This window comes from Lentzea sp. NPDC058450 (assembly GCF_042721395.1).
In the GTDB taxonomy this organism is placed as follows: Bacteria; Actinomycetota; Actinomycetes; order Mycobacteriales; family Pseudonocardiaceae; genus Lentzea.
The window spans coordinates 767,992-825,662 of the sequence record NZ_JBHXLO010000001.1; the positions used below are offsets into that span (position 1 = coordinate 767,992).

Here is a 57,671-nt window from a genome sequence, read left to right on the forward strand (position 1 = left end):
GACGCGGTGGTCGGGGTTTTTTAGCTCCACTCCTGTGGCGGGGGGGGGGGGGCGGGTGACGCCCCCCCCCCCCCCGCCACCGGACATCACAACCGAAACGACCTGCGCCGCTTCAGGAGCAGCGGTCTCAGCTCAGGGCGAACTGCCAGCCCTGGGCCCGGAAGACCTGACCTTCGGAACCGGCGGCCGCCCCGCTCGGCGCGGAGGCCGGGGCAGCGCCGCCGAACGACGTGAGGACGATGCCCGCCGAGCGCGGGTCGCCGTCGTGCACCAGGGACTCCTGGGCCTGCACGTCGTCGAACGCGAACCCGTAAGCCTTGCCGTCCACCATGTTCTGGTGCACGAGCTTCGAGTAGTGGTTGGTGATCGCGCCCTGGTAGAAGTCCGCCGCGCCGCCACCGGGCTGCACGTCGATGCGGTCCAGCGTCGTGCGGTGCAACGCCGCGCACAGGGTGCGGGCGATCGGGCCGACGATCTGGTCGTTGGGCGCGTGCAGCGCGCCGTCGCAACCCCACACGTCCGCTGTGGACGGCTTCGCGAACGACGCCACCTGCTGGCCGCCGCCGTCCGTGAAGTTCATGGTGTTGCCCGACGTGCGGCCGAAGTACTTCACCTCGGGCCGGTCGCCGAACGGCTGCACGGTCAGGTTCTTGCCCGTGTAGGCGTTCCACGCCTGCGTGATGTACGGGTCCAGGTAGTTGCGGTCGAAGTTGCCGACGTCGGCCGCCTTGCCCGGCGCCAGCACGCGCAACACGGTGCCGTCCGAACGCGACATGACCGACCCGCCCCAGCCCTCCTGGCCGCGAACACCGTTGATGACGGCGTCACGCCCACCGGGCTTGAGCTCACCGGTCTTCTTCGTCTCGCCCGACGCACCCGTCACCGTCACGGCGTGCGGCACGGCGAACATGTCCACCTGCGAGCTGTTGAGCCACAGACCCGCGTCGTTGTAGGTGAACTCGCTCCAGTCGAAGAGGATCCCGCTGTTCGCGTCTCCCCCCGCCCACGGCGCCGGTTGCACCAGGCCGTCGGGCGTCAGGAAGAACTTCAGCTTCTCCCCGAACGACATGTACACGCGGCCGGAGATGAACCGGGGCACGTTGAGGGTGGTGCTACCGCCCTGACCCGGTCCGTCGATCGAGACGTCCGGCGCGGGCGTCGGCGGGTTGCCACCCGGCGACCACGGCGTGAACGCGCCCGCCTGGTTGACGTACCCGAGCTTGCCGCTGCGGATGTCCGTACCCAGGACGTACAGGTGCACGGCCTCGGAGCGGCCGCTGTTGTTCGTGACGTTGAAGGGCAGCAGGTCAGGGCCTACCGCCTGAGCCGGAACGACCGCGACGGCCGCTGACGCGGTCGCCGTCAGGACAGCCAGCGCACTCAACATCTTTGTTCGAAGGCGCATGTGACTCCTTGTGCAGGGGTGCTCTGCGGGAAGGTCATCCGACCTGGACAGGGCTGTCGGCGACCTCCGGCGGAAACTGGTCCACACCGGTTATGAGAGCGCTTCCATGCTCATTGCCGATGCAATCGATGTCAAGACCAGCACCCGGCGGACACCACTGGAGAAAAACCGGAACAGCACGCGGAGCAGGGAATATGTGTTGAAGAACAAGGAGAAAACTCGTACTTGACGGCAGTCAAGAAGCAGGACCGGGATTCGCACTCGCCGTGACGAGGTTCAGATCCCTTCCTCACCTGAACTTCACACCTGAAGTCCTTTTAGGACGGACACGAAACACCCCGCCGAACACGTCGATCCACAGTGGACAAGACGGGGTCCGCACCGCCTTGGTTTGAACCGGCCGCTCCCGGGGTATCGACGAGGACCATTTCTGTCGCGTTCCGGAGGGTGCTCATGCAGATCCAGGTCAACACCGACCACAACATCCACGGTGGCGAACGACTGGCCACCTATGTGACCACCGACCTGGAGAACAGCCTGTCGCGGTTCAGCGGATGGCTGACCCGCGTGGAAGTCCACCTCAGCGAGGACGGGGGCGGCAAGCCGGAGGACAAGAAGTGCGTCATCGAGGCACGGCCGGGCGGTAAGCAGCCGGTCGCGGTCACCCACCACGCGGCCACCGTGGACGACGCGTACGCCGGGGCGGCGCACAAGATCGGAAGGGTGCTGGACTCCCGCTACGACCGCGCCCACGACCACAAGGGCAGTGACAGCATCCGGCACATGCCCGCTCCCGAGGACCCGGAGCAGGCCGAGGACGAGCCTCGGGGCTGATCAGGGCGCCACGGCGACCCGCCTCCTCCCGGCCGGACCACCGGTCACCGGGAGCCGAGGCGGGTCGCCGGGCGACTTCCCGCGATGCCCGCTCCGAGGGCGGCGGGAACGCGAAGGGCTCCGACGTCGTCCGAGGGACGAACACCCGAGCATGTCCTGGGGAGCGGAGGAGCCATCAGCGGGGTGAGCGTGCGGGTGCTGGGGCCCCTGCAGGTCTGGCGGGACGGCCGGAAGGAGAGTCTCGGCGGTGTCAAGCAGCGGTCCCTGCTCGCGCACCTCGCGCTGCACGCGAACACCGACGTCTCGCTCGACCAGCTGATCGAGGCCCTGTGGCCGGCCGCCCGGCCGCGGTCGGTGGTGCAGAACGTCCGGACCTACGTCTGGCGGCTGCGGCAGCTGCTCGACGAGCAGTTGCGCACCCACGGCACCGGTTACGTGCTCGAACTCGATGCCGACGAACTCGACGTGCTCATGTTCGGCGAGCTCGTCGTGGAGGCCCGCCGGCGGCCCGACGCGGCGCTGGGGTTGTTGCGGCGGGCGGAGTCCCTCTGGCGCGGGCGTCCGCTCGAGGACCTGCCGGACCACGACGCGTGGACGCCCGTCCTCGCCCGCCTCGACGGGGCCCGGCTCGCGGCGACCGAGCAACGGCTCGCGTTGCAGGTGGCCTCGGGTGAGTGCGCCGAGGCGATCCCGGAGCTCCGGGCGCTGCTGGCGGAGCACCCCTACCGCGAGAGCGTGTGCGGGCAGCTCGTGCTCGCCCTGCACCAGGACAACCGGCGTGCCGAGGCGTTGCAGGTCTACGCGGACATGCGCGTGCGGCTCGCCGGCGAGCTCGGCCTGGAGCCCGGATCCGCGCTGCGGGACGCCCAGCTCGCGGTGCTGCGCGACGAACCGGCGGCCGCTCCCCTCCGTCAGCTGCCGCCGACGGTGTTCGACTTCCGCGGCCGCGCCGGCGAGGTCGCGGCGCTGACGACGGCCCTGCGACAGGGTCCCGCACCGGCCGCGGTGACCGGGCCGCCCGGTGTCGGCAAGTCGGCACTCGCGATCCGGGTGGCGCACCAGGTCGGTGACCACTTCCCGGACGGCCAGCTCTACGTCGACCTCGGCGGCACCTCCGACCACCCCCGCGAACCGAGTGAGGTGCTCACGGAGCTGTTGCACGCCCTCGGGATCACGGGCGCCGGACTGCCCGCCCAGGTCGCCGCGCGCGCCGCGCTGTTCCGTTCCAAGCTCGCCGGTCGGCGGATGCTGGTGGTCCTCGACGACGCCGCCTCGGTGAGCCAGCTCGTGCCCCTGCTCCCGGCCGACGCGGGCTGCGCCGTCCTGGTGACCAGCAGACGCAGGCTGTCCGAGCTGCCCGGAGCACTCCAGGTGGAGCTGTCCCCGTTCTCCCCGGAGGAGGCGGCGGAACTGCTCGCCGCCATCGCCGGCGAGGACCGGGTCCGCGCCCAGCCCGGCGAAGCGGCGGCGATCGCGGCGGCGTGCGGGCACCTGCCGCTGGCGATCCGGGTGGCGGGCGCACGGCTGGCCGGGCGCGGCAGGTGGTCGATGCAGGTGCTGCGCGAACGGCTCGTCGACGAGTCGACGCGGTTGCGCGAGCTCACGTCGGGTGAGCTGGCCGTGCGGGCGAGCTTCGACCTGAGCATCCGGCAGCTGTCCCCGCACGAACTCCAGGCGTTCGTGCGGCTGGCGTTGCTCGGACCGCACGACTTCCCGAGCTGGGTGGTCGAGACCCTGCTCGGCGAACCCGGCACCGAGCACCTCGTGGACGGGCTCGTCGACGCTCATCTGCTCGAGACCTTCGGCGCGGACGGCATCGGCCAGCCGCGCTACCGGCTGCACGACCTGTTGCGGTGCCACGCTCTGAACCACTCGCTGCCCGACGGCCCGGCCGCACTCGAACGGACGCTGCGCGCGTGGCTGTGGCTCGCGGTCACGGCCGCACGGCGGTTGCCCGTCACGTTCGGCACCACCATCGCCGACGTCGCCCCGGTCGCGGCGCCGGAACACCTGCTCGCCGAGCCCGTCGCGTGGTTCGAGGCGGAACGGCGCACGTTGTGCGGCGCGGTCGACCTCGCGGCGGACGCGGGCCTGCACGAGGTGGCGTGGCAGCTCGCGGCGGCCTGCGTGCCGTTCTTCGACCTGCACAGCCACTACGAGGACTGGGCGCGCACCCACGCGCGGGCGTTGCGGAGTGTGCGCGCGGCCGGCGACGGGGCGGGCGAGGCGGCGTTGCTGCGCGGCATCTCCCAGGTGCACATCTACCGCAGCGAGTTCGCGGAGGCCGAGCAGTGACTGCTCGCGGCACAGGGGCTCTACCGCTCGCTGGGCGACGACCGCGGCCAGGGCATCTCGCTAGCGGGCATCGGCGTGGTGTACCGGCTGCGGGCGGAGTACGAGCGCTCGATGGAGTTCTACGCCGAAGGCCTGCGGCTGCTGGAGTTCGCCGGCGACCTGCACTCAGTGGCCCACGTGCGGGCGTCGATCGGCGGGGTCCACGGCTCGCTCGGCCGGCCCGAGGAGGCGCGGACGTGGCTCACGAACGCCCGGCGGCTCGCCTCGGACCTCGGCGACGCGCACCGCGAAGCGCTGGTGCTGGTGCGGCTGTCCGCGCTCTACCGCAGCACGGGTGAGCACGAGCAGGAGTTGGTCAGCGCACGCCGGGCCGTGACGATCCTGACGGACCTCACCGACGAGCGGTGCACGGCGTTCGCCCAGGTCGAGCTGGCCGAGGCGCTGATCTCGAACGGCCGCCCGAAGGAGGCGGACGACCTGGTGCGGCAGGCACTGGAGACCTACCGCCGCACCGGGAACCGGGAGGGCGAACCCGCCGCGCTGCGCACACTCGCGCGCGCGGCGGGTGCACTGGATCAGTTGCTGTTGCCGGGCTTCCAGCCGAGGTAGTTGCTGAAGTAGCCGGTCGAACCGGCGTGGCCGATCTTGCCGCCGATGCTGGTCGACCAGAAGCCGCCGTTGCCGTCCGCGATGCCGACGTGGCCCCACTGGCTGATGTTCCAGAAGACGAACGCGCCCTTGGGCGGCGTGCCGGTGGTGTGGCGGGCGCCGTCGGAGGACCGCCAGTGGTCGATCGCCGACGCGTGGTGCGTCGAGCGGTTCCACGCCAGGCGGACGGCACGCTCGCAGTAGCCCTCGTACGCCGTGCTGCCGCGACGGTCGGACATCCACTTGATGGCGCCGGCCGCCGTCTGCTGGATGCTGACGTCGCCTTCGACGGCGGACGTGGTGGCCGTGTCTTCGAGCCACGGCTGCGCGACCGCGACGTCCGGGCTGAACGCCTCCCCGCTCGCCGCGCCGGCCGGAGCCGCCGTGCCGATCAGCGCCGCGCCGAGCAGGCCGATGGCCGCGACCGTGACTTTGGTGAACCGCATGAGATCCCCTTTTCGCATGTCTGCACTGCTCACACAGCGTGTGGGGGTCGCATACACGGCCGATACATCGCCGATACACGGCGGCGGCGACGTGGTGGGCCGGCCCGGATCGTCGTGCGCCGAACTAGGCTGCCGTCGTGGCACGAGGACGAGCGGGGCGGTCGAAGGCGCAGCGGCGACGCGCCGGCGCGAGCCGCGTGTCCGCAGGTCAGGCCAGGAAGGCGCGAGTGGGCGCCGCCGCCCGCGCCCAGGCGGAGCGCACCTGGTGGGAGCGCCGGACGCTGGGCACCCAGACCTGGCTCGCCATCGCGGCGATCGTCGCGGTCACCGGCGGGCACTTCCTGATGTGGGAACTGCTGCTGCCGGCGCTCGGTGACCTGGTGGGCCCTGTGCCGGTCGTCTCGACGGTGGTGGGCTGGCTGTTCTGCGGTGGCGCCCTCACGGCGACCGGGGTGACGATGCTGAACTGGCGCACCTTCTCGGCCGGCGCACGGTCGCGCTGGACGACCGTGTCGGTCGTCTGGGGTGTCGTGGCGTTCATGGTCGGCGTGCCGAGCGGCATCGCCTTCGACGTGTCGCTGCCCCTCGACTACTGGGCCGGTCTGTTCGCGGGGGCCCGGGGTGTGCTGGCGCTCCCTCTGGTGGCAGGGCTGGTGGCCCTGGTCTGGATCGGGACCGCCCGGCTGCTGCGCCGCAAGGCCCGTTGCTCCCGCACGACGGCAGGCTGGCTGTTCGTGGCCTACGCCGTCGTCCTGCTGTTCTGGGGAGCGACCTTCCTGCGCATGGTGTGAGGCGAGAACCTCACCCGGTCAGCGCGACCGCCGTGCCGGACGTGGCGAACAGGTCGTCGAACACCCGGACGCGGTCGAACGACAGGGCGTGCTCACGTGCCCGGTCCGCCATGAGCCGCCGTTCCTCGGCTGACAGGTCGAGCACCGCGCGGTCGATCGCGGCGGCGATGTGGGCGGTGTTCCCCGCCTCGACGACGATGGCCGTGCCGCCCACCGCCTCGCCGACGCCGCCGGTGGTGGTCGTGATCACCGGCCCGCCGCCCGCGAGCATCTTCTCGGTCAGCGCGATGCCGAAGGTCTCGACGAAGTCCGGCTCCGGCTTGGTCGGCAGCGCGTACGCGGCGCAGCCGTTCATCAGCAGCGGCTTCTCCTCGTCCTCCACGTCGGTGAGGAAGAGGACCCGGTCGTCGTCCCGGGTGAGCGCCCGCAGGTGCTCCAGTTCGGGGCCGTTGCCGGCGATCACGAGCTTGAGCCGTGACCGCGCCCGGCACCGGGCGAACGCCTCCACCAGGTCGTAGACGCCCTTGGCCCGGGTCACCCTGGACAGGAACAGCACGTAGCCGTCGCGCTCCAGGCCTCGTCGCTTCAGGGCGGCGTCGACGAGCGCCGGGTCGAGGTCGAGGTAGGCGGAGGTGTCGATCGGCGGGTAGCTGACCGAGATCCGGCGGACGCACTGGCGGGCGAACCGGGTGCCGCAGTGCGCGTCGACGGCCTCGGCGCAGGCGATGATCTCCTGCTTGGTGTACTCCGACACCGCGATCACCTCGTCGTTGGCGAGGAACCGGGTGAACAGGACCACGGCCGCGCCGAACCGCCCTTCGCGCAGGCACGAGCGGATCACGTTGGTGACGTCCGAGCCGACCGCCTTCGCGATGGTGTGGACGTCCGGTGCGTAGCCGGCCGCGCGGGCCGCGTCGACGGCGTCGCGCACCACGGCGTCGTGCGGAGCGAGGTACATCGACACGCAGGTGGTCGGGACCGGCTCGGCGAGCAGTTCGACGAGGCGTCCGGTCAGCCCGGCCAGGTGCCGGCCGTCGGGTACCCGGTAGTCGCCGACCGGGTCGGGCCGTTCCACCGTGATGCCGGCGCTGTAGGGCAGGATCCGGTCCAGCGGCTTGAGCGGCAGGCCCGCCGCCTGGAGCACGGGGATCGGCCACGTCAGCAGCCGGACGTCGTCGAAGCCGCGGGTGAGCGCGACCTCGGCCAGGTTGCGGGCCTCTCCGGAGTGACCGCAGATGACCGGGTCTGCCCGGACCACGATGACGAGACGGCGGCGTGGCCTGCTCATGTGCGAGCCTCCTTTCCGAGCGGGTCGGACGTCGATGGCGGCAGGATCTTGCGGCCCCATTCCGAGGGCTGCGGGCCGAGTTCGAGGACCAGCCGGCCGCCGGCGTGCACGTCGGTCGCACGCAGGTGGGCCGCGTCCAGCGGTCTGCCGTTCAGCCGGGCGGACTGCACGTACTGCGGTGGCGGGTTCTCGTCCACCCCGTCGGAGCTGATGGACGTCTCGCGGTGTCCCCGCGTCTCGATGACGAAGTCGCGGTCCCCGACGTGCAGGGTGGCGTGGCTGAAGGCCGGCGCGTTGACGAGGAAGAGGTTCTGGCCGGCGACCGGGAACAGCCCGAGCGAGGCCCAGACGTACCAGGAGCTCAGCCCGCCCGAGTCGTCGTTGCCCGGCAGGCCGCCGCGCCCGGTGCCGAACTGCCAGGTCAGCGCCGCGTGCACGATCTCGGCGGTGCGGTCGGGCCGGGCCGCGTAGTGGTAGGACCAGGGCGCTTCCATGTCCGGTTCGTTGTTGAGGCCCTCGAACCGGTTCAGCAGGTAGCCCGCCGCCATCTCCGCCGCGCCGGGCCGCCTGCCGGGCTGCGCCACGCGGGGTGCGCCGTAGCCGAAGAACGCGTCGAGCGTGCTGACGAAGGCCTCGTGCCCGCCGACCATGGCGATGCGCGCGGCCATGTCGTGCAGCAGCCGGAACGAGTAGTTCCACTTGCCGCCCTCGTAGAACGACGAGTCGAGGAGCAGGCCGGTGTCCGGGTCGAACGCGTTGGACCACAGGCGGCTGCGCGCGTCGAGGTCGTCGGCGAGCTGCGCGTCGTTCAGGCTCCGGGCGACTCCGGCCGTGCAGTAGCTCGCGTACGCCAGGTCGAGCGTGTGCGAGATCGGGTGCACGACGCCGTGCTCGTAGAAGTCCTCGCCGTACATCCGGCGCAGGTCGTCGTACATGTGCACCAGCGCCCAGGTCCAGTCCAGGTCGCCGAGGCCGAGCGCGTGCACGTCGGCGAGCGCGGTGTGGACCAGCGCGCTCGCCTGCCGGAAGAACCGGTCCGCGCCGCGCGCCATCCGGTACCCGACGGGGAAGTTGCCCTCCTCCTCGCAGACCCGGATCAGCGACTCCAGCAGGTCGACCGCCCGGTCCGGGCAGAGCGCGGTGAGCAACGGGAGCTGGGTCTTGTAGATGTCCCACATCGTGCAGATGTCGAACGCGAAGGGCCCCGACGAGGGCCAGAACGGGCTCTCGTCGTCGGCGAAGCAGGGCTTGACCAGGGAGTGGTACAGCGCCGTCGCGAACACCTGCCGCCGCGCGGGCGACCCGCCCTCGACCTCGACCCGGCCCACGTGGTCGCGCCACCGCGCCTTGGTCCGCGCCCGGACGAAGTCGAACGCCCGCGGCCCGTCACCGCGTTCGCGGTACAGGTTCTCCCTGGCCTGGTCACAGCCGCGCAGCGAGAACCCGATCTGGATCTCGACGCTCTGCCCGGCGGTGGTGGGGCCCATGTAGAGCAGCCCGAACGGGCGCAGCGTGGTCTGCCTGATGCGGTCGAAGTCGAGCCGGGTGCCGCCCTCGATCAGCCGGCGGTCGTGCCAGAGCATCTGCCGCCAGCCCGGAACGTCGACCTCGATGTAGACCGACAGCGGCACGCCCTCGACCACCACCGTGCCCTGGGCGCGGCCGTTGCCGAGGCTCTCCACGTGCGCCCGCAGCGGCACCGTGCGGCCGAGATCGATGGCCAGCCCGCCGCAGGACAGGTCGACGACCACCCGCGCGCTGCGGTGCTCGGGGAAGACGTACCGGTGGACGGCGATCTTGGCGCCGACCGTGACCTCGCACCGGATGCCGGTGTCGAGAGCGGCCGCGTAGTACCCGGCCTCGGCGGTCTCGTCGTGCAGCGGCCAGGCCTGACCGAGGACGTCCAGCGGCTGCACCATCGGGGTCACCCGCACGTAGTTGTAGTACTTGCGGATCGCGCCCGTGCCGGACTGCTGGAAGTGGGTGAACCCGGACGCCTGCAGCCGGTCGAACATCTCCTCGGGCTGCCCCTCGGTGTTCTTCGCGTACAGGCCGTACCCGGTCGGATAAGCGCCGGAGTAGGCGCAGGCGGACACCATGCCGAGCGGTGACGTCGCGCCGGGGTGGGTGTTGCCGACCTGCGCTTTCGGCCACCACCAGGTGGCCGCCAGACCCTGCGCCGCGGGCAGGGAGGTGGCAGCCGTTCCGATGAATGGATCTATCTCGTCGAGGATGACGCGACGCTAGGTCAGCCGGAGCACCGCGGTGGTTTCAGCGACGTGAACATCGTGTTGTCCGGTGCGTGGGACGGGCGCGCCTACGTCGGAGAGTGCGCGTACCCCTGAGAGTGGACGGACACCCACCCGTCCCAGGTGCACTCCTTTGCGTTCGAACTGCTTTCGGAGTGCAGAAACAACGTGGGTGCTTCCGGTACATGGCGCGAGTCGCCGACCCTGGTCAAGCCTGTGATCGTGTGTGCGCGGTCAACACCGCCGGAGGTGACCGCGCGCTGTAGACCACCGAGCAGCTCTGCCGCCGGATCACCAACGCGACGACGAAGGGCTAAACCAACCGCTTCTTGGTCGAAGGGCCACCCGTCTGTCTGGATCACCACCGGCCGTGACTGCAGCCTGTGGTTCCTCCCTGCACCAGCGCGGTTCCGTCGGACAGCTGGTGTTCTGTTCGGTCTTCCATGCTCCCCAAGCGATGTCTGAACGGAGCGCGGGCGGAAGGTCGGGACCAGGCAGGCCATCTGTGGCGGATTGTGTGTCGAGACCTCGCTCCTTCTCGCGGAGTGGCTGTCTTACAGGAGCGGGCTCGCAGCGACGCCGAGACGCGTACTCGAACTCACCTGGGTCGTGGTCACTCGGAGCAGGCCTGAAGTCTCTCCAAACCAGCAGAACAGCCCACGCGCATCGTCCGCTTCGAATGCGTTCCCGGCGCCCCCCTTCGCAACGGGACCTTGTGCCCTACGGGTCGCTCACTCCCCACAGCGCAAGGTGGTACGGCCCAAGGGATGCATGTGGCACGCCACACCCACGAGAGATGCATGCCGATCTCGATCACCCACGACTCCGACAGTCAAGTCGACACGTCGTCCCGTCCGCGCCAGGTGATCACCGGTCGTGGCCGGGTGCTGCGTGGGCACGAGGAACCCGATGGAAGCAACGGCTAGAGGAGCGACCGCGGCGAGCCCGGCCGCTGGTAGGAACGCGGCGATCAGCAGCAAGCAGACCTCGGGTTCCTCATCGATGCTGGCCTGGATCACCTGCAGCCTCAGGTACCCATCGCTTGGCGCCGGCGCGCAGGAACGCCACGGCCGGCCCGGTGACCGCAAACCACTGGGATCAGCCCCCGTTGCAAGCCCTAGCACGAACCCCCAGAACCACGCCCTAGAAACACCCGCGCCCGAACCCCACATGCTCACGCCGAGCCCTTCGACCAGGATCGAACGGGCATCACCAGTCATCATCGAGCGCTCGACGCAACCTACGACATCACGCTCGACGCCGCAGCTACGTCTACGCCTTCGAACCACCGGGCTAACCACGTTCCTGTCCTGGAGGCAGCGCCGCACCCGTTCTCAAGCCTGCATCGGCCGCCGCCTGCATCGCTTCCTGAAGCACCAGCCGCTCTGGCCTGTTCACCCGTCGAGCCAGCGCTACAACCTCTTCGAACTCCGGCATGACCTGGACGATGACGCCACAAGCGTGGCCGATCTTGAGAGAGACCTTCCCGCCAGGGACGTCAACGGCAATGAAACTCCGACGCAACGAGGTCTTCCGGAGATGGCCCTCCCTAACCCCTAAAGTGCCCGTGTCCCGAAACATTCGGGCACGTAGTTTTTCCACGTGTTCAGGCTCAGACAGAACGCAGAGCGTGTAGGCGGGACGCCCTTTCTTCATCACGATCGGCACCAGCCAGGCGTCAGATGCCCCGTCCTCGAGCAGCCGCGCAATTGTTCCTGGCCACAAACGCGGGTCCAGATCGTCGACATTGGTCTCCAGCAGCACCGCGTGTTCGGTGATCGCGCCGAGATCTTGGCTCAAGCCACCTATCTCGCCGATGACCACGCGGACTATGTTGGCTCGGTCATGGGGGTCTCGGGAGCCAGCTCCCACACCGATCGCTTCGACCGTCATGGTGGGCAACTCCTCGCACGTCCCGGCAAGCGTGCGGAGGAGAGCCAGACCTGTCGGCGTCGCAAGTTCTCCGGTCCAACCCGCCCGAATCCGCCATCCTCGTGCGAGTTCAACCACAGCCGGTCCAGGAATCGGCAAATCGCCGTGAAAAGCCGACAACCTTCCTGATCCGACAGAGACCTCGCCGGCGCTCGCCGAGATGATTCCGAGGTCATCGAAGGCTGCACAAGTACCGACGACGTCCGCGATCGAGTCGATCGCGCCGACCTCGTGGAAGTGCACCTCCTCGCTGGGAATACCGTGGGCCCGGGCCTCCGCTTCAGCCAGCCGCTGAAAGACGCGGGACGCTTTTCCGCGCGTCGTTTCGCGGAGTGCAGCAGTTGCCAGGAGGACACGCAGATCCCGCCACGTGCGCCGCGGAGGGTCGTCGGCAATCACGTCAATCCGCACCGCGAGAGCCCGCAACCCTGCGCGTGTCGTCAGGGCGGCGGACAAGGACGCAGCGCCAGGAACAACGGCTTCAACCGCCTCACAGACCACATCAAGCCTTGCTCCAGCGTCCAAGAACGCTGCGAGAAGCATGTCACCCGCCACGCCAGCGGAAGCGTCAATCCATGCATGCCGTGCCGGCTTCATGTCGAGTTCCGGAGGGGCGCGGCGATCTGAGCCGCGATGTGACCGGCTCCGTACCCGTTGTCGATGTTGACCACGGCGACGCCGGGCGAGCACGCGTTCAGCATGGCGAGAAGTGCTGCCAGCCCCTCGAACGCGGCTCCGTAACCCACCGAGGTGGGGACAGCAATCACCGGGGCGGACACGAGGCCCGCGATCACACTAGGAAGGGCACCGTCCATCCCGGCGGCGACTACGACGACCCGCGCTTGACGCAACAAATCGAGCTTTGCCATCAATCGATGCAGCCCAGCAACCCCGATGTCCGCAAGGAGCTCAACCGGACGACCGAGATACCGGGCCGTGAGTTCTGCTTCGCGAGCCACGGACAGATCGGATGTACCCGCAGTGACTACGGCGATCAGACCACCAGTTGGTGGGGAAGGCGTCGGCGGCCAGGCCAGCAGCGAAGCTTCCGCGTCATGATAGGCGTCGGGCAATTCGCGGAGCACAGCCTCCACGTGTGCCGCGCTAGCACGGGTGAACAACGTGACTACGCTGGGGTGGGCGCGCATCGTGGCGGCGATTCCCGCCACCTGATCAGGAGACTTGCCGGCACAGTAGATCGCTTCGGGGTATCCCCGCCGAGCTGAGCGGTCGACATCGAGTTGGGCGAACGACGAAACATCAGGCGTGTGGTTCACTGGCGACCCCGATCAAGGACATGGTGAACGCACCAGACTGCATTCCCGCCAGGTCGACGGCGACGAAGCAGAAACCCGCCGCCATCAAGGCGTCGTTGACCTGTCCGCGAAGCGGCTCGCTGACGACACGCACCAGGTCGTTCAGGTTGAGCTCTATCCGGGCGACATCGCCGTGATGACGCACTCGAGAATCCTTGAAACCCAACGAACGCAGTGCTGCCTCAGCGCGCTCGACTTGACCGAGCTTCAGAGCGTTCACCTCGTCGAAGTGCGGAATACGGGAGGCAAGGCATGGAGAGGCGGGCTTGTCTGCGGCGGTGAGTCCCAGACTGCGCGCGAGCCGGCGAACGTCTCCCTTGCGAAGGCCGAGATCCACCAACGGACGTAGCACCTTGTGGCGCGACGCGGCCAGGCTGCCGGGCCGGTCATGTCGAGCTGCATCGTCCAGGTTCTCCCCGTACGCGACCGCATCGAGACCGTAGGCGACGGCCACCGTCCTCTCAATCACTGCGAACAGTTCGTCCTTGCAGTGAAAGCACCGGTCTGGGCCATTCGCTCGGTAAGCAGGACTGTCACCTTCTCGGGTCTCCACTTCCACCAGCTCGACACCGATCTGGCGTGCTGTGCCGTGAGCTGCGTGTCGCTCGGACGCAGCGAGGCTCGGCGATACCCCCAGAACGGCTAAGACATTCCCTCGTCCGAGGGTATGTACGGCGAGTGCGACGAGAAGAGATGAATCCACCCCTCCGGAAAATGCCACACCAAGCCGACTTACACCGGAGAAGATTTCACTCAATCGGGCCGTGAGCTCACCGGAAATTCCCTCTGTCATGGAAAACCTCCTCGATTGGATGATCAATCTACCCCCGTCGTGCGACCGAGAGCAACGAGTCACCCAGGTGAATGAGTCCATTCCGGGCTTGCTCGGCTTGTGATCACATTGCTACGATCAAAATTATTTCTCCCACCTGACGCGGACCCCACAGTGACCATCAGGGGTACCCCGATCGTTCTGGGGAGGTCGAATGAAGGTTGCGCTGGTCGCCGCACCGTACGACACGGCGACGTTTCGCATCGGCGAGAACCTCGGTGTCAAGTATTTGTCCGCTTCGCTGAACCGGGCCGGGGTACCGAACGACGTGTTCGAACCGGCCCTGCTCGGCATTGACGACCATGCCCTGGTGTCCGACTTGATGGCCGGCCACTACGACGTCATCGGATTCTCGGTGATGTTTGACAGCGCGCTCCCGCGGACGACCTCACTCATCGCGGCGTTGAGAAGGTCAGGCTGCTCCGCGCACATAACCATGGGGGGCCATGTACCGACATTCAACGATGTCGGTATCCTTCAGCAGTCAACTGGGCTTGACTCTGTTGTTCGGTTCGAAGGAGAAGAAACCCTGGTCGAGCTCGTGTCCTGCTTGGATCGCAACGTGGCGTGGACAGCCATCAAGGGCCTTTCTTTCCGATCAGGCGAGCAGGTGGCCGCGAACCCTCCGCGCCCCCTCATCGCAGACCTGGACAGCATTCCCTTTCCGGTACGTGACGAGACGTCACGACACCTGGGCGATCCACATTTCTTCGTCATCACTACTCGCGGCTGTCCGTTCACGTGCACCTTCTGTTCCATTCCAGCTTTTTACAAGACGCCATCCGGGCTGGCTTGGCGTGCGCGATCTGTCGCAAACGTGCTTGAAGAGCTGAACCACCTGCGATCAGCATGGGGCGCGCGCACCATCTCGTTCCTAGACGACGAGTTCCTCGTGGGCCGCAACGGCAAGAAGAGAGCGGTTGAACTCGCCGACGAAATGCGCCTTCGCGACATGCAAATGACCTGGGCATTCGAGTGCCGAGCAGACGACGTCAGCTCGACACTGTTCGCGCGACTGAGAGACGGTGGCTTGCGACATGTCTTCATCGGCGTAGAGTCCGGCGTTCAGCGAGTGCTAGACATGTTCGACAAGCGCACGACAGTCACACAAAATGAAGCGGCAATTGAAATTGTACGCGAGCTGAAAATAAGCCTCTCCGTCGGCTTCATCATGTTTGATCCTTTTGTCACATGCGCCGAGCTGATGGAGAACATCGAGTTCTTGGCAAGGTTCGAAATTGGATCGTACAAGTCCGTCACGAATCGAGTTCTCGTATATCGAGGCACCCGTCTGGAGGAACAGCTCGACAGCGAGGGAATATTGCTGCGCGATGGCCTCTCACTAGACTACTGCTTCACGGACCAGAAGATCGACTTCGTCTATCGCACAGCACTGGCTGAACTGAAGCCTTTTTACCGGCTGAATGTGGAGCAACTGCGCGCCGAGTACCGAGCAGACAACGCGGTCGCCCGCGAACCAGCTAACGACGAGAGAACGGCAGTAGCGCAGACGGGCCGCGAAGTGAACTCATCCCTGTTGCAGGAGTTCCGGGAGATCGTGAGGTTCGCCGAATCTGCGGAATCGGGAGACGCGGTAGCGACACGGAAATTCACCCTCAACCTGCGCGAGAGGATCAACGACTGCGTCTCCTTCTGGCTGGTCCGCTATTCAGAGCTAAGCGGACAGAGTGAACGGAGGTGATTTCAATGTGGGGTGACGGAAATGGAGGAAGCTGAGCGGAATCGATGATTTTACGTGGGACCTGCAGTCCGATGCAGGTCCCTGCTCGTTATGTTCTAAACTCCCGCCCTGCTTGGGCCGATCTGGAGACATGGTGGACGGATTCCATTATCTGATGGGAGGCGTGTACTGCACGCCTTGCGGCTTTGCGAGCATCAAAGGTTTCGAAGACTTCGTGAGGCCTCGGTTCTCTGACCTTCCTTTTGATTGTGATCCGGTCGTCGAACGCATCGATTCACTTGTTTGCGAGCTCGAGAAGAGCGCAGGCGAGGTGGACGATGAAGGCGCCCTCAACCTGCTTGTCGCCGCAGACCTCCGCCGTATCCAAGGCGCATTGCGCGCACACTCGATCAATGACCCAAACCAGAGCATGAAGGCAAACCTGGACCGATACGAGGTAGTTCTACGAGACCTGGGTATGCAGTTCGGGCGCCCACGACTGTTCATTGTCGACACATTCCCGAAGCCGTATGACAAGATGGACTGGACGGCTACTTCTCCCGACAAGGCCGACGAGAAGGATTATGGGATAACCCCCGGAAACTATTTCAAGAGATCCCACCTAATTCCAATTCGCTCCGACTTCCTGCTTGCACATGAGATGACTCACCAGATTATCGGCGAGGTGAATCCCAATCTTTTGGGCAGAGGCCTGGAGGAGGGAATCGCCGTCATCTTCGGCGAGCTCTTCGTCGGCGCCCAGGTGCTCGGCGCGGAGCTCGCAGGTTTGTACGCCGACTATCATTGGCATGATCGTCGTGCGTCTCGCGGCAACAAACTCTATGCCCAGTACTCCCGAATGGCGGCGACAGTCTATCAAAATCACGGCCTCGACGGAATCATGGCGGCTATCAGAGGCGGTCGCGACACAATCAAGGCCGTTGAGCGTTCTTATCTCCTAGGAAACTTCGATGTGGACCTCCCATCCGGAAACTGGATTGACTGGTACACGAAAGTCTTGCAGAAATTCACGACGACTGTGATGGAAGATCTGGTAGTGAGTCCTCTTTCGCGATACATCGCTACTCATGCCGCAGCAGGAAGGACCGTCGCCGAGATAGCCGCACTTGCCAACGTTTCGCCCCACAAAGTCTCTTCTTCCCTGTCCGAGCTGGAGCAGGACACAGTGACGGTGATGCTGGACGGCGATCGCGTCGCCTATTCTGACATTAATCTATTGCTGCCCGGCCATTCACTGCGTTACGAGATCTGAGGCGATGGGAAGGTGGACGAGTCGAACCCGGCATCTCTCGAACAGGGACAGCGCAAGCTCCTCGTCAGCTTGTCCAACGCCAAGCTGGGATTTCTGCTGAGCATCCTAATCATCCTTGCGGCTATTGCCTTCGCCGTCAGCTTCCTTCTGAGCAGACAGTCAGGCGCGTGGTTCTCCTTCAGCAGCGGCCTGGTAAAACTGGTCGCAGACGCGTCGTTGAGTGCCGCGGTTGTCGGGTTCGCTTACGAGTGGCTGGTGCGCCGCGAGGCCGCAGACAACCTCCGGCTCATGTACAAGACAAGCCTTCAACAGCACCAGAAGGCGGTTGTGAACACCGTGATGCGCGAGATACCACGGGCGCTACTGCTGGACAAGAAGGTGCAGAATTCTGTCTTCTTCGGCGGCACGAAGATCGAGGAGATAATCCAAGGTGCACTGAATGCGAAGCTCGGAGACGAGGAGATGGGTGGCTCGATCTACGAAGGTCTACTACAGAAGACATTCAGTTACACCGAGCGCTACATCGGCCTTCGCGTCGAGGTGATGCTGAGCAATGTCGACGAGAGCGAGCCAGTCAACGTCCAGGAGAAGTTCTATGACGCGGTCGTGACGTTGAGGTACAAGACGAAGCTGAAGTCGTCGCGCTTCATCTTTGCCAGGGCACTCGATCACGACCAGTTTAATCTGCGGGTCAACCACAACGACTACATATTTACGTGGCGACTTGAGGAAACTCCTGGTCTACCAAAGGACAGCAATCGGGCACTGGACCTATATCGCTTCGCCATCGACAACGTCGAGCTCGCCAAGGTTCCTCGGGTGACCGAGGACGGCGCATACGAGATCGTGTGCGAAGATCCTTCATTGGAGTCCAAGATCGGCACAGAGGTCACAATTCACTACGCAATCATGACCAAACTCGCTCGACTGGACCACGTTTTCTTCTACACCGCGGTCCGCCCGACCCGTGGGGTCACGGTCATCTTCAACTACGCGAGGACTGATATCGAAAACGTGCTGACTTACGACTTCTTCGTTTCAGCCAAGTCACCAGTCGTCTACCAGTTGCCACGCGAACGCCCTCACACCGTTGTGGTGGAGCTCGACGAATGGGTATTCCCGAAGGGAGGAGTAGCTTTCGTCTGGCGCCTCAAAGGAGAGAGCACAGAAGAAGATAGGCCTGGTCCTACCAATGCGAAAGAATCGACCACCTCGAAAGTCGATAATCCTGACTCCTCTCCGACATCCTCAAATCGGAAATTGCCGTGACGGCGGCAACGCGCTTTCTGCTGGAGCAGCAGAACGAGGATGGCGGCTGGGGATATTCGGTCATCAACCGGACCAGCTTCACGGAACCAACGGCGTGGGCTTTGGCAGCACTGCAGCGTGGTGACCGTGTCCTTGAGAGCTCATTGGAACGCGGTCGCGACTTCCTCAGTGCGACGCAGAATGAGGACGGCGGCTGGGCGAACGTGCCCGGCATGCAAAGCGACATGATGACCGCTCGCGCCATACTTGCTCTGAGCGCTGCGCCAGCTGGATCTCGTGCTGTGGCTCGTGGCGCTGACTGGATTCTCGACAACGAGTTGCCAAGTGGAGGTTGGGGATGGTGTGCCGGCACTACCGGGTTCGTCGAAACAGCCGCGTACGGAGTTGTCGCCCTGGCAGCCGCACAACGCTTGAACGACCGCGCCCGGCGAGTTGGCTACGTGCAGGATCTCGCATGTCGGGACGGAGGATGGTGCAGCCATGTGCCGACCAAGATGGGTATTCCGCAGCACAGCCAACAGAGCGTAACGCCTCTCGGCGTCATCGCGATCGCCACGGCTGCAGAAAATGATCAGCTGAGCCCGACGCTGGCTAGACCGTTAGCGCTCATCGAGCGCTGGCTGTCAGGGGGCTTGGTGAACACTGCGTACACCCAGGCAACAACCCTGTGGGCACTCGCCCGCGCCGGAGCTTGGCGATCCGCCCTTCAGCTCGCCGAGGCGGCCAGAAGCTCGGTATCGAGTGACGGTAGCTGGTCGGGCAGTGTCCTGCATTCGGCGATGATGCTCTACGCGCTACGGGAACTGGAGCTGGTCACAAATGAGAAGAGAGTTTCGGAACTTTGACGAGGTGCTTGCCCTGAGCGAGCAAGAATTGGCCGCGCGCACGGTGGGGATCGACTATCCGGGATCAATCGATGATCTGCGTCCACTGCTGGACTGGAACATCGATGGCCAGAGAGCTGCGGTCTCGATGACGGCTTGCGCCGGTTACAACCCCACGACATTACGTGAGGCGTTGAAACGTGGTTTCGACCTACTCGGTGTAGGTGACAACCTCGCGAATGCCCGAAAGATCGTTGTTAAGGTGGGCCTGATCGAGGCAAGCAGGCCGGAAGAGCACGTGACGGCCCACCCTCTTCTGATGCGAGAGCTGGTGCTTTTGCTCCGGGAGACCGCCCCGAGCGGCGCGTCGATCTGCATTGCTGACGGGTCCGGTCATGAGCGCGACACCGCACACTTGCTGAACCTTGCAGGAGTCCAAGCCGTACTGGACGAATTGCGCATTCCATTTGTCGATCTGAACACTGATGACCTACGCGTGGTCGAGACACCACAACCGATGGCGTTCCGAGAATTCGTGTTGCCCCGCACGATCACTGATGCGGATTTCGTGATCTCGCTGGCGAAGATCAAGACTCATCACCGGGCAGGCGTGACTTTGGGTATGAAGAACCTGTTCGGATGCGTTCCTGGTTCCGTGTACGGGTTTCCGAAGACTCGCCTGCACTACGCCGGTGTAGCCAGGGTGATCGCCGACCTCCAGTCTGTGGTGAAGCCGCAACTCACCGTGCTGGACGGAGTTGTAGCTATGGAGGGAACAGGCCCGCTCGACGGTTCGCCCGTCGATCTCGGCGCCATCGTCATCAGCAAGAACACTGCAGCTGCCGACGCCGTAACAGCACGGCATCTCGGCTTCGCCATCTCGCTGCTCCCTCAGTTTTGGTATTGCCTGGACAAAGGGCTGCTACCGCGACCAACGGTCGTCGGTGACGAACAGCAGGTGCTGACGCGGCCGTTCGAGCCGCCCAACAACATCGGCTGGCTTCGAGACACCGCGAACCAGAGCATCGAGCAACAGACAGCTCTACTGGCCCGCCTTCTGTCCAGTGCTCATCCGAGTTGAGAGGCGATCTAGGAGCAGAGCATGACTGCACCCGCGCTCCCGGCGTTCTCTCGATTAGCAATTTCCCTACGATCGAACGCCAAACGGTAGCGATTGCGGAACACTCAGGCTCATTCGAGTCAATAGGATCCATACTGGACCGCTGAACCACTCAAACAGTCATCGATACTATACCGCCTGCCACTTGCGCGCCGAAACCTTATCCGTGCAAGTTGATCTATGTGACGTTGCTTGTGGACGACTCCGCCGAGATATGCACTGGTGGTCTGCGATGAGGCGTTCAACTGGTCAGATTCAAGCAACTCAGCACATGCGGCGCAACCGCACGCAGCTCAGCGCACCGTCGCGATTCCCACGATGCAAGGACCCTGTCGATCAAGAGAAGTCCTTGGCGTCGATGTCACGAACAAGAATCTGACCTTCAATAATGACGGCAGCGAAGACATCTGCAAGGAAACGCTGCAGTGATGCCGAGAGTGAGATCGCCCGCAACTCACGCGGCCTCGTCGAGGCCATCGGCGACGATCGCTACCCTCCCCAGTGGCATTAGGTGCGGCGGGGCACGGACTTAGTCAAACCAGCCAGACGGCGTTGGCCTTCCATTTCGAACACGAGGCGGGCGACGACCACCCCGACAGCGGACGAACGGCCGCACTGCAATGAACTGGCGTTTCCCAGCGGACCAAGAACCATCGCACCAGGGGTCGGCCTCGATGCCTCCACGGTACTCGCCCGCAGCCGCGTCTACGACGACCCGATCTCCGCTCTCAGCAAAGTCGGTCAACCAGACCTGACGAGTGGAAGCGCGCGGGTGGGCTTCTTCCGAAGACTGCGCACACGAGGCCGCGTCGCCCAGGCCGCTGGAGCCGGCTGTTGGAGCCGGGCTGTTGGATCACCGCAGTTCAGCTCGGGTCATGTGTCCGAGCAGCAGGCGACGCTCTCTCGCGTTCCTGGAACTCGCGGGGCGAGAGGCCGTGGAGCCCGGTGAAGGCCGTGCTGAAGGCCGGCAGGTGGGCGTAGCCGACGCGGCGGGCCACGGCGCTGGGCCTGGCGCCTCCGGCGAGCAGGTCGCGGGCGACGCGCATGCGGGCGGCGTAGCGCCAGCGGGCGAAGGTCATGCCGGTCTCGTCGCGGAACGCACGGTGGACCTCGGCGGGGACGTCGTACCCGGCGGATTCGCGGGAGATGTCTATGTGGCGCAGGTAGTCCATCGCGGCGGCGCGCGCGCTCGGATCGGTGGGCATCGGTACCGACAACGCTCGTTGCGCGGCCACCTGTTCGGCGAACAGGTCGAGGATGTGCGCGGGGTCGTAGTCGTCGGGATGCAGGCCGGACCGGGCGCTGATGGAGCAGTGCATCAGGTAGTCGTCCCAGCCCGGTGGGAACTGGACCTGGAGCGGCTCGGCCAGCTGGAGGTCGGCCGTGGTGGCGCTGCCCAGGGGCAGGGAGATGGAGTTCGCGCGGAGGCCGGTGACGTGCTTCAGGCCCGCGGGGATCCAGGTGGCCACGCCGCGCCGGCGTTCGTGCCGGGTTTCGCCGATGTCGAGGTAGCCGCTGCCGCGGTAGATCCAGCTCAGGACGTGCATGTCGTTGGCGTGCGCGGGGGTGCGGGCGGCGGGGAGCAACTCGGAGGCGGAGGAGGCGTCACCCCGCACCACGGCCATCAGCTCTTCGGTCTGCCGTGCGAGGGTGGCACGCGGTGTCAGGTCGACGTGCGCGGAACTGGCGGCGAGCCTCCTGCCGAAGTCGTGCGGCGTCGGTCCGTACCGCAGTTTGAACGCGCGGGTGAAGCCGTTGCGGCTCGCGAAGCCGACCCGTGCGGCCACCTGGTCCACGTCGAATCCCGCGGCCAGGAACTCGACGGCCGCGATCAGCCGGTTGTGCAGTCGCCACTGCTCGAAGGTGAGGCCGGTGCCGGCCAGGAAGTCCCGGCGCAGGGTCCGCGGGCTGGAGAGCGCCCTGGTCGCCCACTGCTCGACGGTCAGGTCGATCGCGGGGTCGCGGATCAGCTCCTCGGCGACCGCTCTGGCACCGGCGGCCCTGGGCAGTTCGGGCGGGGTGAACGGCGCCAACGGGTCCGGATCCTCGCTCGGCGCGGGCGGGTGAGCCCGGTGGCGTCCGAGCAGATCGGTGATCGCGTCCTGGAGGCCGTGCCCGATCAACGGGGTGACCTGCAGGTTGAAGTGCTGGATCAGCCAGTCCCGCCAGCCTTCGGGGACCTCGAACCGGGTCGTCTCCGACGGGCCGTCGGCGCCTGGCTGGAGCCACAGGGGGAACGCGACCGTGCCCGGCTCGGTGTCGATCGCGCGGTGGTGCCACCCGTCCGCGGGGATCCACGTGCCCTGGCCGGCGGTGAGGTGGAACACCGGGTCGCCGTCGATCCGCACGTGCGCGGTGCCCGTCCGGACCCAGACGAGCAGCGGGCGGCGGGGGTGCCCGGTCGAGTCCGATCGCGCCGCCGGAATCGGCGGGGCCTCGCTCACGTCGACGGGGAACAGCGCCACGCCCATAAACGATACGGCAGTCTGCGCACACTGTTTAAGGTAAGGATTACCTAATCTACCGGGGCGCGCTGCTCCGGCGCGACGCCGACCCTCCGCCGAACGACCAGGAAGGCTGCTCCATGCCGAAGACCTCACGCCGGCTCACCGTGCACCCAGTGACCCTGCGCGAGGTCGAGGTGCTCCGGGTGGTGGACCTGACGCCGGGGATGCGGCGGGTCACGCTGGGCGGAGCGCAGCTCCGCGCGTTCACCTCGGCCACCGGGTTCGCGCAGCCCGCCTTCGAGTCGCACGGTTTCGACGACGACGTCCGGCTGGTGTTCCGCTCCCCCGGCCACGCCGAGCCGGTGCTGCCGGTGCAGCAGGAAAGGGGCGTGCACCTGCCGAGGAACCCCCGACCCCTGGCGAAGGCCTACACGGTCCGCCGCTGGGACGCCGAGGCCGGCGAGGTGGACGTGGACTTCGTCAAGCACGGCATCGGTGTGGGCACGACGTGGGCCTACCGCGCGCAGCCGGGCGATCGCGTCCACTTCTACGGACCGGGCTCGTCCCGTGCGCTGCCGGGCGACGCCGACTGGCTCCTGGCCGCCGGGGACGAGACCGCCGTTCCCGCCATCGCCCGGTTGCTGGACGAGCTGCCCGAGGACGCGCGGGCACGGGTCTTCGTCGAGGTCGCCGAGGACTCGCACCGTCTCGAACTGCGCGAGCTGCCGCACGTCGAGGTGACCTGGCTGGTGCGCGACGGCGCCGAGGCGGGCACGGGCACGCTTCTCGTGGACGCGGTCCGCACCGGCGGCTGGTGGGAGGGGCGGCCGTTCGCCTGGCTCGCCGGCGAGCACACGACCGTGCGGGACCTGCGCCGCCACCTGGTCGAGGACCGGGGCGTGCCGAAGGAGGACGTCGACTTCGCCGGGTACTGGCGGCGCGGCGAGGTCGTCGCCCTGGAGAGCGACGCGGCGGTACCCGACGCCGAGAGGACGAAGACCCCGTTCGAACGGCTCCACGAGCTGACCGAACTGATGGCGCCGACCGCGATCCGCACCGCCGTCGAGCTGGGCGTCCCCGACCTGATCTCGCGTGGCGTCACCGCCGTCGCGGACCTGGCGATCAAGGCGGACGCCGACGAGCGGGCGCTCGGCAAGCTCCTGCGGTACCTGCGCTCCCTGGACGTGCTGACCGAGACCGCGCCGGGCCACTACGGACTCGCCCCGGTGGGCGAGGTGCTCACCAACGACTTCCTGGTCGACGCCCTGCACCCGGCCGGGGTCGTCGGCCGCGAGATGCTCGGCGTGCACGGGCTGACCGAGTCGATCCGCACCGGACGGGCGTCGTACGCCTCGGTCACCGGGCAGACCTACGCCGAGGCACGCGCCGAGCAGGACTACGAGGATCGCTACCTGGAGCGCCTCGCGAAGTTCCAGCCCGCGCTGGCCGCGCCCGTCGCCGCGTCGGACGTCCTCACCGGCGTCGAGCACCTGGTGCTGCACTCCGGCGGGGCCGGTGCCCAGGCCCGCGAGTTCGTCGCCGCCCATCCCGGTCTGCGCGTGACGATCTGCGCGTTGCCCGCCCAGGCGGACTGGCTGCGCCGCGACCTGCCCGCCACCATCCCCGACGAGGCGCAGCGCGCGCGGGTGACGGTGGTGGAGCAGTCCGTCTTCGAGCCCGGCCCGCCGGCGGACGCCGTGTTCGTCATCCGCGCCTTCAAGGCCCTGGCCGCCGCCGACGCCGCCCACGCCCTGCGCCGGGCAGCGGAGAACCTCCTTCCCGGCGGGCGGGTGCTGCTGATCGAGGAGACCCTCGACCCGGACCACCCCGACGGCAGAGCCGACCTGCTCGCCCTCGCCGTGCACGGCTCCGGTCTGCGCACCGCGAGCGAACTCGACGCCGTCATCGCCCGAGCCGGACTCGTCCGCGCGACGACGCACACCGTCGGCTGGGGCACCACCATCCACGCCCTCGTACCCGCCGGCACCCACTGACCGTCCGCACGGCCCCCTCGCACGGCAAGAAGAGAAAGAGCACCTCCATGACCATGACACCCTTCAGACGACGGGCCTCGGCCCTGACCGCCCTGCTGAGTGCCGCGCTCGTCCTGTCCGCCTGCGGTGGCAGCGGCGCCGACTCCCCCGCTCCGGCCGCGCAGACGCGCACCGTCAAGGCGGGCAACGGCAGCGTCGACGTTCCCGCCGAGCCGAAGCGGGTCGTGACGATCGGCAACACGACGCTGCCGTTCATCGACATGGGTGGCAGCCCGGTGGGCGTCACCGAGGTGACCGCCTCCGAGCTCGGCCTCATCCCCGCCGACCAGAAGGCCAAGTTCCAGGCGGCCACGAACCTCGGCGCCAGCGGTGACCAGGTCGACATGGAGAAGCTCGCCGGCCTCAAGCCGGACCTCATCCTCGCCCAGCTCCCCGACAGCGAGTTCCAGCAGATCGAGAAGCAGCTGAAGTCGGTCGCCCCGACGCTCTACTGGGGGCTCGACACCGAGTGGAAGACCCTCGCCGGCGGCATCGCGGAGGCCGGCAACGTCACGGCCGCGCTCGGCGCGCAGCAGGAGGAGTTCAAGAAGAAGGTCGCCAAGATCCAGGAGACCTACCGCGAGATCGTCGGCGGCACGTCGTTCGTCAACGTCGACCGCTGGGAGAGCTCCGATCCCGGGACGTTCTCCGTCGCGGACTTCGGGTGCGTCGAGATCGCCCAGGACGACATCGGCATGAAGTTCCCCAAGGCGGCCGAGGGCCAGGACCCGCTGGGCTGGACGTCCCTGCCGTTCGAGCAGATCGCGGAACTGGCCAAGTACGACGTGATCACCTACCCCGTCGACGCCGACGGCAAGCCGAAACCGGCCTTCGCGCCCGTGGTCGAGACCAACACCTGGAAGGCGCTGCCCGCCGTGAGCTCGGGCCGCGCGCTCGGGCTCTTCTGCCCCGGCAACAACTCCTACCAGCCCGTCCTGCGCTACCTCGACTCGCTCGACCGGGCGCTGGCGACCCTGCCCGCCAAGAAGTGACCACTCTCGCCCCGCCCCGCAGCCCTGGCACCGTGACGGTGTCAGGGCTGCGGCGACGTCGCCTGACCGGCCTGGTCGCCGCGCTCGTGGTGCTGCTGGGCCTGCTGGTGGCGAGCCTGATGATCGGGTCGACGGCGATCGCGCCGTCGGTGGTGTGGGACGCCCTGTTCCACCCCTCCGCCGACATCGACCAGTTCGCGATCCGCGACTACCGGCTGCCGCGCACCGTCGTCGGCCTGGTCGTGGGAGTGGCGCTCGGGGTCGCGGGGGCGTTGATCCAGGCGCTCACCCGCAACCCGCTGGCCGATCCGGACGTCCTCGGCCTGCACGCGGGCGCGTCCTTCGCGGTGACGATCGCCGTGGGCGTGCTCGGCGTCCGCGACATCGGCGGCTACCTGTGGTTCGCCGTCGCGGGGTCGTTGATCGTCACGCTCGTGGTGCTCGCCTTCGGGTCGACGCGGCTGGGCTCCTCGCCGGTGGTGATGGTGCTCGCCGGGGTCTCCGTCGGCGCGGTGCTCCGGGGCGTCGGCGAGGCGCTCCAGCTGACCGACCCGGTCGCCTTCGACGCGATGCGGTCCTGGAACGCCGGGTCGCTCGGCGGCCGGCCGCTCGAGCTGGTGTGGACGGTCCTGCCGGTCCTCGCGGTGGCGCTCGTCCTGGCGTTCGCCGTGTCGGGTCCGCTCAACGCCATGGCTCTCGGCGACGAACTGGCGGTCGCCCAGGGCGTCCGGCTGAACCGCACCCGCGTCTTCGCGATCCTCGCGCTCAGCCTGCTCACCGGCGTGGCGACCGCGATCGCCGGACCCATCAGCTTCGTCGGACTCATGGTGGCGCACGTGGCCCGCTGGATCGTCGGCCCGCACCAGCGCTGGATCTTCGCCCACAGCGTCCTGCTGGCCCCGATCCTGCTGCTGGCCTCCGACGTCGCCGGCCGAGTCGTGTTGAGGCCCGGCGAGATCCCCGTCGGCGTCGTCACCGCGTTCGTCGGTGCTCCCGTGCTCATCGCCCTGGTGCTGCGCAGGAAGGCGAGCGGACTGTGAGCGCGCGCAGTGGGGCCGTCGACTTCGGGCGGCGGGTGCTGGTGCTGCGGCGCCGGAGGATCGCGGTGCGGCTGGAGTGGCGTTCGGTCGCCGTCTGCGCGGTGCTCCTGCTGACGGTCGCGGGCATGGCGGTGCTCGCGCTGATGACCGGCTCGTACCGGCTCGGTCCCGGGCAGGTGATCTCCGCGCTGACCGGCGGCGAGACCGGGCTCGTCCACGACATCGTGGTCGACTGGCGGCTGCCCAGGGTGGCCGCGGCGCTGGTGTTCGGTGCCGCGCTCGGCGTGTCCGGCGCGATCTTCCAGTCGATGCTGCGCAACCCGCTCGCCGACCCCGGCATCATCGGGTTCACCCAGGGCTCCTACACCGGTGCGCTGATCGTGATCCTGGCCGTCAACGGCACCTACTGGCAGGTGGTCGGCGGGGCGCTGGCGGGCGGGATGGCCACCGCTGTCGCCGTGTACGTGCTGGCCTTCCGGCGCGGGGTGCAGGGGTTCCGGCTGATCATCGTCGGCATCGGCATCTCGGCGATGCTGGGGTCGCTGAACACCTGGCTGATCCTCAAGGCCGACCTGTTGGTAGCCATGGCGGCGGCCGCCTGGGGCGCCGGTTCTCTCAACGGCGTGTCCTGGAACCAGGTCCTGGTCGGCGGTGCCTGCGTCGCCGTGCTCCTGGTGCTGGTCGTGCCGCTGAGCCGGCCGCTGCGGCAGCTGGACCTGGGCGACGACGCGGCCGCCTCCCAGGGGGTGCGGGTCCAGCCGGTCCGCCTCGGTCTGATCGTGGCGGGGGTCGCGCTGACCGCGACGGTCACCGCCGCCTCCGGGCCGATCGCGTTCATCGCCCTGGTCGCCCCGCAGATCGCGCGCAGGCTCGCCCGCACCGCCGGGATCACCTTCGGGCCCGCCGCCTTCGCCGGGGCACTGCTGTGCCTGGCCGCGGACTACCTCGCCCAGCACGTCGCGCCCACCCCGCTGCCGGTCGGGATCGTCACCGTCGTGCTCGGCGGCGGCTACCTCGGCTGGTTGCTGCTCACCGAAGCCAGGAGACGCCCATGACCACGCACACCACCGGTCTCGTGGCGGCGCCCGGCCAGCCGCGCCTGCACGTGGAGTCGGCGACGATCGGCTACGCCGACCGCGTCATCTGCCAGGACCTGTCGGTGGCCGTCCCGGACCGTTCGTTCACCGTCATCGTGGGCCCGAACGCGTGCGGCAAGTCCACCCTGCTGCGCGGGCTGTCGCGGCTGCTCAGGCCCAGCGCCGGGCAGGTCGTGCTGGACGGGGCGGACATCAACTCGTTCAAGAGCAAGGAGGTGGCGCGGCGGGTCGGCCTGCTGCCGCAGGCGTCGGCCGCTCCGGACGGGATGACCGTGGCCGACCTGGTGGCCAGGGGCCGCTACCCGCACCAGGGCTTCCTGCGGCAGTGGACCGAGACCGACGAGCAGGCCGTGCTGCGGGCGATGCACCAGACCGCGGTCGCCGACCTGTCCGGCCGCCTGGTGGACGAGCTGTCCGGCGGGCAGCGGCAACGCGTGTGGGTGGCGATGGCGCTGGCCCAGCACACCGACGTCCTGCTGCTCGACGAACCGACCACCTTCCTCGACATCGCCCACCAGATCGAGCTGATGGAGCTGTTCACCGACCTGCACGAGGCCGGCCACACCCTGGTCGCCGTCCTGCACGACCTCAACCACGCCGCCCGCTACGGCACCCACCTGATCGCGATGAAGGACGGCCAGGTCGTCGCCGAAGGCACCCCCGACCAGGTCGTCACCGCCGAGCTGGTCGAGGAGGTGTTCGGCCTGCCGTGCCTGGTCGTGCCCGATCCGGTGGCCGGCACCCCGCAGGTCGTCCCGCTCGGCCGCGAACGGACCCGGCGGCAGTCCGCTGACACCACTCATGTGAAGAGAGCGCTCAATGGTCAATCCGTTCGTCGAGAAGCTGTCGACCAGGGAGTGGAGTCCTGAGACGTTCCGGCGGCACCTCGTGCAGACGGGTGCTCCGCTCGTCGAACGGGTCCAGGCGGACGAGGTGGAGGTGACGTTCGTCGACGAGCCCGCGGGCGACACGACGGTCACCCTCTCGGTCGTCATCGGCCCCGTCATCGGCTTCAACGAGATCGACGCCGAGTTCGCTCCGGTGCCGGGGACCCCGTTCCGGGTGCTCACCCTGCGGATGCGGTCCGATCTGCGCTTCTCGTACGTGTTCGGCCGTGGCGGTGAGCGGGTTCCGGACCCGTTCAACCCGCCACCGAGGTTCGCCGGGTGCGCGGTCGAGAGGTTCTCCGGGGCCTCGGTGGCGGTGCTGCCCGACGCGCTCCCGTTGCGCTGGCTCGATCAGGCGGAAGCACGGCCGGCGCCGGCGACGGAGTCCGCGGTGTTCGCGAGCGAGCTCCTGGGCAACGAGCGGCGCGTCTGGGTCTCGCTGCCCCCTGGGGAGATCTCCGGGGCACTGCCGTTCGTGATCCACCTGGACGGCACGCCGGACCACAGCGCGCCGAGCGTGCGCGACGCCCTCGTCGAGGCGGGACTGATCCGGCCCTGCGCGGTGGTGCTCGTCGATCAGCTCGGGCACCAGCGCTACCGGGAGCTGCTCTGCGATCCGGCGTTCTCGCGGATGCTGGCCGACGAGCTGGTGCCCTGGCTCCGCGACCGGTATCCGCTCTCGCACGACCCCGGCGACGTGGCGCTGGCCGGGGAGAGCTTCGGCGGCCTGTGCGCCGGGTGGACGGTGCTGCACCACCCGGCGACGTTCGGGAACGCCGTCCTCCAGTCCCCTTCGTGCGGCTACCACCCCGACCTGAAGTGGGGCACCGGGGCGGGCGAACTGCTGCGTCGCACGCCCGTGCCGACGTTGGTCGCCGACCTGCTGGCCACAGCGCCGGTACCGATCCGCGTCTTCCACGACGCCGGGGAGCTGGAGAGTTCGAACACCCACAGCCGCTGGCTGGACCAGGTGCTCCGGCAGAAGGGCTACGACACCGTCTACCGGGAGTTCGCCGGCGGACACGACTACGCGTGGTGGCGGGGGCTCTTCGCCGACGCCCTGCGCTGGTGCTTCCCCGTCGAGCCGCGATCGTGACCCGGGCCGACCCCGCGGGACTGGGCCGGGGGCCGCTGACCCGGTGGCTGCCGGTGCTCGGCCAGGCCGGCGGCGAGCCTCCCGATCTCCCGCTGTTCGAGGCCGGGCCGGACGAGCGTCCCGGCCGGTTCGTGGCGCGGGTGATCTTCTCGCTCCCCCGGATCACGGTCCCGGCGATGCTGCTGGCGATCACGTGGCAGGTCGGCGAGTCGGCCGTCCCGGTGGTGATGGGCCTCGCGATCGACCGGGCGCTCGCGACCGGCGACGCCCGGCAGCTGGTGCTGTGGATCGCCGTGCTGGCGGCTCTGTACGTCGCGCTGACGACGGCGGCCAGGCTCACCAACCGCCTCAACGCCTACGCGATCCAGCTGTTGCAGCACCGGCTGCGGGCCGCGTTGTCGGCCCGCGTGCTGCACCCCGACGGCGCGACCGCGCGGGCGCCGGGCGGTGGCGTGGTCTCGGTGATGACCACCGACGTCGCCCGCCTGGCCAACGCCGGGCTGCTCGTGGTCCTGCCGATCGCCCGGGTCACCGCGATCGGGTTCATCGCGGTCTCGTTGCTGGTGACGTACTGGCCGCTCGGGGTCGTGGTGCTGCTCGGTGCCCCGGTGGCGGTCTGGTCGATGGGTCGCCTGAGCGCGCGGCTCTCCCACGACACCCGCGCCTACCAGGACCTCCTCGCCGGCACCGTCGGGCGGGCCGCCGACCTGGTCGCCGGGTACCGGGTGATCAAGGGCGTGCGCGCCGAGGCCGAGGCGACGCGGCGCTACCGCCGGGACAGCCAGGCCACGCTCGCCGGCGCCCAGCGCAACGCCGGCCTGCTCGGGAGGTTCCTCGTGGGCTCCGGCGCGGTGAACGGCGTGTTCGTGGCCGCGGTGACGGGGCTCGCGGGCTGGTTCGCGGTGGACGGGCGGCTGAGCGTCGGCGGGTTCATCGCCGCGGTCGGCCTCACCCAGGCGCTGCTGCCGCAGATGCGGTGGATCGCGAGCGCCTCCATCCCGAACCTCGCGGGCGCTCGCGCCTCGTCCGGCCGCATTCTCGACGTGCTGCGCGACGCGGGCGCCACCCCTGACTCACCATCGCTGCCGCGGGTGGCGCCGTTGCCCGTGCTGGAGGTGTCGGTGCTCGGCGGCACGGTCCGGGTGAAGCCCGGCGAGTTCGTCGGAGTGCGGGCCGACGACCGGACCGCCGCCCGGATCGCCGGGGCGCTGACGAACCCCTACCTCGCGAGCGAGACGGGCGACGGCGTCGAAGTGCGTCTCGACGGACGGCCGGCGCGGGAGCTGGCCGCGGCCGAGTACCGCTCCCAGGTCACCGTCGCGCCCCATCACGTCACGTTGTTCTCCGGTTCCCTCCGCGACAACCTGTCCGCCCGCTCGCCGCGACTGCTGGACGCGGCGCTGCGGGCGGCGGCGTGCACGGACTTCGCCACCGACCTCGACAGCCCGGTCGGCGAGAACGGCAACCGGCTCTCCGGCGGGCAGCGGCAACGGGTCGCGCTCGCCAGGGCGCTGGCGAGCGACGCGCCCGTGCTGGTCCTGCACGACCCGACCACCGCGGTCGACTCGGTGACCGAGCAGGCCGTCGCCGCGCGGATCTCCGGCGTCCGCGCGGGCCGCTCGACGCTGCTGATCGCCTCGTCCCCCGCACTGCTCGGCGGCTGCGACCGCGTCGTCGACCTGGGCGCGGCACCGGGACGGACGGTCGCGACGTGACCGGCGACGCGCTGCCCGTCGCGAGCGGCCGGGAGACCGCCCGCGAGGTGTGGCGGCTCAGCCGTGGCCACCGGCGGCGGCTCGCGGCCGTCGCGGCGCTCGGGATCGTCAGCACGGCCACCGACCTGATCGGGCCCGTGGCGATCGGGCTGCTCGTCGACCGCGTGCGGGAGGGCACCGCCGACCGCGGCACGGTGCTGACCGTCACCGCCGTCCTGGCGATCTCGGCGGTCCTCGGCACCGCCGGCACCGCGGCGACGATCGTGTTCGCGACCCGGACCTTCCACACGATTCTCGCCGGACTGCGCGAGCGACTCGTCGCCCGCGCGCTGACGCTGCCGCAGCACCGCGTGGAGCGAGCGGGCACCGGGGACCTGATCTCGCGGTCCAGCGACGACGTGACCGCGGTCGCCGACGCGGCCCCGGCCCTGATCGGCGTGCTGACCACCACCGCGTTCACCATCGTGGTGTCGCTGGGCGGGCTGGCGGCGCTGGAGTGGCCCTACGCGGCGGCGTTCGCCGTCGTGCTGCCCGTCTACGCCCTCGCCCTGCGGTGGTACCTGTGCACCGGACCCGGGGTGTACCGCGCGGAGCGGGCGATGATGAGCGCCCGCACGCAGCGGATCGTCGAGTCCCAGCGCGGCCACGCCACCGTGCTCGGCTTCGGGCTCGGCGAGCGACGCCATCGTGCCGTGCTGACCGCCTCCTGGGCCGTCGCCGCGCAGGCGCTGCGGGCCCGCACCGTGCAGAGCATGCTCAACGGCCGCCTGAACCTCGGCGAGTGGCTGAGCCTGACCGCCGTGCTCGTGGTCGGCTTCCTCCTGATCGGCCGCGGAGCGTCGACCGTCGGTGGCGCGACCACGGCCGTGCTGCTGGTGCTGCGGCTGCTCGACCCGGTGAACCAGCTGATGTTCGTCGTCGACACCCTCCAGTCCGCGCTCGCGTCGCTGAACCGCATGATCGGCGTCACCTCCGTCGCCGCGGCGGACGAGCCGCCGGGACCACCGGACACCGCCGTCCGGCTCCGCCAGGTCGCGTTCGGCTACGGGACCGGCCCCCGAGTCCTGAACGACATCACGCTCGACGTCCCCGCCGGCGAGCACGTCGCCGTCGTCGGCGCGTCCGGGGCGGGCAAGACCACGCTGGCCGCCGTGATCGCCGGCATCCACCCGCCCGACGCCGGAACCGTCACCCGGCCGGAGCGCACCGCGCTGATCACGCAGGAGATCCACGTGTTCGCCGGGCCCCTGCGCGACAACCTCACCCTCGCCGCTCCCGACGCCACCGACGACCGGTTGTGCGCCGCGCTCCAGGCCACCGGCGCGACGGATCTGCTCGACCTGCTGCCGGACGGCCTCGGCACGGTGGTCGGCACGGGCGGTCATCCGCTCACCGACGCCCAGGCGCAGCAGGTCGCGCTCGCCCGTCTGCTGCTCGCCGACCCGCAGCTGGCGATCCTCGACGAGGCGACCGCCGAAGCCGACTCGGCACAGTCGGGGGTGCTCGATCGCGCGGCCGGCGCGGCTCTCGCCGGCCGGACCGGGCTGGTGATCGCCCACCGGCTCTCCCAGGCCGCAGCGTGCGACCGGATCGTGGTCCTGGAACACGGCCGCATCACCGAGAGCGGAACGCACTCCGAGCTGATCGCGGCCGGCGGCGTCTACGCCAGGCTGTGGTCGGCGTGGCAGGACGGGCCGGCTCTCAGGTGAAGATCCTTAGGCTGGGCGCCATGCGCATTCTCTTCTCGTGCCGCCCCGCCTACGGTCACCTCTTCCCGCTCGTGCCGCTCGCCCGCGCGCTGCGCCACGCCGGTCACGAGGTGGTGTTCGCGACCGGTCAGGCCTTCGTGGGCAAGGCCGAGGAACTGGGGTTCGAGACGTACCCGTGCGGCATCTCGATCGCCGAGGCCGAGGTGGAGGCGCGGCGACGACACGGTGACGAGGACGTCGCACGCCTGCTGATCACGATGTTCGCCGACCTCGTGCCGCGCGCGACGGTGGCGGACCTCGGCTCGTTGCTGCCTCGGATCAGGCCCGACCTCGTCGTCTACGAGCAGAGCGACGCCGGTGCCGCGAAAGCCGCTCGCGATGCCGGGATTCCGTTCGTCTCGCACGTCATCGGCCGGTCGATGCCGCCGGAGCTCCAGCGGCTCGCCGCGCCGGAGATGGCCTGGCTGTGGGACGGCGGCCCCGCGCCCGCGGACCTCATGCTGGGCGACACCGCGGTCGACCTCTGGCCGGACGTCGTGCGCGATCCGGTCGTCGCGGCGCTGCCGACCGTGCTGCGCCTGCGGCCCACGTCGTTCGACCTGGACGTGCCGATGCCGGCGGTCGACCCGGCGAAACCGTTGGTGTACCTGACTCTCGGCACGGTGGCGTTCCGTGCGACCGAGGTGCTGCGCGACGCCGTCGACGGTCTCTCCCGCCTGCCGGTGCAGGTGCTGGTGGCCGTCGGTCCCGGAGATCCCGCCGTGCTGGGCGCGGTACCTCCGAACGTGCGGGTCGCGGGATTCGTGCCGCAGGCGAAGGTGGTGCGGCAGGCCGATCTGGTCGTGCACCACGGTGGTACGGGCACGGTCCTCGGGGCGCTGGCCGCCGGTCTGCCTCAGCTCGCCTTGCCGCAGGGCGCCGACCAGTTCGTGAACGCCGACGCACTGGTCGCGAGCGGGACCGGCGAGAAGCTCGCCGGCGACGAGGTGAGCGCCGACGCCGTCGCGGAGGCCGCGGGCCGGCTGCTCCGCGACGAGTCCACCCGGGACACCGCGCGGAAGGCCCGGGACGAGATCGCCGCCATGCCCGATCCGACGGCGGTCGCCGAGGAGCTCATCGCACTGGTGAAGGGGTTCTGACCCTCACCGAGGGCGCACCTCGTCACCGGACACCATGACGACCTTCACATCCGGGCGTCTGGCGGTTGACTTGCGGCCGAGCCGGAGTAAGGCTCTCCTTACTTAAGTCAGACAAATCCCTCGCGCAGGGCTGACAACTCCTGGGGAGACCTGGCATGAACGGCTGGCCCGCGGACTTCGCCGCCCGGTATCGCGCGTCCGGACACTGGCGCGGGCAGACGTTCGGCGCGTTGCTGACCTCCCTCGCGCACGCCTACGGCAGCCGGATCGCGGTCGTCGGCGAGGAGCGGCGGTGGACGTACGCCGAGCTGGACGAGCGGGCGCACCGGATCGCCGCCGGGGTGCTGGACAGCGGGATCGAGGCCGGCGACCGGGTGGTCGTGCAGCTGCCCAACGTGCCGGAGTTCCTGTCCGTCGTGTTCGGACTGTGGCGGGCCGGGGTGGTGCCGGTGTTCGCGTTGCCCGCGCACCGCGAGAGCGAGCTCCGGTACTTCGCCGAGCTCTGCGAGGCCGTCGCGATCATCACCGTCGCCGAGCACGAGCGGCACGACCACGCGGCCATGGCCCGTGCGATTCCCGGTGTGCGCCAGGTGTTCGCGGTCGGGGAGCCCGGGTTCGCGGCGCTGGAGGCGGCCGCCCCGCGCCCGTTGCCGGATCCCGACCCGTCCGGGATGGCGTTCCTCCAGCTGTCGGGCGGGAGCACCGGGTTGCCGAAGCTGATTCCGCGCACCCACGACGACTACCTCTACAGCGTGCGGGAGAGTGCGCGCATCTGCGGGCTGTGCGGGGACAGCGTCTACCTCGCGGCGTTGCCGGTGGCGCACAACTTCCCGCTCAGCTCGCCCGGCGTGCTCGGGGCGCTGCACTCGGGCGCCAAGGTCGTCCTCGCGCCACGACCGGACGCGGCGACGGTGTTCCCGTTGATCGAACGGGAAGGGGTCACCATCACCGGGGTGGTGCCACCGCTCGCGGCGGCCTGGGTCCAGGCGAGCGGCCGGCACGATCTGTCCACTTTGGAGGTTCTGCTGGTCGGCGGGGCCAAGTGCGGCAGGGAGCTCGCCGAACGGATCGGGCCCGCGCTGGGGTGCCGGCTGCAACAGGTCTTCGGCATGGCGGAGGGGCTCGTCTGCTACACGCGGCTGGACGACCCCGAGGAGGTCGTGCTGAGCACGCAGGGCAGGCCGATCTCGGCCGACGACGAGATCCGGATCGTCGACCCGGACGACCCTGCCGCCACGTCCGCCGACGTGGTGCCACCGGGCGAGACCGGCGCGCTGCTGACCCGCGGGCCCTACACGATCCGCGGCTACTACCGCGCCGGCGAGCACAACCGGGTCGCGTTCACCGACGACGGCTTCTACCGCACCGGCGACCTGGTGCGGCGGACGGCCACCGGGCACCTGGAGGTCGTCGGGCGGGTCAAGGAGCAGATCAACCGGGGCGGCGAGAAGATCGCCGCCGAGGAGGTGGAAAACCACCTCATGGCGCACCCCGCCGTGCTCGACGTGGCGGTGGTCGCGGTGCCGGACCGGTTCCTCGGCGAACGCACCTGCGCGTACGTCGTGCCGGCGGACGGGGCGACGCCCACCGCGGCCGAGCTCAGGCGGTTCGTGCGGGAGCGCGGTGTCGCGGCGTTCAAGGTGCCCGACCTCGTCCAGGTCGTGCCCGAGTTCCCCGTGACGGGCGTCGGCAAGACGAGCAAACGCGCGCTGCGGACGGCGCTGGCCGCCCTCGCCGGGGAGAGCTGACCGATGCCCGTGGACGTCCTCCCCTCCCCCGCCGACCTGGCCCTCGCCCATCCCGCGCCGCAGGCTGTGGCACGGCACCGCGAAGTGGTGTCCGACGTGGTCTCTGGACGAGATCCTCGACTGCTGGTCGTGGTCGGGCCGTGTTCCGTGCACGACACCGATGCCGCGCTGGAGTACGCGCACCGGCTGGCGCGGGAGGCCGAACGGCTGCGGGACGACCTGGTGATCGTCCTGCGCGCCTACCTGGAGAAGCCGCGCACCGTGGCGGGCTGGACCGGGCTCCTCACCGATCCGTCGCTGGACGGCAAGGGGGACATCGCGTCCGGAGTGCGGCGGGGCCGTGCCTTCCTCGCCGACGCGGCGGCCACCGGGCTGCCGCTGGCGTACGAGTTCGTCGACCCGATGCTCGCGCACCACGTGGCCGACCTGGTCAGCTGGGGCGCGATCGGCGCCCGCACGGTGGCCTCGCAGCCGCACCGGCACCTGACGTCGTGGCTGCCGATGCCGGTGGGGCTCAAGAACTGCGTGTCCGGCGACCTCGGCACCGCCGTCGCGGCCGTGCGCGCGGCACGACTGCCGCACGCGTTCGCCGGGATCGGCCACGACGGCAGGCTGACCACGTTGCGCAGCACCGGAAATCCCGACGCGCACCTCGTGCTGCGCGGCGGCCGGACGCCCAACTACCGGGCGCCGGAGATCGCCGCGGCCACGCGAGCGCTCACCGACGCGGGACTGCCGGCGAGGCTCGTGGTCGACGCGTCGCACGGCAACAGCGGCAAGGACCACGACCGGCAGCCCGCCGTGGTCGAGGACCTCGCGGCGCAGATCGCGGACGGCGCGGACATCGCCGGGGTGATGATCGAGTCCTACCTGGCCGACGGCAGGCAGGACGAGCCGCTGCGGCCCGACCTGAGCCTGACCGACGCCTGCCTGGGCTGGACGCGGACGGTGCCGCTGCTGGAGCTCCTGGCCCGCGCCCACCGCTAGCCGGGTGAGCCGGCGAGCAGCCGGCTCCACGACCCGACGGTCGGGTCCTCCATCAGCTCCATGAAGGACACCGAACTCCCTTGGCCGCGCAACACGTCCGCGAGCGCCATCAGCCGCATGGAGTCCAGGCCGTGGTCGAGCAGGTTGTCGTCGTCGCCGATGTCGCCGGGCGGGATCTCCAGCAGCGCGGCGACCTGCCCGCGCAGGCGGTCCGTCGTGGTCACTGCCGCTCCTCCAGTCCCAGCGCGCCCAGCAGGGTCGCGAACTTCGCGGTGGTCTCGGCCAGTTCCGCCTCCGGCACCGACCCGGCCACCACTCCCGCGCCGGCGAACAGGCGCACCGCGGTGCCGTCCACCTCGCCGCACCGGATCGCCACGACCCACTCCCCGTCGCCGCGGTGATCGGTCCAGCCGACCGCGCCGGTGTAGCAACCGCGGTCGAACGGTTCCAGCTCGCCGATCAACGCCCGCGCCGCGGCGGCGGGAGTGCCGCACACCGCCGGCGTCGGGTGCAGGGCCACCGCGAGGTCGAGCGCCGTGGCGTCACGGTCGCGCACGGTGCCCGTGACGCGGGTCGAGAGGTGCCACATCGACCGGGTCGGCAGCAGCTCCGGGTCGGCGGGCACGACGAGGTCGCGGCACAGCGGGGCCAGCGCGTCCGCCACGGCCGTCACCACCATCGCGTGTTCGCGGCGGTCCTTGGCCGAGCGCAGCAGCTGGGTGGCGTTGCGGCCGTCCGTCGCGGGGTCGGTGCCGCGGGGGCGCGATCCCGCCAGCGGGTTCGACGTCACCCGGTCACCCCGGCGGCTCACCAGCAGTTCGGGACTGGTGCCGACGAGTGTGCGGCCCCCGGCGCCGGTGGCGAACGTGTAGCCGTGCGGATCCCGCGCGGACAGGGCGGCGACCAGCCGGCCGACGTCCACGGGGTCGTCCGCGACCAGGTCCAGGCACCGGGCCAGCACGACCTTGTCCACGGCTCCGGCGGCGATGCTCGTCAGCGCGCGGCGGACGGCCTCGACATACGCGGCCGCCCCGTCGTGCCGCACCGACCACCGGCCTCCGGCGGGAGCCGCCGACAGCGTGAGCGGCGGTCTTCGGTGCACCGCGGACGGGACCATGAGCCGTGCGGGCACGTCGGGCCGGAACGGCAACGCGCCGACCACCACGGCGTCCGGGCGGGCCAGCGCGGCGCGGGCGGCGGGAAGGTCGAGCGCGGCTCCCGGCCCGTCCGCGACCAGCACGCCGCCCGGCGTGGTCAGCAGGAAGTCGCCGGCGCGGTAGGCGCACTCGGGCGCCACGGCGGCAGAGGACTCGGCGACGAGCACCGGCGGCTCCGATCAGCAGTGCGGCAAATGTCAGACAAAGGGTAGGCTACCTATAACGGAATTGGCGAGGTCTCTGGCCTCACTGCGGAGAGAGACCACATGCGCCTGGGGGACCTGGTCCTGGACGTCCGCCCGCTGCGGGAGAGCCGCGACTTCCGCTACCTCTTCCTGGCGCGGCTGGTGTCGTTGTTCGGGATCGGGTTCACGGCGGTGGCGGTCCCGGTGCAGGTGTACCGGCTGACCGGGTCGTCGCTGCAGGTGTCGCTGGTGAGCGTGGCGATCGTCGTGCCGATGCTCGCGGGCACGCTGGCGGGCGGCGCGCTGGCGGACCGGGTGGACCGGCGGCGCCTGATCGTCTGGGCGCGCGGCGGTTCCGTGCCGGTGTTCCTGGCGCTCGCCCTCAACGCCGTCGCCGACTCCCCCCAGCTGTGGGCGATCTACGTCTGCGTGGCGGCGAACAGCGTGCTGGCCGGGCTGAGCGCCACAGCGTTGATGGCGGCGACCCCGGCCCTGGTCGGCCGGGACCAGCTCGCGGCCGCCGGGGCGTTGATGGCCATCACCGCCGAACTGGGCGCGATCGCCGGGCCGTCGCTGGGAGGCGTGCTCATCGCCGCGTTCGGCTTCACCGCCAACTACCTGCTCGCCGCCGCGGCCACGCTCGTCACTACCTCGCTCGTCGCCCTGGTCCGCCCGCTGCCGCGGACCGGGCCTCCGCCGTCGCGGCCGTTGCGGTCGATCACCGAGGGACTGCGGTTCGCGCTGGGCAGCAGGGTGATCACCGGCCTGCTGCTGATCGACCTGTGCATCGCCCTGTTCGCCACGCCGTTCGCGCTCTTCCCCGAACTCGCCGAGCGCACGTTCAACGGCAGCCCTGGGGTGGCGGGTCTGCTCTACGCCGCGCCCGCCGCCGGTGCGCTGGTGGCGGCCGTGGCGAGCGGGTGGACCGGACGCGTGCGGCGCACCGGGCGGTTCCTGGTCGGCGCGACGATCGCCGGCGGCCTCGCGGTCATGGGTTTCGGGCTGAGCGCCGGGGTGCTGTGGGCCGCGCTCGCGTGCCTCGCCGTGCTGGGCGCGGCCGACACGACGTCGGAGATCCTGCGCCGGTCCCTGTTGCAGCACCACACCCCTGACCACCTGCAGGGGCGGGTCAGCAGCCTGTGGCTCGCCCAGACCAACATCGGACCGGCGCTCGGCAACTTCGAGGCGGGTCTGCTCGCGCGCGCCGTCGGGCCGGTCGCGGCACTGGTCGCGGGCGGGGCGGTGTGCGCGGTGAGCGCGGCCGGACTGGCAGCCGGCTCCCCCGCCCTGCGCCAGGCGAGCCTGCGCGACGCGGGGTCCGGCGACCTGCCGGACCCCGCGCCCGCACGATGAGAACCCTCAGCGCAACCAGGCGTGGTCGCGCACGAACGGGAGCCGCGCCCACACCGCGCCCAGCCCCAGTGCGGTGCCGGACGGGGTGAACGCGAGCAGCAGCCCGACCAGGACGTAGACGAGGTGCTGGTCGACGACCGGGTTGTTGGCGAGCGGCAACGAGGTGAACCACAGCGGCGCGAAGATCAGCGCGGCACCGATGCCCGCGACCCGCGTCGCGACGCCGAGCAGCAGCGCCAGCCCGCCGAGCACGAGGCCGCCGACGAACAGGACGTCGACCACCACGTTGCCGGCCAGCGGTCCCATCACGGCCGCGGCGGGACCGTCCAGGTTGCCGAGGTAGCCCTTCGTCGGCGAGACGCCGGACAGCACGGAACGCTCCGCCGGTGTGGCGAAGCCCAGGCCGAACACCTTGTCCAGCCCCGCCCACAGCATCACCCAGCCGAACACGATCCGGACCAGGCCGAGCAGGACGGCGGCGGGACGGGTGGACACGGCGGGTCTGTCGAGCGCGGTCGTGGTCATGGCAGCTCCTCCACAGGGATTCGGTTCAGGGGTCTGACGTTCGGTTTCTCACTTTGGCGTGGCGCCCACCAGGCGGACGCCAGTTCGGCCAGGCCGTCCACGAGTCCCCCGCGCCAGCTGACCTTGTCGTGGCCGGCGCAGTACTCCCGCAACGTCACCTCGTGTCCGCGGTCCGCCAGTGCGGACCGCGTGTCCCGCGTGACCGGTCCCATCCCCCACTCCTGGGTGCCGACCTGCAACGCGACCCGGACGGGCTCGGCGCCCGGCAGGTCGCGCAGCCACTCGCCGGCGCGGAACCAGAACGAACCGGACTGGGCGAGCACGGCGCCGAAGACGTCCGGCCTGGACAGTCCGGTGTGGACGGCGGCCAGTCCGCCGAAGCTCTGTCCCGCAACGATCGTGCGGTCACGCCCGTACCGCATCGCCGCCGACGGCAGCACCACGTCGGCGAGGTGGTCCGGCAGTGCCGGGTTGCACCCGAGGTCGGCGAGCCTGCCTGCGGGCGAGGTGCCGACCAGGAGCACGTCGAGAGGCGGCAGCACCGCCGAGGCCTCCGCGGCGTCGAGCACGGGCCGGATCGGGTGCTCCGCCGCCCACGTGTGGCCGTCCAGCAGCACCAGGACCCCGGCCGCCTTGCGCGCGGACCTGTGCAACCACACCGGATGCGAGCCCGGTACGGCGAGTTCGTGGCAGCGCCGCGGATCGGGGTCGGCGTCCACCCAGTGCTGCTCCGGCGCGTCGTCGAGCTCGGCGACGGACGTGACCGTGCCGCTCTGCCGTCCCACCATCGCGTTGCGCGCCAACGGATCCGGCTCGGAGTGGCGCATCAGCTCGTCGCGGCGCGACCGTCCGCCGAGGTGCGGCGGAGCGGGCAGCGGGCCGAACCGGTAGCCGCAGCGCCAGTCCGACGGCAGCCGGAACGTCGCGCACCAGACGTCGGTGCCCGGGACGCGGTCCAGCGCGCACGACGCCAGCTCGTCGTAGTCGGTGAACTTGTTGGCGTGCAGGAGGACGAAGCGGGCGGGCCACCCGTCGACGAGGTGGTCGCGCCACAGGAACGTGACGGCGCGCCTTCTCGGGTCGCCCAGCGGATCGGGTTCGACCAGCGGGGTGCCGTCGCGTTCGGCGGCCTCCCAGAACTCCGGTGCCGAACGCGGATCCGCCACCAGCGCGGCGACCCGCGGGCTGGTGGTGCGCTCGACCGGTTCGGACCGCGCGAAAGCCGGGCGCTGATACGCTGACGAGGAGACGTGGTCCATGGCGCGAAGAGAGACTTTCATGATCGGTCCGACGGCTGTCGGCGTGTTCGGACGGGCCTGAGCAGATGCCACGCAGACCGCGGTCGGAGGAGATCTCCGAGTGGATCAAGTCGCAGATCCAGGACGGCACCTGGCCGCTCAACTCGCGCATTCCCACCGAGGTCGAGCTCTCGGAGTCGCTCGGCGTGGGCCGCAGCACCATCCGCGAGGCCACCAAGGTGATGGTCAACAACGGGATGCTGGAGAGCGCGCCGGGCCGGGGCACGTTCGTGCGGTCCCGCAACGCGATCAACGTGGTGCTGCGCGACTACCTGGAGCAGCAGCCGGTGATGGACGTCGTCGGCCTGCGCCGGGCGCTGGAGGTCGAGGCGAGCGGTCTCGCGGCGGCCAACTGCTCCGAGGAGGACCTGGCGCGGCTGCGCAAGTCGGCCTCGGGTGACCGGCCCGACCTGCGGCCCGCACCCGCGAGCCCCGGCAACCCGCAGTCGCCCGGCTCGTTCCACGCCGACGTCTTCCGGGCGGCGGGCAACCCGCTGCTGACCGAGATGTTCGAGAGCGTGATCGCGGTGCTGTGGCGCGGAAAGCTGGTGCCGGGCCCGAAGAGCGAGCGCGACGCCGACCACGCGCGGCTGCTGGAGGCGATCACCGAAGGCGACGTGCAGGGTGCGCGCGAGGCGGCCGCGTTCCACGTCGACCGCGACTTCCGCCTGCCGGACTGACCTCATCGCCGCACCCTCCGTTGCCGGGCGAGCAGCCACGCCAGGTACAGGCCGCCGACCGACCCGGTGACGACACCGACCGGCAGCTGCACGGGGCTGAGCAGGTCCTGCGCGATCCGGTCCCCCGCCAGCACCAGCAACGCGCCCATCGCGGCGGCCCCGGTCAGCCCGGCGCCGGTCGTGCGCACCAGCCGTGCCGCGAGCTGCGGTGCCGCGAGGGCCACGAACGCCACCGGCCCGGCCGCCGCGCACGCGATCGACACCAGTCCCACGGCGACCGCGATGGCACCCACCCGCGTCCGGGCCGGCCTGCCGCCCAGTCCCGTCGCGATGTCGTCTCCCATCGACAGCAACGACAGCGACCGCGACAACGCGAACGCGACGGGGATCAGCGCGCCGACCCCGAGCAGGGTCGGCCAGACCCGGTCCCACGTCATGCCGTTGAGCGATCCGGCGAGCCACTGCGCCGCCGTCTGCGCGGCCCCGAGCGAGGCGCGCACCAGCAGCATCGAGTTCACGGCGGCCAGTGCCGCGCCGACGCCGACGCCCACCAGCACGATCCGGTGCCCGGTCACCCCGCCCCGCCGGGCCAGCAGGTAGATCAGCACCGCGACGGCGACCCCGCCCGCGACCGCTCCGGACGCGACCGTCGTGGGCGAGCCGCCGAACACGATGATCGCGACGAGCGCGCCCGTGGCCGAGCCGGCCGTGAAGCCGGTGATGTCCGGGCTGCCCAGCGGGTTGCCGGACACCACCTGGAACACGGCCCCGGACATCCCGAGCGCCGCACCGACCGCGGCGGCCGCGACGATCCGGGGCAGCCGCACGTCGACCACGAACACCGAGGCCAGCGGATCGTCGGCACTGCCGAGCAGCGCGGCGAACGATCCGGCGACGGTGTCCGGGTAGTCGCCGGTCACGACGCCCAGCGCCGCGACGAGAGCACAGGCCACGACCAGGGCCGACACGCCCAGCACGGCTCGCACGCGGACCCGGATGACGACGGGCCCGGTCTGGACGACCACTGGCGCCCTCACACGCCCACCGCCGTCCTCCGGCGCACGAGCGCCACGAACACCGGCGCCCCCAGCAACGCCGTCACGACGCCGACCCCGAGCTCGGCCCGGCCTCCCCCGACCAGCCGTCCGGCGGTGTCGGCGAACAGCATCAGTGCCGGCCCGGCCACCAGCGACCAGCCGAGCACCCTGCGCAGGTCCGGCCCGACGAGCGCGCGCACGAGAAACGGCACGCCCAGCCCGACGAACCCGATCGGGCCCGCCGCCGCCGTGGCCGCGCCGCACAGCAACGTCACCGCGAGCATCGTGCCCGCCCGCACCTCTCTCGCGCGCACGCCGAGCGAGGCGGCCGCGTCGTCGCCGAGCGCCAGCGCGTTCAACGCGGGCGCGCACACCAGCCCGGCGACCAGTCCGGCCGCGAGGAACGGCCCGGTGGCGGCGATGATCTCCCAGCGTCGTCCCTCCAGGGATCCCGTGGCCCAGAAGCGGAACTCGTCGAGCGCGGCCTGGTCGGCGAGGATCACCGTCTGCACCAGCGATCCCGCCGCCGCGCTGATCGCCACGCCCGCGAGCGCGAGCCGTCCGGGCGTGGAGAACCCTCCCGCCGCGCCCAGCAGGTGCACGACCACGGCGGCGGCCGCGGCTCCGGCGAACGCGAACCACAGGTAGAACCAGACCCCGGTCACGCCGGTGACCGAGACGGCCAGCACCACGGCCAGCGCCGCACCCGCGTTGATGCCGAGGATTCCGGGATCCGCCAACGGGTTGCGGGTGAGCGACTGCATCAGCGCGCCCGCCGCGGCCAGCGCGGCACCGAGCAGCACCGCCAGGACCGTGCGCGGAACCCGTTGCTCCACCACGATTCCGGCGGCGGGATGGGCGGGGTCGGTCAGCGCCGCGAGCACGTCGCCGAGCGGCACCGGGTTCGACCCCACCGCGAGGCTCACCGCGACACCGGCGACGAGCAGTCCGGTGCCGCTCAGGGCGAGCGTGGCGGTGGCGGGTCTCATCCCTCGTGCTCCGGCGGGCGCCTGCGGGCGAGCAGCACCAACGCGACCGCGAGCACCGCGATCACGCCCGCGCCGCCGAGCACCCACACCATGACGCCGGACAGTGACGACTGCTGCGCGACCGGAACCGGTTGGGGCACCGAGCTTTCCACCGTCGTGGCCACCGCCTCGGCCGGCGTGGTGGTGGTCGCCGGTGGCGCGGCGGACGTCGGCGCCGGGGCGGCCGTGGTCGGGGCGGGTGCCTGCGTCGGCGGCGGCGCGACGGGGGCCTGGGGCGTGGCCAGCGTGAAGTCGGACTGGCCGCGCGAGGTGAACCCGCGCACGCCCTGCTGGTTGCCCTGGCCGTCCAGAATCGGTTGGGAGGCGAGGAAACGCAGCCAGTGCTGCCCCGCGGGCAGGTCGGCGGGCAACGGGATCTCGCCCGTCACCGTGCCGTTGGCGGTGACCTTCTGCTTGTGCACGACACAGGCGCCGTGCACCGCCGAGGCCTCGCAGTACCTGCCGTCGTCGATCTTGACGCTGACGATCTCGCCCGCCGGGAACCCGCCGAGCGTGAACGTGATCCGCTGCCCCGGCGCGGCCGAGCGCGGCGAGACGGTCGCGGTCGTGCCGGGGGTGTCCGGTGAGGCGCCGTCCGGGGGCACGGCGAGCGCGGGGCTCGCCAGCAGCACCGTGGCGGCCAGGGCCAGCAGGACTCTCATCAGGAACCACCTTCCCGGCGAGGACGCGTGGTCGCGGCGACGTAGAACACCCCGCCGAACGCCAGCAGCAGCACGGCGGTGCCCAGCACGAGCCGCGTGGGCGCCCCGGTCGCCGCGAGCTCACGTCCGGTCGAGCCGGTCGAGCCTGCCGCGACGGTCACGTCGTCCCAGCCGAGCAGCTTGCCGGTGCGGTCGAGCACGGCGACCTTGTGCGCTCCCACCGGCAACGCGAGTCCGGCCACGGACGTCGTGACGGACTTGGCCGCGTCGGCGGCGAGCCACGTGACCGGGCGCGGTGACGGGTCGTGCACGTACAGGAAGACCCAGTCCCCCGCGGCCGCCGCCGGGGTCGTGACCTTCAGCGAGCCGACGGTCAGCGTCGCCGTGACCCCGCCGCGCGCGGCCTCGGTCAGGTCCTCGGTCGTGTCCAGCGGGTCGGGCACACCGGCGGGCTTGCCCGGTCCGGGCGGGGCCGGGGTGTCGCCGCCGGTCACGGTGAACTCGCCGCTCTCCACGGAGCGCGGGGTGTCGCCGGGGGCGAGCGTGCCGGTGAGCAGGCGCAGCCTGTGCGCGCCCGCCGCGAACGCCGGGGCCGAATTCGCGTTGGTGGGCAACGTGATCGTCGCGTCGAGGGAACCGTCGGCGGCGGCGTTCACGATCTGCCAGATGGTGAGGTTCGCGTGCACGCCCTGGCCCGCGAGGTGGCTGACGGCACCGTCGTCGATCTTCACGGCGATGGCCGAGCCGCCGCCGGTGGGGTTGCACCAGCCGGACCCGGTGAGCCGCAGGGTGCCGCCGATGGTCGCGGACGGCGGGACCTGGACGGTGGCCGCGCCACACGCCTGCTGAGCCGCTCGCGCGGCAGGAGGGGGCGCCGCGGGAGAGGAGAGCGGAGCGGAGGAAGGTGCCGGCGCACCGCTCGATGGCACGACCGCGGTCTTCGTCCCGCCCTCCACCGTTCCGGGCGTCACCGTGCCCGGCAGGCCCGTTCCGGTCTGCTGCGCCACCGCCGGCGTCCCCAGCCCCAGCACCACGGCCGCCAGCGCGGCCCCTGCGATCACTCTCATGCGCCCAGCGCCTTCCGCACGTCGTTCACGATCCGGTTCATCAGCAGCGGCCCGCCCGTGGACGTCCACAGCGAGCCGTCCACCAGCACGACCTGGTTCTTCCGGTTGGCCACGAGGTCCGCGAACCCCGGCACCGCGCGCGCCTGCTCCAGCGCCGCCCTCGCACCGTCCACATCGGACGTCCCGCCCGCGCCGGGGTTGCCGACCGACGAGCCGCCGAGCGTGCCGAAGAACATCCAGTCGGCGTCGACGTCCTCGATGTTCTCCAGCGACACGGGTTCGCTGTGCCCGCGGCCGACGCGGTCCTGCGCGGGCGGGCGGCGGAGCTCGAGGTCCGTCAGCGCCACGCCGGGAGGCAGCTCCTTCAGGATCAGCGCGGCGGACGAGCCCTGCCAGCGCACGATCGAGAACGTCTCGCCGGAACGGTCGCCCACGGCGGCGGAGGCGTCGGCCACCGCGCGGTCGTAGTCCGCGAGCACCTTCCTGCCCTCCTCCACCTTGTTCAGCGCGTCGGACAGGTGGGTGAAGGTCGTGCGCCAGTCGCCGCCGGCGTGCCCGACGTACGCCGTGGGCGCGATCTTGCGCAGCAGCTCGATCACCGGTGGGTTGTTGTTGATCGAGCTGCCGTCGACCAGGATCAGGTCCGGCCTGGCCTTGCCGATCGCCTCGAAGTTCGGCTGGGCGACGGTGCCGAGCACCGGGATGCCCCCGCTCACGTCCGCCAGGTACCCGGGCAGACCCGCCTGGCCCCGCCCGGACGTGGCGCCGACCGGTCGCACGCCGAGGGCGAGGGCACCGTCGAGGGTCGGTTCGCTCAGCACGACGACCCGCTGCGGCGAGACAGGCACCTGCACCGAGGTGCCCTCGATGTCGACGACGGTCCGCGTCGGCGCGGCCGGACCCTGCTGCGGCGCGGCGCACCCCGAGAGCACCGCGACGACGGCCAGTCCGGCGAGCAACCTGCTAAGCACGACCCGCTCCTTCCTTGACGCCCTCGGCGCGGGCTTCCGCGACGGCGGCGGCGAGCCTGCGCCGGTGCCGTCCGGCGTTGAGCGCGATGGCGGTCGCCACCGCCACGGCACCCAGGCCGATCACGGTCCACAGCCACGGCATCGCCCACGTGCGCAGGTCGGCACCGACGCCCTCGGGTCGTGCTGGCAGCTCGTCCGCGCCCAGGACCACGGGGTCGACCGAGGCCGAAGTGGACAGTGCGAAGAGCGCGGGCACGTTCTCCAGGCGGGTGATCGCGCGGTAGCGGAAGCCGGGCAGGATCTCCGGGAGGTCGCCGACCTGCACCACCCGCTCGCTCGTGCCGAACGGCCCGGCGACCCGCACCGAGGCACGCCCGCCGAGCCGGACGTTGCCGGTGTTGACGACGTCGAACCGGACGGTCAGCGGCCCGGTCGCGCCCGGTTCCCAGCCGCCCGCGTAGTCGGCGTCGAGCTCGGCGACCTCCAGCCGTGCGGTGACCTCGCCGTCCACGCGCAGGTGCACGCGGGCGCCGATGCGGCGTTCGACGCCGACCTGGTCACCGGACGCGGCCAGCGCGGCGACGATGCCCGCCGGGTGGTCACCGGGTTTGGCGCCGGCGGGCACGGTGAGGGTGAACGGCACGGTGCGCTTCTCCCCCGCGCCGAGCGTCAGCTCGGACACGCCGAGCTCGATCCACGCACCGGAGTCGGCGGGCGCGCGGTCCCCGGTGAGGAGGTCGAACACGCCCTCGTCGGTGGTGACGCCGTCGCTGGAGTACAGGCGGAAGGACGCCGGCGCGGCGCCGAGGTTGGTGACGGTGACGTGGTCGTCGACCGAACGGCCACCGGCGAGGTCGTAGCGGAACGACACCCTGCCGTCCGCCGAACCGTCCTCTTTGGACGGCGTGACGGACCAGGTGACCTGTGCGGGCTGGGCGATCGCGGGCGCGGCGGTGAACAGCCACAGCGCCGCGAGCAGCACGGCCAGTGCACGACGAGGCCGGTGGCCACGACCGAAGTCGCGGCCACCGGACGGAGAAGCCGTCTCGTGCACGGTCAGTCGACCGGGAACAGCGAGACGGTCACCGTGGCGCGGTAGGTGCCCGCACCCGTGTTCGACGGCACGGACAACCGCAGGTCCGCGCCCAGCTGGGCGGTTCCCGCTCGTCCTGCCGCACTCGCCGTGGCCAGGGCCGACGGCGACTTGAGACCCGCGCCGCCGTCCAGCAGACCGGCGACGGCGACACCGGGCAGCAGACCGTCGCGCGGCGTCAGCACGCGCGGGGTCCAGCCGAGGTGCCCGGCGTCGATCGTGGCGCCGTCGGAGGCGAACCCGCTGCTCTGCGCGGACACCGCCCAGCCGCCGGCGACCTCGCCGCGGTTGTCGTCCACCCGCACCGACGGCAGCGCCCCGACGAACTCCAGCCGTCCCGCCGCACCGCCACGCGTGAGCGCGACGGACGAGGCGGGGTCGACGGTGAGCGTCAGCGCGCCGACCGGCTGACCGGGGTCCTGCTCCGGCACGGTGACCGTCACGGGAATGCCCGCGTCACCCACGGGATCCGGGCCGGGACCGGGGCCAGGACCAGGGCCGGGTCCGGGGTTCCCGCCGCCGGACGGGGTGATGCGGAGCAGGGAGTCGTGCGGCTGGCTGCCATACGTGCCCCGGTCGACCACATAACCCTTGCCGTCGAGGACGGTCACGAAGTTGGGGTGTTCGTCCTGCACGGTGTGCACGACCGCGTTCGTGGTCGTGTCGATGATGCTCACCGTGTTGGCGAAGAAGTTCGTGACGTAGGCGAGCTTGTTCCGCTCGTCCACGTCCACCCCGAGCGCGCCGGACCCGGTCGGAATGCTGGTGACGTGGGCACCCGTGGCGGCGTCGAGCACCGTCACGTCCGCCGAGTCCTGGTTCGCCACGTACACGCGACCGCCACCGACCGCGACGCCGGAAGCCCTGCGGGCACCCGGAAGCGCGTGGTAGGTGACCTGACTGGTGGTCGTGCTGATCGCCGCGACCTGGTTGGTGTCGAGCAGCGCGGCGTAGAGCGTGCCGGTGCTCGCGTCCAGGTCGATCGCCATCGGCTGACCGGTGAGCGCGATGTTCTCGCCCCGTTCCTGCGTCACCGCGTTGAAGCGCGCGATGTACTTGCCGTACACGGCACTCACGAACACGGTGTCGGTGGCGGAGTCGACCAGAGCCTCACGGCCGTGGTTGACGTCCTGGAACGTCTTGACGTGCGCACCGGTCGCCTGGTCGTAGACGGCGACGCGGTTCAGCCTGGTCGAGGTGACCCAGACGGTGTTGCGCTCGTCGTCGACGTCCAGGCCGTACACGGCCTCCACAGTGGACGACGCGTCGTCCCACGGCACCCGGTACGACTCCAGCACCGCGAGGGTGTCGGGGTCGACCTTGAGCAACCGGGAGGTCTGCACGGGCGGCGGACCGGCCTGGGTCACCCAGAACACGTCGTTCCTCGCGGAGTACGCGATCTGGTACTGGCCCATGCCACCGCGGACCTTGTCGACCGTGAACGTGCGTTCGGTCGGCGTCTTCTTCTCGGTGACCGTGAACTCGGCGCCGAGCGAACGCGGCGCGTCCCCCGCCGTCATGCTGCCGGTCAGGAAGCGAACGCTGTGCTTCTGGCCGACGGCCCACTCCGCGGTGGAGTTGGTGAGGTCGGGGAAGTCCAGCCGCGCGCTCCACGTGCCGTCCGCTGCCGCCGCGACGACCGCGTAGATCGTCTTGTTGGCCTGCACCGCACCCGTGACGGGGTGCGTCACGTCGCGCTTGGTCGACACCGCGCCCTCGTCGAGCTTGACCGCGAGGATCGAGCCCGCCGAGCCGTTGGCGGTCTTCCAGCCGGTGCCGGACAGTTCGATCGCGGCACCGAGTTCGACCTCGGTGGGCACGGTGTAGGTGACGGTCGGGTCGGTCGGACTGGTGTACGTGGCCGCGGCGGCGGACTGGGCGGTCACGACGGCCAGGCCGCCCGCTACCAGCGTGACGGCCGCCGCGGCTGCGGCTGTGCGCCGCACCACGCCACGCGTCCAGGTTCTCGTCTTCATCAGCGGGGGTTCCCTCTCCGCTTCTCGATCCGGCCACTGCGGCCGGTTAGGCGCGCCTAAGCATTGTCTGACATTAACTCAACAGCTTGCGGTAGACCGCGACCCGGTCGATCTCCACATCGGCCCGGTCCGGCACGCCGACGATCGGGCAGTCGGGGAACCCGAAGTCGCGTTTGCGCTGGCAGCCGCCCGACTGGGCCTGCAGGCCGAGCCACATCGGCTCGTCGGGGACCACGTCCCCTGTGATGCGATCCCACTCCTCGCCGTCGAGGAGGAACCGCACCTCGCCGGGCGTCCACTCGACGCCGACCGTGTGCCACCGCGTGAAGTCGACGTCCTTGAGGTCGCGCTGCTGCTTGCGGTTCTCGCCGTCCTCCTTCCAGTGCAGGAAGGCGGCGAGGCCCTTGCGATCACCTCCGAAGTCCTCGGCGAAGTCGATCTCGGGCGGCCACTGCTCCCGTTGGGGCCACAGCAGGAAGTGGTAGGTGATCTCGTCGCTGGGGTCGGCGCGGAACCGGACCTCCCAGCGGCCGTAGGTCTGGGTGACGGGCCAGTTCGAGACCCCGCCGGTGGTCCAGGCGCCGTCGCGCCGGTAGCCCTCCAGCACGAGCTTGCCGTCCCTGACCTTGACGTGGTCGGGGTGCCAGCGGCTGTACGGGTCGCCACCGGGTTGTCCCGAGTACGCGGTGAACTTGTCGCCGAGCTCGGTGCGGTCGAAGTCGTCGGCAAACACGAGCTCGTAGCCGTCGACGGCGGGCGGGCCCGGAGTCGTGCAGGCGACGAGTGCGAGACACAGCAAGACGATCGCGCGTTTCACTGCTGCGTCACCCCCGGCGGCGGAGGCTGGTCGGACAGCATGGCGAAGCGCATCGCGGTGGTGACGAGCAGGGTGGTGACGCAGACGGCCAGCAGCACCGTCACGATCGTGCGCGCGGTGCGCAGACTCCAGCGCCGGCCCCGTTTCTCCGCCAGCCGCAGCGAGACGACCGGGTCGTTGGTGCCGTCCGCGCCCAGCCACGACTCGCGCAGCACCCCGGCGACGACCGCGAGCACGACGACCGCCACGAGCAGCCAGGCGAAGACTCCCGAGGCGAGCAGGCTCTCCATCACGGCGCACCACCGCCGATCCGGCGCAGCACGGTCGCCTTCTCGGTCCGCACCACGGTCTCGTAGTCGCCCGAGTCCAGCGCGACGTCCACCAGTTCGCCGGTCCAGCCGGGCGGCGCCATCCGCAGCAACCGGCCGAGCGCCTCCTGTCCCTGGGTCACGTAGATGAAGTCAGGACCTCCGTTGGCGAGCGCGGTTCTCAGGCAGTCGGGCGGAAGCCCGGTGCAGTCGCGCGGCACCAACGGCACCGTGCGCACCTCCCCCACCCGCCCGAGCGGCAACGGCCCGACCTCACCACCGCTCGCGACGGTGGCTCCGTCCGGCGCGAGCCGCAGCAGGGTGCGCGCGGCGTCGACCTCGGCCGCCGACACGTGTTCGAACGACGTGTTGAGCCCGCGCGTGAGCGTGAGCACGCTCATCGCCACGAACAGCACGAACGCCGTCGCCGCGGCGACCGTCACCCGTGCGCTGAACCTCTTCTCCCCCACGGCATTCCGGACCGCGCTCCCGGCCCGGACGAGCGCGACGGCCGCCAACGGCGCCAGCACCGGCCCGGCGTACAGCGCACACCGGATCACGACCTCACCGCCGTACGACTGGACCCCGAGCAACGCGAACGGCGCGGCCGCCAGCCCGGCCCACAGCACGGCGCCCTTGGTGCGCCGCACCAGAAACCACCCGGCGACGGCAACGAGCCCGAGCAGCCCGGTCCACCCGATCCGGCTGAACTGCAGCTGCTGGTAAACGGGATCACCGACCAGCCGTTCACTCACGCCACTGCTGACCGACGCGCCGACCCCGCCGAGATCCCCGAGCAACCCGGCCAGGTGCCCGCGCCAGAACCCCACCGCGCCGTACGAGAACCAGCCGACCACCAGCGCCGCCGTCACCAGCCACAACGACCGCCACCGGGTGGCCCCCGCCACGGTGAACCACAGCAGCGCCGCCCCGAGCGCGATCGGCGTGAGCTGATGACTCAGCACCAACGCGACGATCACCAGCAACAGCAGCACTTCCAGCGCGACCACCACCCCGCCGCCGACCCCCGGCCGTCCGGGAATCCGGCGAGCGGCCCGCACCCACCGCAACGCCCGGCGCCCGCGCACCGCAGGCACGTCCGCGACGTCGAACGCCCACAGCAACACCGCGAGCACCCCGGCGTAGAGCACGAACCCGGTCGCCTGCGCGGACAGGTAGTCCTGCTGGTACCAGTTGAAGCACAGCCACAACACCACGGCGAGCCACGCCGTCCGGGCGTTCCCGCTGATCACCTTGGCGATCAACCACAACGCGGGCATCGCCAGCACGGCGTAGAAGGCCGGGGCGAGCAGCAGCAGCGGCGCGGCGTCCGCGAGGCCCGCCGCCGTGACGAGGATCGAGAGGCCACCGAGGAAGCCCGGCCAGGAGAAGCGGGCGTCGATGCCGGTGGCGAACGTGCCGGTGCGCGTGACGAGGTCGGTGAACCCGACGTGCACCCAGCCCGCGCCGACCCCTCCCGCACCGTCGGCGACCGACGTGAACAGGTAGGCGCACACGGCGAGCGCCGTGCAGGCGGCGGCCAGGACGACGTGGTCGAGTTCTTTGCGCAGCAACGACCACGCGAGCACGCCGGCCAGGAGCGCCAGCGCGAGCCAGTAGGTGACGGGGGCGATGAGGGCGGCCCCGCCGAGACCGGCCGCGCTCGTGTCGAGCTGCCGGGTGGAGACCCACCACAGGGTGAGGGAGGCGGCGACGAGGGCGAGGCCGGCGACGCGAGGCAGGGCACGGACGGTCACTTCCCGACCGCCCGAACCTTTCTCCCCGGTCTCGGCTTCCCGCTCCACCGCCCGTTCCTCTGAGGCCACCCCGGCACCGGTTCTGGCGGGCACCGGCCGACGCAGCACGGCCCGCAGCCCCAGCGGCGTCGCCAGCAACCCCACCGCCGCGATCACCATCACCGTGCCCACCGGATCCCACCGCCCGAGCAACGCCCCCGCGGCTCCCCCGAGCAGCAACGCCGACACCGACACGCACACCGCGAGCACCGCCGTCACCCGCCCGTCCGGCAGGTCGAGCGCCAGCACCACCGGCACACCCGGCACCAGCACCACGAACACCACCGCCACCATCACCCGCACCGGCGAGTGCGCCTCGACGAGCGCCAGCACCGGGACCAGCACCGCGACCAGCGCGGCCAGCCCCAACGCCCAGAGCCGGGCGGTCACCGCGACCGGTCCGCGAGCCTGCTGCGGGCCAGCAGCACCGGGCCGGTCACGTACCCCAGCAGCTCCACGGCGATCAGGCCGAGGGGGAAGCGGCGCGAGCGCTTCTTGTTCTTGCGCGAGTCCGGGCGCAGCAGGACGCCCAGGGCCGACGGTGCGGCCGTGAGCATCCGGCGGGCCGCCTGCGGGCTCGACACCAGGCGCTTGGCCACCACCGCGGCCATTCCCGTGCCGTAGCCGTAGAGTTGGCGGCGCAGTTCGGGTCCGGTGTCGCGGTGGTGGTGCCGCACCAGCGCGTCCGGCGTGTAGAGGACGGCGTGGCCCGCCAGGAGCACCGCGGCGAACGCGTCCAGGTCCTCGCCGCCGCGGGTCGGGCGGCCGGCGCCCAGGGCCGTGTCGAAGCCGCCGGCCGCGCGCAGCACCGGGACGCGGAACGCCATGTTGTTGCCGGAGCCGTAGTCGCCGCCCGCGTACGGGAACAACGGGCCGCGCGGGCCCGGTTCGGCGATCGCGGGCACCGGGCCCAGCGACCACTGCAGCGGCCGGTAGCCCTTGTCGAAGGCGCCGTACTCCTCGAACAGCTGGGCCCAGCGGGTCGACAGGTCGGCCGGGGTCACCAGGCCCGTGACGCAGCCGATCGCCGGCGAGTGCGCGAAACCCGCCACCAGTTCGGCGATCCAGTGCACGTCGGGCACGGCGTCGTCGTCGGTGAACGCCACCAGCGCACCGCGCACGGCGGCCAGGCCGGTGTTGCGGGCACGGGACAGGCCGCGCACGGGCTCGGTCACCAGCCGCACCCGCGGATCGTCCACATCGGACAGCAGCGCGGCGGTGCGGCCGGACTCCGGGTCGTTGTCGACGATCACCAGGTCGAGGGGGCCGTGCGTCTGGGCGAGGATCGCGGCGACGGTCTCGCGCAGCATCGCCTGCCGGCCCAGCGTGCACACGACGACGCTCACCAGCTCGGCGTCCACGGGAGCGGGCGCCACGACGGTCAGCCGGCGCGCCGCGGCCACCGGGTCGGCGGCCTCCTCCACGCCCGCCCGCCGCAGGTGGCGGTCCAGCGCGGGTGCGAGGTCGCCGGTCAACGCGGCCAGCACGCACCTCCCGACGTCGGCCTGCCGCGCCTCCACCCTGCCCACGGGCAGACCGCGCACCCGCACGAGCACCGACGCCGGTCCGATCGGCACCGGCAGCGGGCCGTCCCCGGACCCCGCGAGCTCCAGGTCCACCACCGGTACCGGCGGCAGCGACGGCCCGCCGGACAGCCGCCCGAGCACGTAGCCGAGCACGGTCGCGACGAACCCCGCCACGAGCATGAACGCCCGCGCCGGACCAAAGAAATCGCCTCGCAGCAACGCGCCGAGGTGCCGCACCGCTCCGCCGCCGAGGGTGTGCACGACGTAGCGGCGTTCGGTGCCGAGCACGTTGCCGGACGCGATCCGGCTCAGCGCGGCCTTCGACCGGCCCTCGTGGTGGCAGCGCGACACGAAGTACCGCACCGACCCGCGCGACGCGGGCACGTGGTGGTCCACGACCGGAGCCACGTGCCGCCGCACCGACGAGGCGCCGAACGCACGGCCGACGCGCACGCCGAGTTCGGTCTCCTCGCACCCGGCCGGCAGCCCGCCGACCCGGCCGAGCTCGGTGCTGAACAGCCCGACCTCGTGCAACGCCGCCCGCCGCACGGCCATGTTCGCGCCGATCGGGTTGCGGATGACCGCGCCGTCCGCGGCGATGCCGGTGTAGTCGCAGCCGACGACCCAGCCGTACTCCGCCGGGAACCAGCGCGGCCGCGCCCGTTCCCAGTCCGCCTCGACCGCTCCCCCGGCGAGCATGAGCGCGGCATCGGCGAACACCGAGCGCCACGACGACATCCAGCCATCGCGCGGCACCGCGTCGTCGTCCACGAAGACGAGCACCGGCGCGGTGGTCGCGGCGATGCCGGTGTTGCGCGCGTCGGACAGCCCGCGGCGACCGGTGTTCGCCACGATCCGCACGTCCGGGTACCCGGCGACCAGCTCCGCGCGCAGCTCCTCGTTGTGGTCCACGACCACGACGACCTCGTCCTCCGGCCGCGCCTGCTCGGCGAGCACCGCGAGGACGCGCCGGATCAGAGGCAGCCGTCGCGCGGTGTGCACGCACACCACGACCGCCAACCCGACACCGCTCATCTCCGAATCACCCTTCAATGTCCGATTTAGGCAAGCCTAACCTGACCTCAGCGCCGTGTTGAGTCGCTCCCTGGCGAACCGCAGCGCGTCGACCGCTCCCGCGACCCCGCCGGCGCGTGCGCCCAGCGCCAGCGCACGAGGCGTCTGCACGGTCAGGTAGCGCCCGAACGCCCCCGGCCAGATCACCCCGGCGAGCACGTCCTCACCAGTGGAAACGCCCGCACGGGCGAGGTTCTCGGCGGCGATGCGGACGGTCAGCGCGCGCTGCGTCGCCGCCCGCGCCGCACTGATCTGCGCGGCGTGGGTCCGGTAGTGCAGACCGACGTACGGGAGGTTCGCGAGGTCACCGATCTCACTGAGCTCGCTGAACAACCGGTAGTCCTCGGCGAACTCGTACTCCGGGCGGTATCGCACGTTCTCCAGTGCGCGAGTGCGGATCGTCGCCGCACTGTGCGCCACGCACGTGCCGAACGCGAGCCGCGCCCGACAGGCGGCGGCGGACCGGGGCATCCGCACCACGGCCGACCCCGCCCCGAACTCGGCGTACGCGGTACCGCACGCGACCACACCGGGCCGTGCGTCGAGGAACGCGACCTGCCGCGCGAGCCGTTCGGGCGCCATCAGGTCGTCGGCGTCGAACCGGGCGACGAACTCGCCGCGCACCTCGTCCAGTCCGGCGTTCAACGCGCCGACGATGCCCGCCTTCTCCCGCCGCACCACCCGCACCCGCGCGTCGACGAGCCGCTCCACGACGGCGACGGACTCATCGGTGCTGCCGTCGTCGACCACGACCAACTCGAAGTCGCGGTAGGTCTGCGCGAGCACGCTGCGCACGGCCGCCGCGATGTGCGCGGCACCGTTGTGCACCGGCATCAGCACGCTGACCCGCGGCGTCATCGGGTCACGTCCCGCAGCAACGCCCGCAGCGGCACGAAGAGCAGCACGACGGCCAGGGCGTTCGAGGCGAACCCGGCGATGCCCACCCCGGTCAGCCCCCACTCCCCCACCAGCGCGGCCGCGCCCCCGACCGTGCCCGCGACGATCAGCACCTGCACCGACACGAGCAGCCGCAACCGCCGCACGACCTGCGCCACCGCCGCGTACACCGCGACCACGCCCGCCACCAGCGCCTCCGCCGCGAGCACCAGCACCAGCGGCACCGCGGCCTCCGCGTAGCCGGGCCCGACGAGGTGCAGCAACACCGGCCCGGCCGTCGCGAAACCCACGGCCGTCAACGCGCACACGCCCGCCATCAGCCGCACCATCCGCCGGGTCAGCGCCGGACGGTCGGCGCCCGGCACCGAGGCCTCGACCACGTACGACGCCAGCACGTTCGCCCGCAACATCCCCGCAGCCGTGCTCAGCGCGGCGACCAGGTTGTAGTAGGCCGAGTTCTCCGGTCCCAGCTGCGCCAGGACGATCAGCGGCAGGCACAACGGCGTCGCGGTGAGCACGACCGTCATCGCGAACGAGGCGCCTTGGAACTCCCACAGCTGCCGCACCGGAGGCAGCTCGGGCGCCACCGAAGCGTGCGCCGCGAGCCCGCGCCGCAACGGTCCGGCCACGATCACGAGCGTGATCACGGCCGACACCACCGCCCAAGACGTGGTCAGCGCGAACCCGCTCGCCGTGAAGGCCAGCAACGGCAACGGCAGGATCTTCACCACCGACACGGACACGTTCTTGACCGCCACCGCGCCCGCCCGGCGCAGTCCGGTCAGCACGGGGTCGAGCAACGCGTAGGCGGTGAACACGAGCACCACCAACGGGAACACCCAGCGCTCCACAGTGGACTGGAACATCCGTTCGCCGGCGATCCCGAGCGCGACGAACCCCGCCCCGAAGACCACCGCGGTCACCGCGCTGATCGCCAGCCCGCCCCCGACCAACCGCCCGGCGAGACTCCCCGCCGCCGGCAGAAAACGCTGGTAGCTACCACCGAAAGACAGGCAGGCCAACGAACTCAGCATCGTCGCCGTCGAGATCACCGCGGACGCCCGCCCGACGGACTCGGTCGGGAACAGCTGCTCGGCGATGATCCAGTAGGCCACCCCGAGCAGGCCG

At 70.6% G+C, this 57,671-nt stretch carries 47 protein-coding genes (1 of these 47 running past the window's edge); 22 read left to right on the plus strand and 25 right to left on the minus strand.

Annotated features, from left to right (window positions below; genetic code table 11):
• Positions 1–127: 127 nt before the first annotated feature.
• On the minus strand, positions 128–1,405 hold the full coding sequence (locus tag ACFWNN_RS03435) for a glycoside hydrolase family 64 protein (protein WP_382438221.1): 1,278 nt from the start codon (positions 1,403–1,405) through the stop codon (positions 128–130).
• A 453-nt stretch (positions 1,406–1,858) separates the two neighbouring features.
• Between ACFWNN_RS03435 and ACFWNN_RS03440 the strand changes: the two genes are divergently transcribed.
• From ACFWNN_RS03440 to ACFWNN_RS03450, 3 genes are all read left to right on the plus strand, one after another.
• Positions 1,859–2,239: an HPF/RaiA family ribosome-associated protein gene (locus ACFWNN_RS03440; RefSeq protein ID WP_382438222.1), complete on the plus strand. Its 381-nt coding sequence runs from the start codon at positions 1,859–1,861 to the stop codon at positions 2,237–2,239.
• Between the two features lie 183 nt (positions 2,240–2,422).
• A complete protein-coding gene (locus ACFWNN_RS03445; protein ID WP_382438223.1) occupies positions 2,423–4,534 on the plus strand; it encodes a BTAD domain-containing putative transcriptional regulator in 2,112 nt (703 codons plus the stop codon).
• A 75-nt stretch (positions 4,535–4,609) separates the two neighbouring features.
• Complete coding sequence (locus ACFWNN_RS03450; protein ID WP_382438224.1) at positions 4,610–5,143, plus strand: tetratricopeptide repeat protein; 534 nt, start codon at positions 4,610–4,612, stop codon at positions 5,141–5,143.
• On the opposite strand, the gene ACFWNN_RS03455 is transcribed toward ACFWNN_RS03450, so the two are convergent.
• Entirely contained in the window at positions 5,110–5,628 is a 519-nt protein-coding gene (locus tag ACFWNN_RS03455) for a hypothetical protein (RefSeq protein WP_382438225.1), read from the minus strand. The genes ACFWNN_RS03450 and ACFWNN_RS03455 overlap by 34 nt on opposite strands.
• Before the next feature lie 137 nt (positions 5,629–5,765).
• On the opposite strand from ACFWNN_RS03455, the gene ACFWNN_RS03460 reads away from it, so the two are divergent.
• Positions 5,766–6,419, plus strand: coding sequence for a hypothetical protein (locus ACFWNN_RS03460; protein ID WP_382438226.1), 654 nt, complete (start codon positions 5,766–5,768; stop codon positions 6,417–6,419).
• Between the two features lie 10 nt (positions 6,420–6,429).
• Here ACFWNN_RS03460 and ACFWNN_RS03465 read toward each other — a convergent pair whose 3' ends face one another.
• From ACFWNN_RS03465 to larE, 5 genes are all read right to left on the minus strand, one after another.
• A complete protein-coding gene (locus ACFWNN_RS03465) occupies positions 6,430–7,707 on the minus strand; it encodes a glycosyltransferase (protein WP_382438227.1) in 1,278 nt (425 codons plus the stop codon).
• The gene (locus ACFWNN_RS03470; protein WP_382438403.1) at positions 7,704–9,941 is read right to left on the minus strand and encodes a glycoside hydrolase domain-containing protein; all 2,238 of its coding nucleotides are present in this window, start codon (positions 9,939–9,941) and stop codon (positions 7,704–7,706) included. Before ACFWNN_RS03470 ends, ACFWNN_RS03465 begins: the two co-directional genes overlap by 4 nt.
• Positions 9,942–11,249: 1,308 nt before the next feature.
• A complete protein-coding gene (larC, locus tag ACFWNN_RS03475) occupies positions 11,250–12,485 on the minus strand; it encodes a nickel pincer cofactor biosynthesis protein LarC (protein WP_382438228.1) in 1,236 nt (411 codons plus the stop codon).
• The gene (gene larB, locus ACFWNN_RS03480) at positions 12,482–13,165 is read right to left on the minus strand and encodes a nickel pincer cofactor biosynthesis protein LarB (protein ID WP_382438229.1); all 684 of its coding nucleotides are present in this window, start codon (positions 13,163–13,165) and stop codon (positions 12,482–12,484) included. Before larB ends, larC begins: the two co-directional genes overlap by 4 nt.
• Positions 13,149–13,997, minus strand: coding sequence for an ATP-dependent sacrificial sulfur transferase LarE (larE, locus tag ACFWNN_RS03485; protein WP_382438230.1), 849 nt, complete (start codon positions 13,995–13,997; stop codon positions 13,149–13,151). Before larE ends, larB begins: the two co-directional genes overlap by 17 nt.
• A gap of 193 nt (positions 13,998–14,190) precedes the next feature.
• Between larE and ACFWNN_RS03490 the strand changes: the two genes are divergently transcribed.
• The 5 genes from ACFWNN_RS03490 to ACFWNN_RS03510 all read left to right on the plus strand — a co-directional run bounded on the left by ACFWNN_RS03490 (position 14,191) and on the right by ACFWNN_RS03510 (position 20,164).
• Positions 14,191–15,738 carry a B12-binding domain-containing radical SAM protein gene (locus ACFWNN_RS03490; RefSeq protein WP_382438231.1) on the plus strand — a complete coding sequence of 516 codons (1,548 nt, stop codon included), beginning with the start codon at positions 14,191–14,193 and terminating at the stop codon, positions 15,736–15,738.
• 130 nt (positions 15,739–15,868) lie between these two features.
• Positions 15,869–16,990, plus strand: a complete 1,122-nt coding sequence (locus ACFWNN_RS03495; protein ID WP_382438232.1) for a hypothetical protein — start codon at positions 15,869–15,871, stop codon at positions 16,988–16,990.
• Between the two features lie 12 nt (positions 16,991–17,002).
• Positions 17,003–18,259: a hypothetical protein gene (locus ACFWNN_RS03500; protein ID WP_382438233.1), complete on the plus strand. Its 1,257-nt coding sequence runs from the start codon at positions 17,003–17,005 to the stop codon at positions 18,257–18,259.
• A complete protein-coding gene (locus tag ACFWNN_RS03505) occupies positions 18,256–19,104 on the plus strand; it encodes a prenyltransferase/squalene oxidase repeat-containing protein (RefSeq protein WP_382438234.1) in 849 nt (282 codons plus the stop codon). The genes ACFWNN_RS03500 and ACFWNN_RS03505 overlap by 4 nt, the downstream gene beginning before the upstream one ends.
• The gene (locus ACFWNN_RS03510) at positions 19,079–20,164 is read left to right on the plus strand and encodes a DUF362 domain-containing protein (RefSeq protein ID WP_382438235.1); all 1,086 of its coding nucleotides are present in this window, start codon (positions 19,079–19,081) and stop codon (positions 20,162–20,164) included. Before ACFWNN_RS03505 ends, ACFWNN_RS03510 begins: the two co-directional genes overlap by 26 nt.
• A 902-nt stretch (positions 20,165–21,066) precedes the next feature.
• Here the strand turns inward: ACFWNN_RS03510 and ACFWNN_RS03515 are convergent.
• The gene (locus tag ACFWNN_RS03515) at positions 21,067–22,668 is read right to left on the minus strand and encodes a helix-turn-helix domain-containing protein (RefSeq protein ID WP_382438236.1); all 1,602 of its coding nucleotides are present in this window, start codon (positions 22,666–22,668) and stop codon (positions 21,067–21,069) included.
• 155 nt (positions 22,669–22,823) lie between these two features.
• Here ACFWNN_RS03515 and ACFWNN_RS03520 point away from each other — a divergent pair, with 155 nt between their 5' ends.
• The 11 genes from ACFWNN_RS03520 to ACFWNN_RS03570 all read left to right on the plus strand — a co-directional run bounded on the left by ACFWNN_RS03520 (position 22,824) and on the right by ACFWNN_RS03570 (position 37,093).
• A complete protein-coding gene (locus tag ACFWNN_RS03520; protein WP_382438237.1) occupies positions 22,824–24,644 on the plus strand; it encodes an SIP domain-containing protein in 1,821 nt (606 codons plus the stop codon).
• A gap of 47 nt (positions 24,645–24,691) precedes the next feature.
• A complete protein-coding gene (locus ACFWNN_RS03525) occupies positions 24,692–25,675 on the plus strand; it encodes an ABC transporter substrate-binding protein (protein WP_382438238.1) in 984 nt (327 codons plus the stop codon).
• Positions 25,672–26,715, plus strand: coding sequence for a FecCD family ABC transporter permease (locus ACFWNN_RS03530; protein ID WP_382438239.1), 1,044 nt, complete (start codon positions 25,672–25,674; stop codon positions 26,713–26,715). The genes ACFWNN_RS03525 and ACFWNN_RS03530 overlap by 4 nt, the downstream gene beginning before the upstream one ends.
• A complete protein-coding gene (locus ACFWNN_RS03535; RefSeq protein ID WP_382438240.1) occupies positions 26,712–27,770 on the plus strand; it encodes a FecCD family ABC transporter permease in 1,059 nt (352 codons plus the stop codon). Before ACFWNN_RS03530 ends, ACFWNN_RS03535 begins: the two co-directional genes overlap by 4 nt.
• Entirely contained in the window at positions 27,767–28,681 is a 915-nt protein-coding gene (locus ACFWNN_RS03540) for an ABC transporter ATP-binding protein (RefSeq protein ID WP_382438241.1), read from the plus strand. Before ACFWNN_RS03535 ends, ACFWNN_RS03540 begins: the two co-directional genes overlap by 4 nt.
• The gene (locus ACFWNN_RS03545) at positions 28,632–29,795 is read left to right on the plus strand and encodes an alpha/beta hydrolase (RefSeq protein WP_382438242.1); all 1,164 of its coding nucleotides are present in this window, start codon (positions 28,632–28,634) and stop codon (positions 29,793–29,795) included. Before ACFWNN_RS03540 ends, ACFWNN_RS03545 begins: the two co-directional genes overlap by 50 nt.
• On the plus strand, positions 29,792–31,510 hold the full coding sequence (locus ACFWNN_RS03550; RefSeq protein WP_382438243.1) for an ABC transporter transmembrane domain-containing protein: 1,719 nt from the start codon (positions 29,792–29,794) through the stop codon (positions 31,508–31,510). The genes ACFWNN_RS03545 and ACFWNN_RS03550 overlap by 4 nt, the downstream gene beginning before the upstream one ends.
• The gene (locus tag ACFWNN_RS03555) at positions 31,507–33,219 is read left to right on the plus strand and encodes an ABC transporter ATP-binding protein (RefSeq protein WP_382438244.1); all 1,713 of its coding nucleotides are present in this window, start codon (positions 31,507–31,509) and stop codon (positions 33,217–33,219) included. Before ACFWNN_RS03550 ends, ACFWNN_RS03555 begins: the two co-directional genes overlap by 4 nt.
• A 20-nt stretch (positions 33,220–33,239) precedes the next feature.
• Positions 33,240–34,358, plus strand: a complete 1,119-nt coding sequence (locus ACFWNN_RS03560; RefSeq protein ID WP_382438245.1) for a glycosyltransferase — start codon at positions 33,240–33,242, stop codon at positions 34,356–34,358.
• 155 nt (positions 34,359–34,513) lie between these two features.
• Positions 34,514–36,106 (plus strand): (2,3-dihydroxybenzoyl)adenylate synthase, encoded by a 1,593-nt coding sequence (locus ACFWNN_RS03565; RefSeq protein ID WP_382438246.1) that lies wholly within the window; start codon positions 34,514–34,516, stop codon positions 36,104–36,106.
• A 3-nt stretch (positions 36,107–36,109) separates the two neighbouring features.
• Positions 36,110–37,093, plus strand: coding sequence for a 3-deoxy-7-phosphoheptulonate synthase (locus tag ACFWNN_RS03570; protein ID WP_382438247.1), 984 nt, complete (start codon positions 36,110–36,112; stop codon positions 37,091–37,093).
• On the opposite strand, the gene ACFWNN_RS03575 is transcribed toward ACFWNN_RS03570, so the two are convergent.
• On the minus strand, positions 37,090–37,317 hold the full coding sequence (locus ACFWNN_RS03575; RefSeq protein WP_382438248.1) for a phosphopantetheine-binding protein: 228 nt from the start codon (positions 37,315–37,317) through the stop codon (positions 37,090–37,092). The genes ACFWNN_RS03570 and ACFWNN_RS03575 overlap by 4 nt on opposite strands.
• Positions 37,314–38,417 (minus strand): isochorismate synthase MenF, encoded by a 1,104-nt coding sequence (locus ACFWNN_RS03580; RefSeq protein ID WP_382438249.1) that lies wholly within the window; start codon positions 38,415–38,417, stop codon positions 37,314–37,316. The genes ACFWNN_RS03575 and ACFWNN_RS03580 overlap by 4 nt, the downstream gene beginning before the upstream one ends.
• Before the next feature lie 99 nt (positions 38,418–38,516).
• Here ACFWNN_RS03580 and entS point away from each other — a divergent pair, with 99 nt between their 5' ends.
• Positions 38,517–39,788, plus strand: a complete 1,272-nt coding sequence (gene entS, locus ACFWNN_RS03585; protein WP_382438250.1) for an enterobactin transporter EntS — start codon at positions 38,517–38,519, stop codon at positions 39,786–39,788.
• 6 nt (positions 39,789–39,794) lie between these two features.
• Here the strand turns inward: entS and ACFWNN_RS03590 are convergent, their stop codons facing one another.
• Together ACFWNN_RS03590 and ACFWNN_RS03595 are read right to left on the minus strand one after the other, a co-directional pair.
• A complete protein-coding gene (locus ACFWNN_RS03590) occupies positions 39,795–40,313 on the minus strand; it encodes a DoxX family membrane protein (RefSeq protein WP_382438251.1) in 519 nt (172 codons plus the stop codon).
• Positions 40,310–41,593, minus strand: coding sequence for an enterochelin esterase domain-containing protein (locus ACFWNN_RS03595; protein ID WP_382438252.1), 1,284 nt, complete (start codon positions 41,591–41,593; stop codon positions 40,310–40,312). Before ACFWNN_RS03595 ends, ACFWNN_RS03590 begins: the two co-directional genes overlap by 4 nt.
• A 44-nt stretch (positions 41,594–41,637) precedes the next feature.
• Between ACFWNN_RS03595 and ACFWNN_RS03600 the strand changes: the two genes are divergently transcribed.
• The gene (locus ACFWNN_RS03600; RefSeq protein ID WP_382438253.1) at positions 41,638–42,291 is read left to right on the plus strand and encodes a FadR/GntR family transcriptional regulator; all 654 of its coding nucleotides are present in this window, start codon (positions 41,638–41,640) and stop codon (positions 42,289–42,291) included.
• A 2-nt stretch (positions 42,292–42,293) separates the two neighbouring features.
• On the opposite strand, the gene ACFWNN_RS03605 is transcribed toward ACFWNN_RS03600, so the two are convergent.
• The 13 genes from ACFWNN_RS03605 to ACFWNN_RS03665 all read right to left on the minus strand — a co-directional run.
• Positions 42,294–43,328 (minus strand): FecCD family ABC transporter permease, encoded by a 1,035-nt coding sequence (locus ACFWNN_RS03605; RefSeq protein WP_382438254.1) that lies wholly within the window; start codon positions 43,326–43,328, stop codon positions 42,294–42,296.
• The gene (locus tag ACFWNN_RS03610) at positions 43,325–44,317 is read right to left on the minus strand and encodes a FecCD family ABC transporter permease (protein WP_382438255.1); all 993 of its coding nucleotides are present in this window, start codon (positions 44,315–44,317) and stop codon (positions 43,325–43,327) included. The genes ACFWNN_RS03605 and ACFWNN_RS03610 overlap by 4 nt, the downstream gene beginning before the upstream one ends.
• Positions 44,314–45,018: a hypothetical protein gene (locus ACFWNN_RS03615; RefSeq protein WP_382438256.1), complete on the minus strand. Its 705-nt coding sequence runs from the start codon at positions 45,016–45,018 to the stop codon at positions 44,314–44,316. Before ACFWNN_RS03615 ends, ACFWNN_RS03610 begins: the two co-directional genes overlap by 4 nt.
• The gene (locus ACFWNN_RS03620) at positions 45,018–46,085 is read right to left on the minus strand and encodes a hypothetical protein (RefSeq protein ID WP_382438257.1); all 1,068 of its coding nucleotides are present in this window, start codon (positions 46,083–46,085) and stop codon (positions 45,018–45,020) included. The genes ACFWNN_RS03615 and ACFWNN_RS03620 overlap by 1 nt, the downstream gene beginning before the upstream one ends.
• Positions 46,082–47,056 (minus strand): ABC transporter substrate-binding protein, encoded by a 975-nt coding sequence (locus ACFWNN_RS03625; protein ID WP_382438258.1) that lies wholly within the window; start codon positions 47,054–47,056, stop codon positions 46,082–46,084. Before ACFWNN_RS03625 ends, ACFWNN_RS03620 begins: the two co-directional genes overlap by 4 nt.
• A complete protein-coding gene (locus ACFWNN_RS03630; protein WP_382438259.1) occupies positions 47,049–48,110 on the minus strand; it encodes a hypothetical protein in 1,062 nt (353 codons plus the stop codon). Before ACFWNN_RS03630 ends, ACFWNN_RS03625 begins: the two co-directional genes overlap by 8 nt.
• Positions 48,111–48,112: 2 nt before the next feature.
• Positions 48,113–50,125, minus strand: coding sequence for a YncE family protein (locus ACFWNN_RS03635; RefSeq protein ID WP_382438260.1), 2,013 nt, complete (start codon positions 50,123–50,125; stop codon positions 48,113–48,115).
• 73 nt (positions 50,126–50,198) lie between these two features.
• Positions 50,199–50,942 carry a family 16 glycosylhydrolase gene (locus ACFWNN_RS03640; protein WP_382438261.1) on the minus strand — a complete coding sequence of 248 codons (744 nt, stop codon included), beginning with the start codon at positions 50,940–50,942 and terminating at the stop codon, positions 50,199–50,201.
• Complete coding sequence (locus tag ACFWNN_RS03645) at positions 50,939–51,232, minus strand: hypothetical protein (protein ID WP_382438262.1); 294 nt, start codon at positions 51,230–51,232, stop codon at positions 50,939–50,941. The genes ACFWNN_RS03640 and ACFWNN_RS03645 overlap by 4 nt, the downstream gene beginning before the upstream one ends.
• Positions 51,232–53,436, minus strand: coding sequence for a hypothetical protein (locus ACFWNN_RS03650; protein ID WP_382438263.1), 2,205 nt, complete (start codon positions 53,434–53,436; stop codon positions 51,232–51,234). Before ACFWNN_RS03650 ends, ACFWNN_RS03645 begins: the two co-directional genes overlap by 1 nt.
• On the minus strand, positions 53,433–55,607 hold the full coding sequence (locus tag ACFWNN_RS03655) for a glycosyltransferase family 2 protein (protein WP_382438264.1): 2,175 nt from the start codon (positions 55,605–55,607) through the stop codon (positions 53,433–53,435). Before ACFWNN_RS03655 ends, ACFWNN_RS03650 begins: the two co-directional genes overlap by 4 nt.
• Before the next feature lie 36 nt (positions 55,608–55,643).
• Positions 55,644–56,504 (minus strand): glycosyltransferase family 2 protein, encoded by an 861-nt coding sequence (locus ACFWNN_RS03660; protein WP_382438265.1) that lies wholly within the window; start codon positions 56,502–56,504, stop codon positions 55,644–55,646.
• Positions 56,501–57,671, minus strand: the 3' portion of a protein-coding gene (locus ACFWNN_RS03665; protein WP_382438266.1) for a lipopolysaccharide biosynthesis protein. Its footprint extends 71 nt past the window's final position; the window shows 1,171 of its 1,242 coding nt (coding positions 72–1,242); its start codon lies beyond the right edge, outside the window; the stop codon is at positions 56,501–56,503. Before ACFWNN_RS03665 ends, ACFWNN_RS03660 begins: the two co-directional genes overlap by 4 nt.

Bases quoted from the DNA above. Each gene is read 5' to 3' on its own strand.
- ACFWNN_RS03435 (WP_382438221.1), bottom strand. From the start codon at position 1,405: ATGCGCCTTCGAACAAAGATGTTGAGTGCGCTGGCTGTCCTGACGGCG.
- ACFWNN_RS03440 (WP_382438222.1), top strand. From the start codon at position 1,859: ATGCAGATCCAGGTCAACACCGACCACAACATCCACGGTGGCGAACGA.
- ACFWNN_RS03455 (WP_382438225.1), bottom strand. From the start codon at position 5,628: ATGCGGTTCACCAAAGTCACGGTCGCGGCCATCGGCCTGCTCGGCGCG.
- ACFWNN_RS03465 (WP_382438227.1), bottom strand. From the start codon at position 7,707: ATGAGCAGGCCACGCCGCCGTCTCGTCATCGTGGTCCGGGCAGACCCG.
- larC (WP_382438228.1), bottom strand. From the start codon at position 12,485: ATGAAGCCGGCACGGCATGCATGGATTGACGCTTCCGCTGGCGTGGCG.
- larE (WP_382438230.1), bottom strand. From the start codon at position 13,997: ATGACAGAGGGAATTTCCGGTGAGCTCACGGCCCGATTGAGTGAAATC.
- ACFWNN_RS03490 (WP_382438231.1), top strand. From the start codon at position 14,191: ATGAAGGTTGCGCTGGTCGCCGCACCGTACGACACGGCGACGTTTCGC.
- ACFWNN_RS03495 (WP_382438232.1), top strand. From the start codon at position 15,869: ATGGTGGACGGATTCCATTATCTGATGGGAGGCGTGTACTGCACGCCT.
- ACFWNN_RS03510 (WP_382438235.1), top strand. From the start codon at position 19,079: ATGAGAAGAGAGTTTCGGAACTTTGACGAGGTGCTTGCCCTGAGCGAG.
- ACFWNN_RS03525 (WP_382438238.1), top strand. From the start codon at position 24,692: ATGACCATGACACCCTTCAGACGACGGGCCTCGGCCCTGACCGCCCTG.
- ACFWNN_RS03540 (WP_382438241.1), top strand. From the start codon at position 27,767: ATGACCACGCACACCACCGGTCTCGTGGCGGCGCCCGGCCAGCCGCGC.
- ACFWNN_RS03545 (WP_382438242.1), top strand. From the start codon at position 28,632: ATGGTCAATCCGTTCGTCGAGAAGCTGTCGACCAGGGAGTGGAGTCCT.
- ACFWNN_RS03560 (WP_382438245.1), top strand. From the start codon at position 33,240: ATGCGCATTCTCTTCTCGTGCCGCCCCGCCTACGGTCACCTCTTCCCG.
- ACFWNN_RS03565 (WP_382438246.1), top strand. From the start codon at position 34,514: ATGAACGGCTGGCCCGCGGACTTCGCCGCCCGGTATCGCGCGTCCGGA.
- ACFWNN_RS03570 (WP_382438247.1), top strand. From the start codon at position 36,110: ATGCCCGTGGACGTCCTCCCCTCCCCCGCCGACCTGGCCCTCGCCCAT.
- entS (WP_382438250.1), top strand. From the start codon at position 38,517: ATGCGCCTGGGGGACCTGGTCCTGGACGTCCGCCCGCTGCGGGAGAGC.
- ACFWNN_RS03590 (WP_382438251.1), bottom strand. From the start codon at position 40,313: ATGACCACGACCGCGCTCGACAGACCCGCCGTGTCCACCCGTCCCGCC.
- ACFWNN_RS03595 (WP_382438252.1), bottom strand. From the start codon at position 41,593: ATGAAAGTCTCTCTTCGCGCCATGGACCACGTCTCCTCGTCAGCGTAT.
- ACFWNN_RS03600 (WP_382438253.1), top strand. From the start codon at position 41,638: ATGCCACGCAGACCGCGGTCGGAGGAGATCTCCGAGTGGATCAAGTCG.
- ACFWNN_RS03610 (WP_382438255.1), bottom strand. From the start codon at position 44,317: ATGAGACCCGCCACCGCCACGCTCGCCCTGAGCGGCACCGGACTGCTC.
- ACFWNN_RS03615 (WP_382438256.1), bottom strand. From the start codon at position 45,018: ATGAGAGTCCTGCTGGCCCTGGCCGCCACGGTGCTGCTGGCGAGCCCC.
- ACFWNN_RS03620 (WP_382438257.1), bottom strand. From the start codon at position 46,085: ATGAGAGTGATCGCAGGGGCCGCGCTGGCGGCCGTGGTGCTGGGGCTG.
- ACFWNN_RS03635 (WP_382438260.1), bottom strand. From the start codon at position 50,125: ATGAAGACGAGAACCTGGACGCGTGGCGTGGTGCGGCGCACAGCCGCA.
- ACFWNN_RS03645 (WP_382438262.1), bottom strand. From the start codon at position 51,232: ATGGAGAGCCTGCTCGCCTCGGGAGTCTTCGCCTGGCTGCTCGTGGCG.
- ACFWNN_RS03655 (WP_382438264.1), bottom strand. From the start codon at position 55,607: ATGAGCGGTGTCGGGTTGGCGGTCGTGGTGTGCGTGCACACCGCGCGA.
- ACFWNN_RS03660 (WP_382438265.1), bottom strand. From the start codon at position 56,504: ATGACGCCGCGGGTCAGCGTGCTGATGCCGGTGCACAACGGTGCCGCG.